The sequence below is a fragment of the Neolewinella persica DSM 23188 genome (assembly GCF_000373105.1).
Classification (GTDB): Bacteria; Bacteroidota; Bacteroidia; order Chitinophagales; family Saprospiraceae; genus Neolewinella; species Neolewinella persica.
Map to the genome: position 1 here is coordinate 1 of NZ_KB890451.1, position 48799 is coordinate 48799.

General features: G+C 51.4%; 25 protein-coding genes and 1 pseudogene. 11 read left to right on the top strand and 15 right to left on the bottom strand.

Annotated elements, in window-relative coordinates:
* Window positions 1-3566, bottom strand: a pseudogene (locus tag B036_RS34685) (hypothetical protein); the annotation flags it as partial.
* Window positions 3567-4100: 534 nt separating this feature from the next.
* On the opposite strand from B036_RS34685, the gene B036_RS0120800 reads away from it, so the two are divergent.
* The 4 genes from B036_RS0120800 (at window position 4101) to B036_RS0120820 (ending at window position 11059) form a co-directional block, all read left to right on the top strand.
* The gene (locus B036_RS0120800; RefSeq protein ID WP_020570669.1) at window positions 4101-5420 is read left to right on the top strand and encodes a hypothetical protein; all 1320 of its coding nucleotides are present in this window, start codon (window positions 4101-4103) and stop codon (window positions 5418-5420) included.
* 253 nt (window positions 5421-5673) lie between these two features.
* On the top strand, window positions 5674-6471 hold the full coding sequence (locus B036_RS0120805; protein ID WP_020570670.1) for a ParA family protein: 798 nt from the start codon (window positions 5674-5676) through the stop codon (window positions 6469-6471).
* Window positions 6472-6483: 12 nt separating this feature from the next.
* A complete protein-coding gene (locus tag B036_RS0120810) occupies window positions 6484-6990 on the top strand; it encodes a hypothetical protein (protein WP_020570671.1) in 507 nt (168 codons plus the stop codon).
* A gap of 460 nt (window positions 6991-7450) precedes the next feature.
* Window positions 7451-11059: a TolB-like translocation protein gene (locus B036_RS0120820; protein ID WP_020570673.1), complete on the top strand. Its 3609-nt coding sequence runs from the start codon at window positions 7451-7453 to the stop codon at window positions 11057-11059.
* A gap of 31 nt (window positions 11060-11090) precedes the next feature.
* Here the strand turns inward: B036_RS0120820 and B036_RS0120825 are convergent, their stop codons facing one another.
* The 3 genes from B036_RS0120825 to B036_RS30360 form a co-directional block, all read right to left on the bottom strand.
* Window positions 11091-12635, bottom strand: a complete 1545-nt coding sequence (locus B036_RS0120825) for a glycosyltransferase family 39 protein (protein WP_020570674.1) — start codon at window positions 12633-12635, stop codon at window positions 11091-11093.
* 83 nt (window positions 12636-12718) lie between these two features.
* Window positions 12719-13144, bottom strand: coding sequence for an HNH endonuclease (locus B036_RS0120830; protein WP_020570675.1), 426 nt, complete (start codon window positions 13142-13144; stop codon window positions 12719-12721).
* Window positions 13141-13386: a hypothetical protein gene (locus tag B036_RS30360; RefSeq protein WP_020570676.1), complete on the bottom strand. Its 246-nt coding sequence runs from the start codon at window positions 13384-13386 to the stop codon at window positions 13141-13143. Before B036_RS30360 ends, B036_RS0120830 begins: the two co-directional genes overlap by 4 nt.
* 551 nt (window positions 13387-13937) lie before the next feature.
* On the opposite strand from B036_RS30360, the gene dnaB reads away from it, so the two are divergent.
* On the top strand, window positions 13938-15479 hold the full coding sequence (dnaB, locus tag B036_RS0120840) for a replicative DNA helicase (RefSeq protein ID WP_020570677.1): 1542 nt from the start codon (window positions 13938-13940) through the stop codon (window positions 15477-15479).
* Between the two features lie 384 nt (window positions 15480-15863).
* Window positions 15864-16937, top strand: a complete 1074-nt coding sequence (recA, locus tag B036_RS0120845; RefSeq protein ID WP_020570678.1) for a recombinase RecA — start codon at window positions 15864-15866, stop codon at window positions 16935-16937.
* Window positions 16938-17127: 190 nt separating this feature from the next.
* Here the strand turns inward: recA and B036_RS0120850 are convergent, their stop codons facing one another.
* From B036_RS0120850 to B036_RS0120860, 3 genes are all read right to left on the bottom strand, one after another.
* Window positions 17128-17748 carry a DUF4230 domain-containing protein gene (locus tag B036_RS0120850; protein ID WP_020570679.1) on the bottom strand — a complete coding sequence of 207 codons (621 nt, stop codon included), beginning with the start codon at window positions 17746-17748 and terminating at the stop codon, window positions 17128-17130.
* Window positions 17749-18123: 375 nt separating this feature from the next.
* A complete protein-coding gene (locus tag B036_RS30365; protein WP_020570680.1) occupies window positions 18124-19077 on the bottom strand; it encodes a DUF3108 domain-containing protein in 954 nt (317 codons plus the stop codon).
* Window positions 19074-20021 (bottom strand): lysylphosphatidylglycerol synthase domain-containing protein, encoded by a 948-nt coding sequence (locus tag B036_RS0120860; RefSeq protein ID WP_020570681.1) that lies wholly within the window; start codon window positions 20019-20021, stop codon window positions 19074-19076. The genes B036_RS30365 and B036_RS0120860 overlap by 4 nt, the downstream gene beginning before the upstream one ends.
* Before the next feature lie 258 nt (window positions 20022-20279).
* On the opposite strand from B036_RS0120860, the gene ruvC reads away from it, so the two are divergent.
* The 4 genes from ruvC (at window position 20280) to B036_RS32430 (ending at window position 23423) form a co-directional block, all read left to right on the top strand.
* Complete coding sequence (gene ruvC / locus B036_RS0120865; RefSeq protein WP_020570682.1) at window positions 20280-20867, top strand: crossover junction endodeoxyribonuclease RuvC; 588 nt, start codon at window positions 20280-20282, stop codon at window positions 20865-20867.
* A gap of 95 nt (window positions 20868-20962) precedes the next feature.
* Complete coding sequence (locus B036_RS0120870) at window positions 20963-21253, top strand: GNAT family N-acetyltransferase (protein ID WP_020570683.1); 291 nt, start codon at window positions 20963-20965, stop codon at window positions 21251-21253.
* A complete protein-coding gene (locus B036_RS0120875; RefSeq protein WP_020570684.1) occupies window positions 21253-22368 on the top strand; it encodes a glycosyltransferase in 1116 nt (371 codons plus the stop codon). Before B036_RS0120870 ends, B036_RS0120875 begins: the two co-directional genes overlap by 1 nt.
* 65 nt (window positions 22369-22433) lie before the next feature.
* Window positions 22434-23423, top strand: a complete 990-nt coding sequence (locus tag B036_RS32430) for an energy transducer TonB (protein WP_157472279.1) — start codon at window positions 22434-22436, stop codon at window positions 23421-23423.
* Window positions 23424-23715: 292 nt separating this feature from the next.
* On the opposite strand, the gene B036_RS0120890 is transcribed toward B036_RS32430, so the two are convergent.
* The 8 genes from B036_RS0120890 to B036_RS33985 all read right to left on the bottom strand — a co-directional run bounded on the left by B036_RS0120890 (window position 23716) and on the right by B036_RS33985 (window position 45772).
* Window positions 23716-24414 (bottom strand): glycosyltransferase, encoded by a 699-nt coding sequence (locus B036_RS0120890; protein WP_020570686.1) that lies wholly within the window; start codon window positions 24412-24414, stop codon window positions 23716-23718.
* 133 nt (window positions 24415-24547) lie between these two features.
* Complete coding sequence (locus B036_RS0120895; RefSeq protein ID WP_026232190.1) at window positions 24548-25759, bottom strand: class I SAM-dependent rRNA methyltransferase; 1212 nt, start codon at window positions 25757-25759, stop codon at window positions 24548-24550.
* 195 nt (window positions 25760-25954) lie between these two features.
* Window positions 25955-28012 (bottom strand): fibronectin type III domain-containing protein, encoded by a 2058-nt coding sequence (locus B036_RS0120900; protein ID WP_026232191.1) that lies wholly within the window; start codon window positions 28010-28012, stop codon window positions 25955-25957.
* A gap of 214 nt (window positions 28013-28226) precedes the next feature.
* Window positions 28227-31568: a hypothetical protein gene (locus B036_RS0120905; RefSeq protein ID WP_020570689.1), complete on the bottom strand. Its 3342-nt coding sequence runs from the start codon at window positions 31566-31568 to the stop codon at window positions 28227-28229.
* Window positions 31569-31816: 248 nt separating this feature from the next.
* Entirely contained in the window at window positions 31817-32734 is a 918-nt protein-coding gene (locus B036_RS0120910; RefSeq protein WP_020570690.1) for a hypothetical protein, read from the bottom strand.
* Window positions 32735-32748: 14 nt separating this feature from the next.
* Window positions 32749-34461, bottom strand: a complete 1713-nt coding sequence (locus tag B036_RS0120915) for a hypothetical protein (protein WP_020570691.1) — start codon at window positions 34459-34461, stop codon at window positions 32749-32751.
* Window positions 34462-34464: 3 nt separating this feature from the next.
* The gene (locus B036_RS0120920) at window positions 34465-43908 is read right to left on the bottom strand and encodes a fibronectin type III domain-containing protein (protein WP_020570692.1); all 9444 of its coding nucleotides are present in this window, start codon (window positions 43906-43908) and stop codon (window positions 34465-34467) included.
* A gap of 142 nt (window positions 43909-44050) precedes the next feature.
* Window positions 44051-45772 (bottom strand): hypothetical protein, encoded by a 1722-nt coding sequence (locus B036_RS33985; protein WP_169435084.1) that lies wholly within the window; start codon window positions 45770-45772, stop codon window positions 44051-44053.
* Window positions 45773-46005: 233 nt separating this feature from the next.
* Between B036_RS33985 and B036_RS30375 the strand changes: the two genes are divergently transcribed.
* On the top strand, window positions 46006-48799 hold a 2794-nt coding region (locus B036_RS30375), incomplete at its 3' end, for a SprB repeat-containing protein (RefSeq protein ID WP_044103386.1).

The following is a 48799-nucleotide window of genomic DNA, read 5'->3' on the forward strand; positions in this document are numbered from 1 at the left end:
GTGTTGTTAGGAATTACGTTCACGTACAGGACGTCTTCGTCGATGTTACGTGGCAGACGCTGGCGGTTGTTTACACCGCTGCCATCACGCGTTACGATGAATGGATCGCCAAGCGTGTTGTACTCACACCAGTTCACTACGTCGTAAGTAATGCGGAGCTTGAAGCACTCATCACCTGCGAGCAGGGTACGGAGCGTATCAACCTTAGTNGTGGTCGTGATCAGATCACAAGCCAGTTCTTCAGCACCTACACCAGCGTACTCNGGNATNTCAGCACAGTCACCAGACTCATCGGTTGGGAAGGTCAGGCGGTAGTCGTGGATACCGATCACGTCGATGCGCTGCGTACAGGCACCAACGTTGGTGAAGCCAGCGTCATCCGTAGAAACGAAGGTACGCGTGAAAGTACCTACACCACAGCTGTTCACNTCACCAGAGATTGTCTGGGTGATGGTTACGTTACAGTTGTCAACACCAGCGGCAGCACCGAAGATGGCGTCCAACTGAGCNTCAGTAGCATCCTGAATATCGGCAGGAAGGNTTGTGTTGTACTCAGTACAAGTGATNGTTGTGCTCGCAGGTGCGATACACGTTGGGCGGAGCTTGTCTTCAACAAGTACATCCAACCAGCAGAAGTTTACGTTACCAAGNGCGTCTTCTACACGGAGACCAACGCGAACCGTTCCAACGTCAGCACAAGTCAGGGTTACCTGAGGGCCGTAGTTGCCGATTGGCAGGTCAGCAGAATTTACGCGAGCGATGCTCAGCGTTACANCAGAACAGTCNTCGTAAGANCCANNGTCAATGTTGGAAGGNGTNAGNACGGCAAAACCGNTGNTTGAACCAGCAGAAGCCAGGCTGATGTTCAGNCCNTCNTCACAGATAGCAACCGGAGGCGTCTGATCCTGAACTACGAAGAAGAAGTCGTCGATGCTGGTGTTACCACACTGGTCAGTAGTGGTGTAGCGCAGCAGGTGACGGCCGGCAGGAATAGCGCTGGACAGTTCAGGTGNGCCACCAGGAACTACAGTGAAAGCACCGATTGGAGCACCGTTNACGTTGCCACCAGGGAAGATTTCAGCAGTAATGGTCACGTTAGTGCCAGAACAGTTGTCTACAGCAGATACGTCGTCAAGACGGAGGTAAGCAGCACAGATGTTGCCAGCGTTGGTTCCGTATACGAGGTCACCNGCTTCGTTACGCTCTACGCTAGGACCAGTGAATACCGGTGCAGTAGTGTCGCCAACTTTCACTACCTGAGTGAAGGTGCGAACGTCGCTTGGGTCACACCAGTCGATGACGGTGTAAGTACGAACGAACTTGTAAGTGAATGGGCAAGTAATGATTGGGTCGCCATCGGAGAAAGTAACACCGATGTTACATACGGCAGCACCAGCACTCAGACGGAAAGTACGGTCACCAACCTGGAGGAATGGGAAATCGTTAACCCGTGGTGCTGGGTAGTTAGCACGTGTTGGGTTAGCAGTACCACACTGCTCGTAGTAAACTACTTCTTCGATGTTATCATCTTCGAGGTCAGCAAGTGTTGGGCGCTCGAAAGTAATCTGGTAAGTAGCAACGGTAGGCGCATTGCCCTCACCGGAAGCGGCTGGACAAACAGCAATTTCAGTGGCCGTGAAGGTGCGCGTCAGTACGATGTCATCACAAGATGGATCTTCACCAAAGGCAACAGCATCGCTTACACAAACTTCAAGGAACTGAGTACAGCCGTCAGTGAAGAGTGGTACGCGTGGCGTAAGGCCACCAGCCAGCAGGCGGGCGCGGAGTGCACTAGACATGCTACCAAACACGGTAGAACCGTCGCTGGAGTTGACACGGTAGCACTTGTCTACACTGGCAGGCAGGGTAGATACGTTGTTCTGGTCATTTTCGAAATCAACGCAAAGCAGCGTAAGGTCACCTGGGTTGAATTCAACCGCCGGAGGCGTCTTATCTTCAGCGTTAACGGTACCCCAACAGTTGGTGAAAGAGAATTCTCCATCTGGAGCGCCACCTTCTACCATGAAGTTGGTGATCTTAAGAATCGTTGCAAGAATTTCTCCGAATGGCTGCAATCCGTCATCTTCGATACGGAACTCCAACGTGTAACCAGCCTCTACATCAAAAGTAGAAGAACCGGTGGTAGGATCAGTAGCATCGAGAACTTCCTGAATCGTATTTCCTTCGAAGTCATAAACAATGATGGCATCGTCAAAGCCATCATCAACACCGTTAAGGTCATAGTCGAAACTTACTTTAGCCATTTCTGTGAACATGTAAGAAACAGAAAGCTCGAAGTCAGTTCCACCGCCAACACCAAATGGGGAGCCGGTAGTAGACATAATCAGTTCAGCTGCGCTGAAAGTTGCAGAAGCAAACTGCTGCTCGTCATCATTCTCATTGCTGACTACAGTCCAGTTAGCACCGTCAAAATCATCAACGAAACCATCAGCACTTGCACCGCCAGTGTTTAAAGAGATCGTGTAGGTGAAGGCACCACAACCGTCAACAATCGGGCCGTTTGATGGATCAGAGTCCATTACTACGATGTCAAAGTTTTCAGGACCGGGGATAACACCGTCACCATCTACATCAAAATCACCAGTAAGTACCATAGATGGGATAACCAGACCTTGACATTCGTCGTTCAGGGTAAGGTTGATTCTACCGATACAAGCAAGGTTAGCGTCCAAAACGTCAGGAATGACGGGAGGCTGGTTCTCCATGTAGGTTGTAGCCAGAACGATGTCACCGTTATTGCCACCAAATCCTGTTACAGCAATGAAGAATTGTTCGCCAGGAGCACCATTCAGAGTGATAGAAGATTGTAGTCCACAATCATCATCGTTACCGTCTACGCAGACAAGTGCGTCACAAGTTCCGTTGAAAACCAGGATTTTCGTGTCAAAATCAGAATCACAAAGACTAAACGTGACATTGCCACCTTCTCCGGCAGCGGTGAAAGTGTACCAAATTGTTCCACCGGATCCTTCAGATGTTCCACAAAAGTCAAGACCGTTAGCTGTAGCACCATCGGTTGAACCTTCGGTAACATCGCCGTCAAAGACTTCAATGGCATCTGCACAAACATCGTTTGCAAGAGGATCCTCCTGAGTTACCGCCAGGGTGTAATCACCAGTATTAGCAAGGAATGCGTGTACCAGGATTTTGTATTCCGTACCAGCAGTTACGGCTTGTGTGGTTTGCGACTGAAGACCACAGAAGTCATCATTGCCACCTACACAGTTTAGTGCAGCACAGTCTCCAGTATAAACACCAATTTTGGTATCGAAGTCTGAGCCACAAAGAGAGAAGGTTGCAATGCCATCAGTAGCAGGAGTGTAGCTGTACCATACACCCGGAGAGGTGTTGCCTGTACCACATAAAATAGCATTGTCGACAGTAGCATTGTCAGTAGAGCCCATTACAGTAGAACCTACAGTGATGACTTCAGCATTTGCACAGTCGTCGTTAGCCTGAGCAAAGAGCCCTACAGTAAATAGCATACCGCAAAGCGTGAGGAATAGAGAACGGGAGTTAACCGTCTTGAGTAAAGATTGGAGCATATTAAATCGTCTTAATGTGTTGAGATTATAGAAGACTCGAATTCGCTTAAAGTGGTCGGAAAAACAGGTCCAAATTGACGTAAGTGTCTATTGGCACTGCGTAATCAAGTACTAAAGTAGAATATCTTGCCGGTTTACAAGGTATATCGCTTAAAAAAAGTCACTTTTTTTCGATTTATTGATCGTTTTGAGGTTTAGAGCTGAACATTCGGGGAAAAAAAACGCTCCTTCTGCGCTTTGCCTGCCTTTTGCTTGCCCGCAGAATAACCCGAGAGAATGCGTTGCGCATTTACGGTCATCAACGCACTGCCGATCAACCATAACTGCACCTGCGTACGCGCCAAAAGAAAGGGGGAAGGAAGAAGGGGAAGGGGGCTACCGCAAGTACCGTTCGCGCCGATACGCTTGCTCACCTTAAAGGGGGGGAAAAGGAAAGGGAGGATGGGGGGGTATGTCGGAATCCTGCCCACCTTCTTTTAAAACAAAAAAGATGTATTTAGTAAAAATAAAATTTCTTCTTATGTTTGCCATTCGATGGCAAAAAAGACCCTGACCGAGCGCTTCATCCAAAACACCGTAGCGGAACGCCTTAATAAGGAGTACTACCGCCGCAAGCCCGCCTACGTCAATACGGAAGTGTATACCCAGCTGAAACGAGCCGACGTCTTCATTGCCTTCATGCGTGCACGCAAGCGACCGTACGTAATTGTGGTAGAGGCTAAAAGCAGAACCACCATTCACCAGCTTAAGCTGAAGGAAGAACCCCAACGGATCCGGTGGGCAGGCCGTGGCGTAGCCATCGCGCTGATCGTGGGCCTTTCTGCCGCCCTTGGCTACCAGTGGTACTTCAATGCAATGAACACCCTGCTGCTGCTGGCGGTCTTTGTGTTGGGCTCCTCGTTGATCTCCTCCATGATTCGGCGTTTAGAGTTGAGTTCGCTGGGATCCATCTCGGCAATAGAACAACTAAGCCGTTACCCGGCCAACGAAAAATGGATTGCTGTAGGGGAGGACACTTTTGTGCGTCCGGAGGAATATGAGGTCCTCAAGCGTCAGTGCCGTAAAAGTGGTCTCGGCCTGCTGGTCGTTACTACAAAAGGAAAAATGCGTCGGATCCTTATCCCGGAGCCGCGTCACGCCTTTAACAACTACCTGAGCGACTATGGTAAACGTAAACCCATCCTGGCACACATTAATAAGCGTCCTGACTACGGGCCTACCCCACCCGAGCGGGCCAAGCAGCGGAGACAAGTCCTGAACGGCGCCGTTCTACTGTCCATCGTTGGTTTACTGGCATTGCTGACCTACGAAGACCGCGTCAGGCCGGTTGTCCCGGATCCTTTTGCTGACAGCTACCCCGTAGACACTCCGATGCTCTCGTCCGATGAACGTGTGCCCGTCAAGGGAGAGGACCTGCTTCAGCGTCAGGGTGCAAACATTTTCCCGAAGGAACAAGCGGCGCCCACATCAGGGGAGGTTGGCAGTGATGATACATCAGAGGGCGGGGTCGCGGGTGCCGGGGAAGTTGAAAGGCAGGGCGCCACCGGGCAGGATTGCTCTGCTCTCGTGATCGACCGCCGCTCGTTCATCGTAGTAGACGCCATCCTTAATCCCGAAAAAGCGAAGGCACGATTGGCGGAACTCTCCGCCGCCGGCATTCCGGGAATGCAGCGCATTGCCACCGACTGCCTCAACAGCTGGCCAGCTCCCGGACGTGAGACCTTATATACAGGTACTGTTTACCCGGATCGCCCGGCGGCGGCTGCCGCCGCCCGCGCCTACAATGAATTACTGAAAGCAAAGGGGATGGACGCGGCTTACGGGAAGGCGGTTAAGGTTCGACCTGGGGGATAGGACCTTGGTCTGTTGGTCAATTGGATTGTTGGGTAATGGTACAATTTACCCAATGCTCAAATGGTTTTAATCCTGGCTGGAGATTATATTGTGGCCTTATGGTATCGCTAAGGGGTAAATGTCTTGTCTGCCGATTTTGCGATTGCCCCCCAAACAGGCTACCGTACCAATGGACCAGCGAACTAATAGACCACTGAACCAGTAGACTAACGAACTAATTTCTACCTTCGCCCAAAATAAGGCCTGAACCTGTATGGCAACCGTAATTAGCTTACTGAATCACAAAGGCGGCGTTGGTAAAACGACGAGCGCAATTAATATTGGCGCCGGACTCGTAGAGCTCGGCAAGCGTGTCTTGCTCATTGATCTCGACCCTCAGGCGAATCTTTCCCTTTCCCTCGGTATTCCGCGTCAGCCGGTGACCATATATGAGAGCATCATGGGAGAGAGCGACCTATCCCCATTCGTTGTTCGGGAGAACTTCCACGTGGTCACCTCCAGCCTGGATCTTTCCAGCGCAGAAATGGAATTGGTCAATGAAGCCGGCCGGGAATTTATTCTGCGCGAGCTTTTTGCCGGCGTTGAGGACGACTACGACTTCATCATCATCGACTGCCCTCCCAGCCTTGGCCTTCTCACGCTCAACGCCCTGACCAGCAGCCAGCAAGTAATCATCCCGCTACAAACCGAGTTCCTGGCATTGCAGGGCCTGGCTAAAATCAAGCAGGTGATTCAAAAGGTGAAGCTTCGCCTCAACAAAGAGTTGCACATCAGCGGCGTACTGGCCACTATGTACGACAGCCGGAAAGTCCTTAACCGGGACGTTGTTGAAACCATCAAGAAATACTTTGGTCCGATTCTGTTAAAAACTTACATCAGGGATACCGTCGCTTTAGCGGAGGCCCCGGCCAGCCGCCAAGACATATTTTCCTACTCTCCTTCCAGCAACGGATCCAAAGATTATATGGCCGTGGCGAAGGAAGTAATTGAGCGTACGGCAAACCCAATCCACCTTCGGGAACGTTCAGATAAGACAACACCGAAAACCTAAACCTGAAAAGCAATGGCAAAGAAGCGCTTTACCGATGATCTTTTTGGGCTGTTCGAAGAGCCCACACCAGTGCCCGCCGCTTCCAGCGCCGAGCCTGAAGCCGGTACGCATGCCAACCAGGAGGAGGAAAGTGTGGAAGTAGACGTCCCGACGCCAAGCCCCAATGCAAAGCGAAAGCTCTCCAGTAAAAAATTCACGGCCAATCTTGACAGTTTTCTGAGCGATAGTTTCGAGCGGGAGAACGTTGCTCCTCCAACTTCCTCTGCACCGGCGTCCTCGCCCAAAAAAGCCCCCCGGCCCCGCCGCCGTAAAACAGGTCTTGACTTACTCATCCGCTCTACTGTAGCCGATGAGGACCGCAATACCACCGACGGAAACACCGCCGAAACCAAGCGCGTAACCCTGATCTTCAAAAAAGATCACCTCTCGGAACTGAAGGACGTGGCCAAGGAGCGCGGATTGTACTTAAAAGATGTGGTGCAGGAAATGGTGGCTAAGTATTTGGAAGAAGAGGGATAGCGCTATTGGTGCTTTGGGGCCTTTGGGATAAGGAACCGAAATATAGCCAACCGAGGAAGCACAAAGCCTGGATAAAGAACTACGAACGCGATTTCGAATGCCTTGCTGAAGAGGTTGGGGATCTCCGTTACGACAGTTTGGCGGAATTTTCTGACCTGCTCGCAGAAGATAAAACGCGGTGCAAATAGTGATCGGGGCCGCAGACATTTATCCGAAGAATTGTACGAAGCAAAAGATAAGCTTTCCCGCGCAGCGGACGCCATAAATCAGGCCTGGAAAATCTGCGAGCCCCGCGTGCTCCCACCGGATGATCCTTCCTCATAGCTCGACCCTTAAATTGTCGCTATGCAAACCAATTAACCCGCGACGAACAAAATTTCGCCCCTAAGCGTGTGCACAACATAACCTTCCTCGCATCTTACCGTTATATTGTCCTGCTTGTTGCTACAAACGATTCGAGATGCGTCTATCCCTTTACCTACTGTGTATCTTTTTTACTGTCGGCCTTTTCGCCCAGACTTCCCAGGTGGAGTTCGGCAAGAACCGGGTCCAATATCATAAGGATTTTGATAGTTGGGAGCAGTACGAGTCAGATAATTTCATCACGTACTGGTACGGAGAAGGCAGAGATCTCGGGCAATCCGTTGTTCAGATGGCGGAGTATGATTTCGGTTATATTCAGAAAATGCTGGAGCACCGGATGAACGAAAAGGTACAGTTGATCGTGTACCGTGACGTGACGGACCTGAAGCAAAGTAACATCGGCAGCGAAGAAGTTTTCACGCTTCCCGGCACGCAGAACCTTGGCCGCAGTGCAAGCTATATTTCAGCGACACAGACCAAATTCCTGGGCAATAAAGCCTTCGTTTACTTCAATGGTGACCATACCGACCTGCGGAGACAGGTCAGGGAGGCGATGGCCAGTGTCTACATTGAGCACATGCTTTACGGTTCCTCCGTTCAGGAGGTTGTACAAAATGCCGTTTTACTTAACCTTCCGGTATGGTTCAAGAGCGGCCTGGTGTCTTATCTTGGTGAAGACTGGAACACAGAAAAAGACGATCAACTACGGTATTTGCTGACCAACGGTGAGTACGAGACCTTCCGCGACCTTGCTGCGGAGTACCCGCAGTTAGCGGGCCATTCTTTCTGGAACTACGTTGCGGAGAGCTTCGGCAAACCGACCGTTTCCAACCTCCTGTACCTGACACGCATCAACCGTTCCGTAGAAAACGGTTTTCTGTACGTACTGGGCAGCAACTACGACAATATCCTTTTCAACTGGGGGGAATACTACCGCAACCGCTATACGGAAGAGCTGGCTGGCCGGGCGCAGCCCGGCGGGACGGAAATCCCCATCAAAAACAAACGTCAGCTTCCGATAACCAACCTTAAGGTCAGCCCCGACGGCACCCGTATTGCCTACGTGCTGAATGAGATCGGCCGCTATAAAGTCTACCTGCAAAATCTGCAAACGGGAGAGCGTGAAGTAGTCTTCAAGGGAGGCCAGCGCAACCTGCTGCAGGCGACAGATTATGATTACCCGTTCCTTGATTTTTCGCCAAGTAATCAGGAACTGGCTATCCTTTACGAATTCCGGGACAAGATCAAACTGATTCGTAGGGACCTGAATACGGGCGAAGACGTCTCCGAGGCATTTGCCGTTACCCTTGACCGGGTGTTTAGCATGGCCTACGCCGACCCCGGCAGGATGATCATCTCCGCCAGTGCTAAAGGACACACTGACCTGTTTTACTACGTTCCGGGACAAAGGCAGCTGCAACGCATTACCAATGATTTTTGGGACGATCTTGATGCGGTCCCGGTAAACATCCGCGGTCGCCAGGGTGTCGTATTCGCCAGTAATCGGACTGGTCTGAAAATCGAGCCCAGCCGACTGGACACCGTACTCCCCATCGGAAATTTCGACCTGTTTTATTACGACCTGGAGAGCAAGTCAGGAGAATTAGTCCGGATTTCCGACACCCCTTTTGGCAACGAAAGCCAACCCGCCCCCATTGACGGCTCACACTTCAGTTTCCTCTCTGACGTTAGCGGCATTGTCAACCGTTATCAGGCGCATCTGGAAGATTACCTGGACCACTACGAAAAAACGATCTACCTGAACGACGGCAGTGAGATTACGCTTCATGCAGACAGCATGTTGACAACGCTGGACACTACGCTGATTGATTCCATCAACGTCTTTCCCATCATCAAAGAACGTGCCGTAGTGGAAGCGGTTACCAACCTGGGGCGGAACATCGACCAGCAGGACGGCAGTGGTAAACGTCCATTCGGCGTAGAGACCTTTGCTTCTGATGATGGTCAAATCATTCGCAGCTTCACCTTTGACACAACACTAAATGTGCGGGTAACCCCCACTAAATTCCGCCAACGCACCTACCTGGCCGCTGGCCAGGCCGTCCCCGTTTTCACTACCACCGGAACGCGGGGAGACGACGGCCTCATCGCTCCGAATAAGGCAAATCCCGATGCACTCAACGCACCGGAGGAAGAAGAGGCCTACATGTTTCAGACTCGTTTTGATGATTTTGTGGATCCACCCGCGCCCGAGCCGATACCGGAGCCGGAGAACATTCTTTTGCGCGACCCCACCACCTCCGAGAACACCGTTGCCCCAGCTGGCGCTGACTCAACGGGGCTCCGCCCCAACCTAACGGTGGTCACTTCTCCCATGAATCCCCGACGGACCCGCCAGGTTAATAACCTGCTGCGGGGCGAACGGCCGATACTTGAGCTGAACAGAACCTATAAGTTTATCCGGGGAAGAATCAAGCCCTCGAGGCTTACCTTCCGGGTCAACTACGTAAAAACGGAAGCAGACAACGACCCGCTGTTTGCCGGACTCAACAATTTCTCTGCGAACCCGGATGGCTATACCCGCCAACCCCTGGGTATCCTTTTCAAGGGGAACATCATCGACCTATTTGAAGACTACACCATCGAAGGTGGCGTTCGCATACCTACCAGTTTCAACGGTACGGAATATTTCGCCACGTTCCAGAACAGAAAGAACAGGCTGGATAAGATCATCTCCGTTTACCGTCGTAACCGGAGACTGGAAGAAGGCTTCTTCGACGTGCTCCGCCCCAACGCTCCCCGACTTGTGGAGGAAAACACCCTGCTGGCGCAATACGGTGTTCGTTATCCACTCGATGTTTTCCGCTCCTTACGGGCTACGGCCACCATTCGTCGGGACCGGGTGCAGACCTTGCCCACCGAATTGGCGGCTTTGCAAAGTCCACCAGACAACCAACAGCGTATTGGTGCCCGCCTGGAGTACGTGTTTGACAACACCCTCAACCTGGCCACCAACCTAAGAATGGGGACCCGCTACAAAGTCTACGCTGATTTTTACAAGAGCTTCAACATCAACCTAAGTGGAGACGGAGGAGAAGAAACCGGATTCGAGCCTGGATTCCTGGGCGTTGCCGGCTTTGACGCAAGGCACTACCAACGCCTCGACAAGCGCAGCATCCTGGCCATTCGGTTGGCGGGCTCTACTAATTTCGGCGGTCAGAAACTCCTCTACTACCTGGGCGGAGCGGATAATAGCCTGCTTAATAATTTCAATAACTCCATCCCTACCCCTCAAACCGGAGACTTTGTCTTTCAGGACCTGGCAAACCCGCTGCGCGGCTTTGACGTCAACATCCGCAACGGAGGAACCTACCTGCTCAGTAACGCAGAGTTAAGGGTTCCCATATTCAACTATATTTTCCGGAACCTTAGCTCGAAGTTATTACGCGACTTCCAGGTCATTTCGTTCTTCGATATTGGCACCGCGTGGTCTGGTTCAGATCCATTTGACGAAGACAACCCGGTAAACATTACCACTTATCCCGATCCTAACCAACCAGGAGACAACGTAACCCCCATCACGGTCCGGGTTCGCCGGTTTCGGGACCCGGTCATTTATGGCTATGGCTTTGGCGCAAGGACGACGGTATTTGGGTACTACATCCGGGCTGATTACGGCTGGGGTGTGGAGACTGGGCTGCGACAACCCGGCAAATTGCATTTATCGTTGGGGTATGACTTTTAATGGTGGGGTATACGAAGTTCGTAATAAACCATTACTGTCCCAGACCTTCCAGCCTTCGCTCCCGCACAATCTCCGTCCATGCCGCCTCAACGTCTCTTTTGGGTGTGTCCCGGTAGTAGATGTAGCTGACCTCACGGGCGTAGGGTGTTGCGGTGCTGTCAATCAGCGTCACGTTTTCAAAATAGTCGGAGTCTCCTTGTGGCCAGTCGTGCACAACGATCTGACGATCAAAAGTAATTTGTTCGGGTACCCAAAGGAGGAAGCTGGCGTCAAAAGACACGGCTTCGGGTAGTTCATATTTCTTCCGATAAAAGTTCAAGGCTCCTGCTTCACCATAGTGACCTCCTTCGATCATGCATTTTCCCTGTTCTTCCGGAGGTAGTTGGTGGTAAAACTCAGCCACCTTAGCCACCATTTCTTCCCAACCATGCATATCTGCATAGTCCTGGCTGAGGTCACGGACGGAGCCATCTTCCCAACGCAGGCCGACATCAAATCCGTAATTATCCCGCATGTGTACTCCATAATCCTGCATAGTTTCTACAGGAAGCACCGGCAAGCCAAAGGGGATCAGGAACAGATTAAGTAGTAAGGGTGGGGCCAACCACCAGCTTTTTGCGTTCAGTTTTTCGGCCCAAAAACATCCCCCGGCAGCAAACAGAACGGCATAAGCACCAAAGGTGTAGTACGCCTTTCCACTTAGCAGTAACAGCAGCACAATCAGCAATAAGTAAGCAAAGCCCAGCGACCGGTAAGGCTTCAGTTTTTTGGAGCGCACCAGAAATATCAGCCCGGGGAACCAGATGATGATGCTTAGTGCGTGAAAGATGAACTGTGGTAATAAGAAATCGGAAACGGACATATTAACGAGCTGGGTTTCCGATAATTCGCGCATATGGGATATGACCGGAAAATCGTAGCTGAACTGCCACCAAAGGTTCGGAAGCCACATCAGCAAGGCGATGGCTGCGGCACGCCAAAAGTATTTACGCTGCAGTAATTTCCTTTCTGGCGTCATCAAGATACCCACCAGCAAGCCGGCCAGGTAGAATGCCACGCTGTATTTAGTCAGCAAGGCCAGCCCCGTGACAGCACCGAGGATATACCAATCTTTTGCCCGCCGGTGGTTAACTACCCGCACCCAGGCCAACCCGATTAGCAGCCAGCAAAACTGGTTGAAGCTTACGGGTTGGAATAAATTGTTAGAGCCCAGATAGACGGGAGAAAGGAGCCAACCGGCCCCCGCCAGAAACTGCGCACGACGGTCACCTCCGAATTCCCTCACTAACTCGAAAACCAGCCAAATACTGAGCAGCCCTACTAGCAGCACCGGTAGTTTCGCTGCCCAGAGTGTACCCCCAAAAATTAGCTGACTGATACTTGCGACCCAACCGATCATCGGCGGCCCTTCCATGTATCCCCACATTGGATGATGTCCTTCGGCGAGGTAGAGAAACTCGTCCCGGTGCAGACCGTATCCGCTGAGAATTGCGGTAAGGTGAAAAAGGACTTTTATGGTCAGTAAGGCCACCAGGCCTTTGACGAAAAGGAGCGGTTTAGCGGCAGTGTGGGTCATATAATGGGTACTGAAGTAGTTAAAGATGCTACCTCTTTTGCTATTACACGATCCGCCGGCCATAATTGTTACTCCATAAGCCCCTATTTTTCTACCTCAATGATCCCCGATTCGATCAATATTCCCCGTGCCTGCACCCGGTTAACGTCATTCAGATTAAGGACCTTTATGGTACCTAGTCCAATTTCCGTACGGGCAACAATAAGGCCCGAGGGACGAACCTGAAAGTGCTGACCCCAGCTGTCTTTACGTGGATTATAGAGCCGGATGAGGGCGTCTTTATACTCGTGCCAGGCGGCAATGCTACTACCCTTGCTCAGGTTACAGAGGCGGCAGGCCAGGGCCAAATTGCCAAAGGTGGTGGAGCCGCCCTGTTTTTCGCTGATGATGTGATCGATGTGATAAGCGGCGAAGGCAACAGCCCGGGGAACACGGCAGTATTCGCAGCAATTGTCGGCTGCTTCGGTGATTTGCCGGCGAAGAATAACGGGGATGTACGTTTTACTCACGCCTTCATCAGGCGGCGGTAAGCGCGGGCTTTAGCCATCCGTACCATGTGTTCAGCAACGCGGTAGTGCTCCAGTTCTATTTTTTCCTCGAAGGTGAGGTGACCGGCTTCATTTTTGGCGGAGAGTTCCTCCAGGCGTTGCTCTTCGGCTTCGCTGGTCTGCAATTCCATGACCATTTCCGGGGATGGAAAGTCCGAAAGAACATCGATGACCCGACTTAAAAGTTGGCTTTGTGCGGCCATGAGGGAAGCGTTGAGTTGTAAATATAACGATTTTTGGGGGGAGAAAAGTTTTCGAGGGGTAGTATTTGGCGGGAACGCAGGTGCTGGAGGAAGGATTTTCAAGGAGCAAAGTGGGCGTATGGCTCCGGCTTATTGGCTTTAATGAATTGGATAGGCCCTAAAGCTAAAGTCGTCAGGCAACCGCCCCAAAATCATAAGGCTGTTTCATTTTTTTAAAATCAACTAAGCCCGGAACAGCCTGAAGGCCGTAAACCCTCACGGCCTGAAGACCGGGCAACCTTTCCTTGCACCTGCGGCCGCGCCCATTTTATAGTGATCAGATTTCAGAGATCAGGATTCAGTAGCAGATTTCAGTATTCAGCGCCCGAAGGATAAAACGTCGCCCCTTGAATACTGAAACCTGAATATCGCCCCCTTCTCCACACCCCCTAACATTCCCACCAACATCAATTAGTCGTTTTCCACCCCCTTTTCCAGCCCTTTATACACATCTCTTGTTGGTAAAAGACCTGACGGGTTCCTGACGGTATTCCGTACATTTGCAATAAGCCATGGCAAAAGATAAAATTCAGAACCGCCGCACAAACGGCACCGACAACGGAACGTGGAGCAACCGCAGCAGACTGCAGGAGGCTAACCTGCCCGAGTACAGTAAACTGCCGCCACAGGCACCTGATCTGGAGGAAGCGGTACTGAGTGCCATTTTGATCGAGAAAGAGGCGATGACCAAAGTGCTCGACATTCTGGAAGCCGACTCTTTTTACAAACCCGCGCACCAGGCCATCTACCGCAGCATGCGCCGGCTGTTCGAACGCAGCCAGCCGATCGACCTGCTGATGGTGATGGAAGACCTCAAGAAAAACGAGGAACTCGAGCTCGTGGGCGGAGCGGCCTATCTTGCCCAACTTACCAGTAAGGTGACCAGTTCGGCCAACATCGAATATCACGCGCGGATCGTGACGGAGAAATTCATCCAGCGTGAATTGATCCGGACCAGTACCGACATCATCAAGAGTGCTTACGAAGACTCGACCGACGTGCTCGACCTGCTCGACAAGGCCGGCAACTACGTCTTCGAAATCACCGAACGCAACATGGGTAAGCAGGTGGCCGATATGGGCACCCTGGCCAACCAGCTCCTCGAACAGCTTACGATGCTGCGCGAAAAGGAGGACGGCCTGACCGGTGTACCGACCGGCTTTACTGAGCTCGACCGGCTTACTTCCGGCCTCCAAGGCTCTGATCTTATTATCATTGCGGCTCGCCCGGCAATGGGTAAGACAAGTTTCGTTCTCTCCCTGGCCCGCAACGCAGCTGTGGAATATGGCCGTGGTGTCGCCTTGTTCAGCCTGGAGATGAGTGCCGCCCAGCTGGCCGGCAGGATATTCAGTCAGGACGCCGAGGTCAATGGCCAGAAAATGCGTAATGGTAAATTTGACGACGACGAATGGGCCCGCCTGGTCGACGCCATGAACCGCATCGGCGAAGCGCCGATTTACATCGATGATACCGCCGGTATCAACGTCTTCGAGTTGCGCGCCAAATGTCGCCGCCTGAAACTGGAAAAAAACATCTCGATGGTCATCATCGATTACCTTCAGTTGATGTCCGGCTCCGGAGAGTCCAATAAAGGCATGAACCGGGAGCAGGAAGTCTCCGGCATTTCACGGGCACTGAAAGGTCTCGCTAAGGAACTGGAAGTACCGGTGATTGCGCTGTCGCAGCTGTCTCGTGCGGTGGAAACCCGGGGGGGGGATAAGCGGCCGCAGTTGAGTGACCTTCGTGAATCTGGGTCCATAGAACAAGACGCCGACATGGTCATGTTCCTCTACCGCCCCGAATACTACGGCATTGAAGAAGACGAGCAGGGCAACTCCCTTAAAGGTACCGCCACCGTCATCATCGGTAAAAACCGCCACGGTGAAGCCAAAGACATTCGCCTGGCTTTCGAGAGTGACTTTGCCAGATTCAGCGATCTCGACGATCCGGACTTTGACCTCCTGCCCGATTCGGCGATCCAGGCCGGGCAGCCTTATGGCTCTACTACTATTCCGTCTAAGATGAATACGGACGAGGAGGATATTCCTTTTTAGTGAGTCTGTGAGTTGGTGAGTCGCCGAATGGCTGCCGCTGCTACCACTTTACTGAGTCTGTGAGTTGGTGAATCGCCGAGTGGCTACCACTCACTTCGCTCCGCTCGTTCGCCTGAGGTGAGCAAGCGAAGCGCCGCGAACAGCACTTGCGGCAGCAACTCAGCGACTCAGTGACTCTCCCACTCACTCTTGGCGTCCAGACAACAAACATTTGTTTTATTTCAAACATTTTTTGTACGCACAAAAGCTACACAAAAGCCTTAATTGGCATAAAGTGAAAATATTTGTGCTTTTTTATGCGCAAAGTGTTGCGTAACATTGTTTGAGTGTTTATATTTGTGTCATCACAAAACAAAACTACTACTTTTTAAACAGCAGCTTATCATGGCAGATATTAATAAAGAAACCGCCGCCAAACTTAAGGCCCTTCAGATGACGATCGATCGTCTTGACAAAGCCTACGGTAAAGGCACCATTATGCGCCTTGGCGAGTCGCAGGCCGCTAATGTTGAGGCCATTCCTACCGGCTCTCTTGGCCTCGATATTGCCGTTGGCATCGGCGGCCTTCCTAAAGGCCGGATCATTGAGATCTACGGCCCTGAATCTTCAGGTAAAACCACCCTGGCCATCCATGCCATTGCTGAGTGCCAGAAGCGTGGCGGTATAGCTGCCATCGTTGATGCAGAACACGCCTTCGACCGTTTCTACGCCGAAGCCCTTGGTGTTGACACCGACAACCTACTCATCAGCCAGCCCGACAATGGAGAGCAGGCGCTTGAAATCGCCGAAAACCTGATCCGCTCCGGCGCAATCGACATTATCGTCGTTGACTCCGTTGCCGCTCTCGTTCCCCGTGCGGAAATAGAAGGTGAAATGGGCGACTCCAAAATGGGTCTCCAGGCCCGCCTCATGAGTCAGGCCATGCGGAAGCTGACCGGCACCATTGGTAAAACCGGATGTTGCTGTGTTTTCATCAACCAGTTGCGCGAAAAGATCGGTGTAATGTTCGGTAATCCCGAAACCACCACCGGTGGTAATGCCCTTAAGTTCTACGCTTCCATGCGTCTCGACATTCGCCGTTCTGGTGCTGCCATCAAGGATAAGGAAGGCAACGTCATCGGCAACCACGTGAAGGTCAAAGTAGCCAAAAACAAGCTGGCCGCACCGTTCCGCGTTGCCGAGTTTGACATCATGTACGGTACCGGTATTTCCAAGACCGGTGAAATCGTTGACATCGGCGTTGACCTGGACATCATCCAGAAGTCCGGCGCCTGGTACGCCTACGGCGACGCCAAGATCGCGCAGGGTCGCGAAGCGGCCAAGATTTTCATGGAGGACAACCCTGAAGTAGCCCTCGAGATCGAAACCAAGATCAAGAATAATCTGATGGGCATCGAAGAAGAACCCGCTGCTGCCAAGAACGGCAAAGGCAAGAAAGCTGATGTTGTGGAGGCATAAGCCACCATGCTTTGGCCGGAAAGAAATATCCTGTCTGAACTTTGATCTACGCCCGCGCTCCTGACCTGGAGTGCGGGCGCTTTTGTTACCCTTACCTTGGTCCAATTGCATTTGCAACTTCCTCAACACAACGATACGTTGAACCTGCCGATCATTCTATTAACCGAACTCCAACTCGTTACTCAAGGGATTAATCTTTGGGCACAGCAGGGCGCTCTCCTTCAATTAACACCTCAAAACCCGCCCCCTCAGCCAGAAAACGAATGGCATCGATCAAAGTATTTCCCTCCAGGCGCGCCTCTTCCATAAGCTTACTCTTCAAAGCTTCAGCCCGCAGGCGATCTTTTGCCTCCTTATTCAACTTACTGTAATCCTCAGCCGTGAAACTGTTGAACCAGCTTTCTTCCAGGTTCCGATAGATCATCTCGTGGTCAATGGCCAAAATTTCTGGCTCAGGCAGGTTACCTAAGGTAATGGTACGGTTAGTTTCATTGACGTCGATGGTCAACTGCTCGAGATCATACCCTACCAAAACTGTTCCTTCGACTTGAACCGTCGCACTTTTCTCAAAAGAGAGATGCGTGGGCAAGGGAATATACAGGGTGACTTGTTTAGTTTTTGTAGAGTTGTACAGCTCGCTCACATCGCCTTCCACCGTCACCAATTTGGTGACTTTCCGGATCTGCTCCAGTAAGACCGTCGCTTCTTCATGACTTGTCTGTCCTCCGGCATTAGAGAATCCCCAGAAAACAGCCAGGCCAAGTAGAAAGGCCAGTACTGCGGTAATGAGGATGGTATAAATGGTGCGCATGCTTTGGTGTTTTGGACGATTGAATCGGTAGTTCGTGAATCATCGAAGTTTATCACCTCTAATGTTCTCTATGTCTAACGGATGGTAGTGCAGAAAATTCACTCCTTCAAATGATTAGTAGACCAATACCACCAGGTACACTACTAAGCGCTCTTAGATAACCTACGCGAATCCAGCGCTAACTAAAATAGCACTGATTAACTTAGTGAAATCCCGGTTTTGCAGGGGCGACCGCGAGGGTCGACCCTACAAACCGGACGATTCGGGCCTTCGAGGCTACACCTCGACGGAATTACAGCATGATTTCTGTGCGGAGGTCCCTTGCGGGCACCAGTGCATCAAAATACGGCTTCTGTTTTTAGCCGTTGATTCGCGTTACTTATCGATGAACGCCGTCATCGGATATTTCAACCCCTCGTAAGTCTTCAGCACGGCCTTTACACTACCTACGCTTACGGGCGACTCGATCAGTACCGGAATTTTATTCTCATCATCGCTGACGTAGATACTCATCTCATCCCCTTCTTTGAAGACATCTCCGGCGATGAGCTGCGGGCTGAATTTCTGCGTATTGAACCTACCCACTCCCCGAATTTTCGTCTCCTTTTCTGGCCCCAGGTACTTCAGCGAAATGGGGTATATTTCCTGATCCATCAGGATTTTTAGCGGAATTTTCTGCCCGGTTTTCATCTGCGCATAATCCAGATTACGTGCGTAGTATACGATGGAGATCAGGTCATGCATACATTCGTCGAGGGTCATTTCCTTTGGGCTCAGGTCATCACGTGTTTTACCCCGCTGACTAACCGCTTTGCCGTCTTTTTGATAAAACGTCGTACGATCATAGCGGGTATAGCCGCCTTCGTTAATGTCTTTAATGTGAATTTTAGGGAGCAACGTTTTCTTATCGAGATAGCTCTCGTAGTTATCCCGAACTTTATAAAACCACTCGTAGCTCTCATAAGTCCGGCCACGCACCATCACGTGGTACTGGTTGGGCAAGTCGTGCACCAAAAAGGTTACCTCGCCCGCTGCCAGCCAAACGAAATTCCAGTTATAGTAGAGTTTATAAACGATCTTCTCCCCGGGCTGGAACACTTTGTTATCCGTATCACAAACATCAGGAATGGCAAAGGGCGGATGAAAAACTTCCGGCACCGGAGGTTCTTTTCCGAAATGTACATCATCAAAGCCTGGCGCGAACGCAGGTGCAAAACGAGTTAATGGCAGGCCCAGCCCCTCTGCCGACCGGTCAGCAGGGGAAACGTTCATCAGTAAACCCAGCGGGAGCGCCAGGAAAAGAGCAATGCGGAGTAGATGAGTTTTCATTGATGTTTACTTTTTCTATAGTTTCGGACGAACAGGAAGTAGCCCGGTAACGCCGGTAACAAAACATTAACGGCAAAAAGGCTCGTAAAAGCAGCTAACACCGCTATGGCTGCTGCCGGTTCCGCGCTTTCGCCCGTATTCCATAACAACACCCCAAGCTCCGTCCGGGTTACCAGATTGAGACCTGGAGGCAACGGAATCCCCGCCTGAACCAGGTAGATTGCCGCAATTCCGGCCAGCCCTCGCCACAGGGGGAGTTCAAGGCCAAAAAACCATAGCAACAGGTAAAGCTGCATACAGTAAACGCTGAAACGTAGGCAAGCGTGCGCTGCGGCCCACAACATTACGGGGATTTTAACTTGTATCAACCCCGTCACTAACGCCTCCTGATCCAGCTTAAAGCGGTTCCCCAGCCATTTGACCCCCCGGAGCAGCAGGGGCATCCCCACCCACCAGCCAGCCAGTAAAATCAGTGGCCCTACTGGCCACAACCACGCAACGGAGAAGGACAGCGCCTCCTGAAGCAATCCGTCTGCTGTCCACATCAACCCCGGCCAGGCTAACAACAGAAAGGCTACCCATTGGCACGCGCTCCCTAACACACTTGAGGTGATTACACCGGGCCATTCCTCCCGTTCCGCAACCAACAGGCGGCCTCCGATTTCTCCAATCCGATTAGGTGTGGCGGCGCTCAGGGAAACGCCGGCTAATGTTGCCCGCCAGGTTCGTCCAAACGACCACGGCAGGAAAACACGCAGCAAACCATGCCATTTCCTGGCTTCTAACCACCAGTTCACCGGCATCAAGGCTATGGCCATTAGCAAAAAACGCCACTGCCCTGGCCGGCGCAACGCCCGGCTGAAAGCGGCCCAATCCAAATCCTTACTCAGCCGATGAAACTGCCAGACAAAGGCTACCAGCACGCCGAGCGTTAGCAGGCGCATGGCCCACTTTCGGATTCTCGGGCTAAAAGGATTATTTTTTGTTCCGGTCAAATTATTTGTTGGCTAAGGTTAAAAACGCCGTACTTTGTGGTAATTATTGGTTAGCTATTACGCCTTCTCCGTTTTTACCCGGCCGCCTGATGTGCACGAAGTACTGCGAAGCACATTCTCTTGGCCTTACGTAGTCGGCAAAGGTTCGTCCGACGGGCTCTGGCCATAATTGTTCAAAGCCGCGCTCCGTCGCTCAAAACTACAACATTGCCCCTCCCGCCAAAGAAGAAAAAGGCAGACGCCGCTCCATACCGTATCCTGGGCATTGATCCCGGAACGGTCGCTCTCGGCTTTGCCGTGGTGGAGATCCACCCTAAATCGCGGCGGATTGTCGAGATTGGCGTCCTTAAACTCGCCAAACTGGCCGACCATGCCGACCGCCTGGCGACCATCCATCGCCGGCTCACCCAGGTGATCGGCACCCATAAGCCAGCCACGATGGCCATCGAAGCCCCCTTTTTTGGTAAAAACCCTCAATCGATGCTGAAGCTGGGCCGGGCGCAGGGTGTTTGTATGGCTGCGGCTATGGGTCAGGACGTGCCGGTTACGGAGTATTCCCCACGTAAGATCAAGCAATCGGTCACCGGGAATGGCAACGCCAGTAAGGAGCAAGTGGCGGCTATGCTGGCCAATGAGTTTGACCTCGACACCTCCCGCTACCTCGAAGATGCTACCGACGCCCTTGGGGTAGCCATGTGCCATTTTTATCAGACCCGCGGCGTACTGGGCGGAGGAAAGAAGTTCTCCGGCTGGGAAGGATTCGTCAAGGCTAATGAGAAACGGGTAAAGAAATAGGCTGCGGGGCCAAAACATCGTATCATTGTCAACAAATTTCCCCCACAACCAATGCGGCGAATTCAACGTTCGCTTTACGTAACCCGCTCCCTAACATGGCCGACAATACCATACACGTAGTAAACAAACCTAAGAAATTTCGCTTCGAGGTCGTAAGCGGTGCGCTCATTTCCAAGTTAGAATATCGGCTTGGCCGATATAAGATAGCCCTGGTACACACCGAAGTTCCCGAAGAATTACAGGGGCAAGGCATCGGCGGGGCCCTTATCCGCACCGCCCTACAGCACGCTCGCGATAATGAGCTGATCGTACTTCCTTATTGTCCCTTCGTCGCTGCCTACTTAGCGCGCCACCCCGAGTGGAATGACATCGTGAGTGAGGTGTAATGTTGATCGCTTTCCTGGCCGCTGCCGGCCTCCAACTGTTTTTTTGGAGCTATTATTTACGAGACGGTCTAAAGAAAGAGTCCGCCTTAGCTCCGGAAAGTCAGCCGCCCGCTCCAGTCAGCGTAATTGTCTGTTTCCGCAATGAAGAAACGACCCTCGAAGCCTGTTTACGCAGCCTTCTAAACCAGGAATTTGCCGGAGTATTTGAAGTTTTAGCTATCGACGATAATTCCACCGACAGCTCAGCCGCAGTAGTAGCAGGTATCGCCGCACAGGATACCCGCGTGCGATTACTAACTCCCGGCCCCACCCGCCCTGGTAAAAAAGACGCCCTTACCTTCGGTATTAAAAACGCAAGATATGAGCACCTGCTATTGACCGATGCGGATTGTACCGCCGCCACTGACAAATGGCTCAACTTGATGACCAAACCACTCCGGCAGGGCGCTGAAGTCGTCCTCGGCATCGGACTGTACACCTCGGATCCACACAACGAATTGTCCGTATGGCAAAGCTTTGAAGCGAAGTACGTACTCCTGAAGTATATGGGCTTTGCACGTAGAGGACTCCCCTACATGGGCGTTGGCCGCAACCTTGCCTACACAAAGACTTTCTTCCACCACGCTGGTGGGCTGGAGGCCCACGCAGACCTGCCCGGAGGAGATGATGACCTGCTAATTGGCGGAGCCGCACTGCCAGAAGCCACTGTACGCGTTACTCACCCCCATAGTATAACCAAGTCTGCCCCCGCAACAACCCGGAGTGAATTCTTGCGCCAGCGTATGCGCCATCAATCGGTAGGTTTTCGCTACCGGCTCGTTCATCAGGTATTACTTGGCCTCCTGGCGCTAAGCCATGGCTTGTTTTTTCTGCTTGGTTTCTTGTTGTTATTTACCCCCTGGTGGTGGCTCGCACTGGGTATTTACGGACTGCGCTACCTTCTGATACGCCCTGTTTTCAGACAAGTTTATCCAGTGGGCGCGCCCGCAGGTGCAGGGAAAGGTTTGGAGGAGCAAGCCCTTCCAGTTGGCCGGCATATGATCTTCGATGCGATGCTTGCTCCTTTTTATTTGTTTCTTGCGGTGGCGGGAGCAATGCCTGCTAAACGGTGGTAAGTATCAGGCTTTACCGGTCACACCATACAGGCTAGTATCCGCATCTGTCCGAAAACCGTCTAACGATGCTTCGCCTCACTAACTACTTACTTAAAGCATGCCTGCTATTAACCATTTTGACAACTGCGTTCTCCTCCGTTCAGGCAAGGCCTTCCCTTACAGTGATTCCGGTGATGACGGACAGTATTCCCAAACCTTTACCCGGAAAACCATTTAAGGATGTTCTTCCACCGCCACCTCCTCTACATAACCATCCCATAGAAAAGGGTTTCATAGGCTCCATCCGCGAAAAAATGCCCCTCTTCCCCGGTTGTGACAACGGATTAGTCTACCCAAAGGACAAGGAATGTGCCGACAGCCTGCTGCTAGAATTCATTTATGGTAACCTGCGCTACCCCTATCTCGCCTGGCGCGACAGTGTGGAAGGCATGGCCGTTATAAGTTTCTATATTGAAAAAGACGGCGCCGTAACGGAAGCGAAAATAGTACGTGACCCAGGCGCAGACACCGGAGCCGAAGCCCTCCGCATCATTAATCTGATGGTGGAGCAAAACCTGCGCTGGACGCCGGGCGAGCAAATGGACAAACCCGTACGGGTACGCTTTAATATGCCGGTGAAATTTAAGCTTACGGAAAAGACGGTGCCGTTTCCACCGCCACCGCCGCCGCCCTCTCATTCCAATGCTGACGAGCCGTTCAAGATTGTAGAGCAAATGCCTCGCTTCCCAGGCTGTGAACACCTCACTGCAGAAGAAAAAAGAAAGGAATGTTCTGACGGAAAACTTCTGGAATACCTACACACCAACCTGAAACTGACGCCACTACAAGTACAATCATGCGTGACCGGTACGGCCGTCATCCAATTTGTAGTCGAAGCGGACGGTTCGGTAACTTACGCTAAGATCGTGCGTGACGTCGGCGCAGGTTACGGCCTGGCCGCTCTCAAAGCAGTGGAGTCTATGAACGAAAATGAGATCCGCTGGATACCCGGTCGGCAAAGAGGGCGGGCTGTGCGGGTAGAGTATAATGTCCCGATGAGATTTTACCTTGAGTGAAGGGTCACGGCTTATGGTCTTTAGTCTGGAACCAATCCACGATACTTTTCTCTGAAGCAGCTCAATAGACTCCGTAGGAGTCAACCCTGAGCAACCCCGGATGTAGGCCGCTACGCGACCGGAATCCGGGGTGTAGAATGGGGGGGCGGCAATTAGGCAGCGCGCAGCGCCGCAACGCGTACCCCCTCCTCATGCCCCGGGTAAAAGCCCGCTTTGCGAGCTTTCACCCGGGGCAAATAAGATTCGACCACTCCGTGGTCACCGTTTTACCAAAAACTCCCGAGTGCATATTTCACCAAGGCTTCAACATTTTCCGATATTGCGCTACCATTGCTTCCTCCGGCGCACCGGCCTTGTACATCCGGAACACTTTGAGGTTAGCCATCTGGACCCGGAACCAACCATTGGCCCGGTACTTCCGGGCAGATACCGTAACGGAACGGGGTATGACGCGGAACGGGAACTCGCGCGCCCACGTCCGCTGAATGATGTCGTAGTCTTCCATGATTTTCATGTCGCGGAAGCCGCCAAGAGAACGAAACGCTTCGGTAGTGAGGTACAGCGATTGATCACCGCCCCGGCAGGCCAGTCCTTTGAAACGAGTAAAGTAGGCGTTGATCATCAGCATCGGATGCCAAGTATCAAATTTGAAGCGATAGCAGCCTACTGGAAATCCGGCACTAACGCTCTGCTTAATATCCAGGTAAAAACCACGGGGTGGTCGGGTATCGGCATGGACGAAATAGACCACATCGAACTCCTCCTGATTTAATGCTGCCGCCTCGTTCATTTGCTGCGCGCGGCCGCAACGTTGGCACCGTATATGTTGAACACCGGAGGCCTGAGCAATGATGGTTTCTGTATCGTCCGTGCTCCCGCCATCCGCCACCGTGATTTGTCCGTTTCCGGACAACTCGGACTGGAGAAAAGGCAGCAACTCTCTTAAGTTTTCCGCCTCATTGATGACGGGAATGATGATGTGTAGGCGCATTAAATAGTTAAATCAGCTGTGTAGGGTTAAGGTACGAAAAGAGTGGAGAGATTGGATTGAGGAAAAACCTTCATTTGTTCCCCGGCACTTGTGCCGACACAACATTCCGGCACAAGTGCCGGGGATCAGATAACTACCCCAACCGATAATAGCCCGACTTCAGGTAAGCCCCTTCTGGAAATCCAATTGGGTGATCAACATCATGGAAAGTCCTTGCTAATAAAGTAAAGGTCCGGCCAGAGGCCCGCAACACTTTTTCGACTTCACCAAAAAAGGTCTCCGCAGGCACCCGTGCCGAACACGAAGCAGCCAGCAGAATGCCACCCGGTGCTACCAGCGGGATGGCCAGGCGGTTGACGCGGCGATAAGCTTCTAGGGCACCCGGCACTTCTTTTTCCCGCTTGGCGAAGCTGGGCGGATCAACGATAACAATTCCGAAAGACTGCCCTTCCGCTCGGAGGCGTTCGAGGGCAACGAAGGCGTCTTCGGCGAGTACTTCGTGGCGGGTATCCTCCTCGCCGAAGTTGAGGGCGACGTTGCGGCGAGCCATGGCCAGTGCTGGCGCGCTGATGTCGAGACTGATGACCCGGGTGGCACCGCCACCCAGTGCATGTACACTGAAGCCACCGGCGTAGCTAAATACGTCGAGCACCTCTTGTCCATCGGACAGCTCCCCCACCCTGCGGCGGTTGTCCCGGTGATCGAGAAAAAAGCCGGTCTTGTGGCCTTTGATTACGTTGGCCACGAATTGCAGGCCGTGTTCCCTGAAGATGACGTCCTCCTTATCTAGGGTTCCGAAAACCACCTGCCCATCGGTATAGCCAACTGCTTGTGCCGGTTTTTCCACATTGCGGGAGAGGCGGAGTACCGCCGTTTGTGCCTCCGCCGCCCCGACGATGACCGGGATCAGCTCCTGAAGGAATGGGAACCAGACAGGAGAGTACACTTTGATGACTGCGACCCCGGCGTACACGTCGGTAACCAGGCCGGGGAAACCGTCGTTCTCCCCGTGGAGGAGGCGGTAGCCGTTGGTATCGGTGGCCAGCAGGGCTCTTCTACCTTTCTTTGCATCCTGCGTCCGCGCCCGAAAAAAGTCCGTATTTATCTGCACCGGACTCCCCTGATGCAAGACCCTGATCCGGATCGGCGAGTCGGGATCGTACAGCCCCACCCCAATGAATTTATTCTTTTTGAAGCTAAAAATAACGGCTAGGTCGCCAGCCTTCCCATCGCCTTTCATCTTGGCAATGGCCCCGTCGAACAACCACGGATGGCCTGATTTGAGTGCCCGTTCGCCGGCGGCGGTGAGGGTAACGGGAAGGCGATTGGTCTTTTGCGGTTTGATGTTGAAGCATTAACAGGCTGACGAAAATTGAAGCAGCGGCCAAGTTAATACTTCTTATTCCTATTCGCCTTGCTTCGTACTTTTTGAAAATGAAGAGCAGTGTGGGTTGCACCAAAGCAGTGATGACTCTTGATCCGGAAACCTCTCATTTGAAATATTAACGATTTCATTCCAAGTATTTGAGGCTAAGGAACGTCAATTCAACGACAGCATCACTTCATTAGTGAAGGGCGACACCTTCCCATCAGGAAACACCGCCCGCATTAGGTACTTATAAGTAGTGCCTTTGCGTATCCCCTGATCGAGGAACATTCGGTCGTTGCCGGGAAGGACTTTGAGCAGGGAGACCGGTTGGTCTTCCGTACCCCGATAAAGGTAGAACTCGCGGGGTTTCTGGTTATAGGTCCAGGATACGGTGATGGTGCGCTCGTCGGCATTGGCGGCGAGGGTGAGATCCTGGATAGCGGGGCGTAGACCAAAATCACGCAAACGGGCGGACACAGGAACGCTAAAGTCGGATACCAGGCCATCATCATCCATGGCCCTGAGTTTATAACTGTAGGCGGAGCCCCCTTCGACCAGGGTATCCCGATAATTACCCGGATAATCAGCTACCCCCCACTCCGCTATCAGAGAATAGTCTCCCGCCGCGTCCATTCGCTGCTTATAAAGTTGGTAAGTGGCTACGTCTTTGGAGGGACTGGTCGTCCAGCTAAGGGTAATTGCTCCACCATTATTATCCACTTCTTTGATCTGCGGGGGCGCTGGAGGATAAACGTCAGGCTTTTTTAGAGCGAGTACAGGCGTAAATTCTGAGCCATTCCCCCTAAAGTCAAGTGCGCGTAACTGGTAATAGACCGTTTCTGCCGGGTCGACCATATCCACCGAGTCGATGTGGGTGGGGCCGGGCAGGTGATCGGGCGTGATCATGGCTAAATCCAAATTCGGATCGTTGCCTTTGAAGAGATAAAAACCAGCAAGATCAGGTTCGTCACTGACCAACCAACTCAGATGTGCCAGACCATTGGTATCGATATAGCCAGTAAAATCAGCTGGCATCACGGGCGGGCTAACATCGTAGGCCATGACCAACGACTCAAACGAGCTGTAAACAGTCCCTTGTTTGGAAACCGCCTGCACCCTAAAGAAATTAGAACGGTACTTCATGGGCAACACTGCTTTCCGGTCGGTCGGGGGTATTCCCTCCATGGCAATTTCGTACTTCCCGTCGGTGGAATCCGTGTGAACGATGCGGAATTCAGTTACGAGGTCAGCCGTCTCCTGGTCGAACTCCCAGTAAATAACGGCGTAGTTACTGTCCGTTTGTTCCGTACGCGTCAGCAGGGGGCTGAAGCGAATGTCTTCGGCTCCTTTGCCCCGGGCTTCGCTGTACCGTACACTGCGCCCCCCAAGGTAGTCCTGGCCCCGTAAACGGAAAACGATAGAGTCTTCGTTACGCTCAAATCGGTTGGTGTGGTACAGCTTTTTCAGCGGTTCAGCAACCGTTGCGGTAGTATCATAATCGTTGATCAGAGGAAGTTCGAATACGTCCCGAAAAGGACCACCCGCATCGGAGCGCTCCAGGTGCCAGGCAAAGAAGATTGGCTTGGCGTCGATGGTTCGCCACTCCAGCTCAGCACGGCGGTCGCGAAACTTTGCGTTAAGCGTGGGGACCGCCGGTTCTTCGAAGTCTTCCAGTGAAAAACTGTAGTATAACGTATCTCCCTGAGGAGTGGGAAAAACCTTAACCAGGTACTTAACGGTCTTTGCATCCCGCGGCCGCGCCCATCCCATTCCAGACCTTTCAATAGCCGTCCAATCGTAGCCCAGTGCATACTCGCTTACCCGCCAGCGGGCTTCAAACTCTTCCTCCGTTGTGTCTTCGTACTCCGGGGACAGGAAAGTCTCTTCCAGCAGTGAAGCGTCCATTTGCTCAATGTGAACGGAAGCCAGTGCGATGGTATCCCACGGTGAGCGGGTGAGCGAAGCCCGCCACGTTGCGTATGCTAACGGCTTCATATTCCGGCTTTCCAACAAAGTCAGTTCGGGCCGGGTATCCGTGCCCGAAACACTAAAAGCCTCCAGGGTCATATTGCCGTCAATCGCATGTTCGAACGTCGCCCACGATTGCGGAGCCCAGCGAACGAAGAGGCTGTCAGCACTGGCTTTCTGGAACGTTTTGTATTCCCCATCTTGCGCAGCAAGCGTAAGCATGCCGCCGCCGACAAATAGTAGAAAAAGTAAAAATCTCATTAGAATAACTTCGTGGCGGGTAGCCGTGTAAAATTTATAGTAGAAATGCGAATCAAGGGCTAAATCAAGCCAGATGCGGAGGCTCGGAGGTCCTCCGTCGCGCAGAAAAGGACTATCGTAACCTCCGAGTGTCCGATCCCTCAGTTTTAGCTCTTGATTCGCGTTAAAAGCAAATCAGTAGCCAATTGTAATCATCGTCAACCACCATCTCCCGCTACAACATGGGGCGTCCACAGCGGTCTCCGATCTCGAGTTCCACCGTAAAGTTGAAGACTACCTTAACCTTCAAGATCATAAAGAGGTAGGTGGGGTTGGGCAGGTCAGCGTCGATCAAGACGCCAAGGCCAAGGTTTTTACCAACCCCCCTGTATTTCACATCCGCGTCGATGAAGGCCCAGATCCGGCCCGTAGCCCGCCACCCTTTGTGGCCATGAGGGGATTGCTGGGTATCGGCGGAACAACGGGTATTTGACTGGTATTTCAGCAGGGACACATCGAAGCCAGCCCCCAACTGCGCGATGACACGGTTGTTTTTGTACTTACCTTTTTCCCGCGTGCGCTTTTCAATCTTCGCAAAGATGTAGGCGCCGAAAGCAAAGCCCGTGCCCTGAGCGGCCTGCTCGGCCAGCGCTCCCCGATTGTGCGCCCGGTCGGTCTGAATACCAAAATAAGCAGCCGCCGCGGGATGGATGGGTGGAGGACCTGGCAGATCGTTTCCGATTAGGAAATAGGCCCCCGCACTTGCGTGCATACCATTGCCCATAATGAAGTTAACGGAGACCGGCGGTAGCGGCAATCCATCGCCGGCTGTAATCGAATTGTCGGTGTAACCACCAACGTAAAGGTGCCATTTTTTACGAGGTGCGCTCACGAGAATATCGATACCGCCCTCCCCGGTTATGGTGCCTTGCGCCGCGCTGATGCGCACCCGGGCCGTTCCCTGAAACTCGAAGCCTCGTTCGAAGTTCATGCGTAAAAACAGGCTCCCGAGAATGGCATCATCCGGAGCGTTCGCCCCGCTGGTCGCCAAAGAATCGGCTTTCATGGTTTCAGCCTTGTCTTTGTCCAGACCCTTCGTGCGATCGGGGGCGGTCTCGGACAGTTTACCGCCAGCTACGTCGGCCCCGGGCGGGGCAGGACTGATGATCTCAATCAGCCCGTAAAACATGATGTCCTGAATGGCCGTCTTGCTAAAGGCGATTTCCAGCGTAGCGACGCCATCAAGTGTCTCCGTGTTCGGAGGTTTCGGGTTGACGAAGGGAACAGAGACCTTTAGGCCAAGCACGATGTTTTCGTTAGGCACGTACTTCAGTCCGCTCGTGGTTACGCCGAGTTGCCCGTTTCCACCATTGAGAAGATCGGCACTCTCCATTTTCATGTGGTAATAGGCACCGCCACCAATGCCGTTGATACCAACCACCTTGGGTATTACCTCCAGGTACCAGTCCGCTGATTCCACGAGAGCATCCACGTACCAGTATTCAAAGTCTTTCTTCCCGAAGATGGCGTTCATCTCAACGGCGAACATGGGCGATTCAGGGTCGGGGCCAATCTTAACGTCGAGCGAGCCCTGAAATCCTTCTCCATAAACCGGATCGTCATCGAAGATGTGAACGATGCCAATCGCCTGGATACTCGGCAATTTGAGACAAACGTAAACGCTGCTTACGTCGAGGCCTGCGTTGACGTAGTGGTCATAAGTCTTCGTGCTGTCCAGCTTGCCCAGCACGCTCACTTGCGTCGTCGCCGCAAATCCATTATCCCCCTGCGCCATTGTGTTGATGCTCAGGTCGCAGGTCAGGCGAGGGCCCTGGCGGGTAAAGAGGATGCGGGGTAAAGGGATGGGAACTTCATAGTTGAACAGGCGTACATCACTAAAACCGATGGAGCCGGAGCCATCATCGATCATACTCATGCGTGGGGCACGGGTAGAGAACTGCAGCCCGTCGAAGGATACTCGTGCGGAGAAGACCGCTTCTTCTTCGGAGGTCGCGCCGCCTTCGTTATTCCCCGCCCGCAGGTAGGCGTCGCCGTAGAGCACGGCGGAAGGGATGAAGCTGGTTGGCGTGGATTCGATTTTCAGGTAGGAGCCCGGCTTGATGGTCACCTCTGCGAACTTAAAGACATTGAACTCGTAAGTTTCGGTGGTGATGACCGTGAAGTTGTACCGCTTTTCCGGGATACAGGCGAAGGCTTCGTACAGGAATGCCTCCCCGTCCTCGGAAACGGGCAGCGCTACACGCCCGTCGAATTCAAAGCTGGTTACGTTGGAGGCGAGCAAATCCACTTTCAGGGTGGATACAGAGAACTGCCAGCGCTCGTTCATCCGTCCTTCATCGAAGGGAATGATGTCGTCGGCGTAGAAATGGCCACTGACGCCATGGCCGTCCATGATCAGGTCATTAACGCCAATTTTGCGGCGGGCTTTCATGATGGTGTCACGCGGAAGGGTATCGAGGGGCGCGGCCGCAGGTGCAGGGTAGGTTAAGGGAGCAGGGCCGGTGGCGAAGGGATCTAGCGGACCACCCATGGGCAATCCGTTCTCGTCCTTCATCCCGTTCTTCAGGCGAAAGTCCGGCAACACCAGCTTTCCACCCGCATACAGGTGATCCCCGTAATCGTCGAGCATCAGCATACCGGTACCGTTTTGGCCGTTGCTTCCGCTGGTGTCGCGCTCCACGGTGGTAAACTGCGGAGGCAGCATCATCTCCAGGTTCTGGATGTAGACGCCACGCCAGAGGTTGGGGTTGCCGGGCGGAAGGTAAGCCTCCCGGTAACCGGGGGGGAACTTTACGTCCGGACTGTTGCGGTAGTCACTGAAGTCGAAGACGGCGTTGGTAAGGTTGAACGCCAGGTCGGGGTACTCCGCAAGGGCAAAGTCCGGCAGGTCAACGGTAGCCAGCATATTGTTCCAGTCCTGAACGACCATGGATATCTTTCCCCATACCTGACCATCTTCGTAGAGCAAGCCGTTTTTATCTACGGGTACGATCCAGTCGCGGCTAAAGATTACCTGCGCTTCTACGCCCATTTCCACGAAGCCGTCGCAGTCGATGGTCACGAAGGTGCCTGACTTTTGGGTGCCGGCCTGGTCTCCGCTCAGTCCGTTGGGCTCTTCCCGCCACCCTTCCAGGATGAAGCCGAATTTGTTGGGGTCCATCGTCCCGATGGGGACGTTGTTGTAGAGCCCCAGCGTTGCCTCCCCCACAATACCGCCGTTGTGGCTGATCTTCAGGTTCGGGGTGCCGAAGATCAGCTCTACATATTCGATGATTTCCCCATCAGCATCCGTCTTTGGCTGGCCCAGCGTGGCGCTGACGGTACGTTGGGGGAGTTTCATGCCTAGGAGTACTTCCACTTCGGCGTACTCGGGGTAGAGCTCCAGTTTGTCAAAGGCGATGGTGGTTATTACCCCGCCGATGGTGTCGGACATCACGATGGGGAACTTCATGAAGGCCAGGCTGTCCAGGCGCTGTAGCAGGCTGCCGATGTTCATGGCGTTTTTTAGCTTTTTTCGGGCGGCGGCCAGGCGGTCGGAGTCTTTTTCCAGGGCCATTAGTTTTTGGCCTAGGGGGGGCTGGGAGACACTTAGACGAGCAAGTCGAAGAAGCTCTCCTCTATAAAAATCTGAACTATTTAATGAATCACCTTTCAATATAGCACCTCCATCTGTGGCTACCTCCACCTTAGTTTTCTTGATAGGATTGCTATTTGGATGTTTTATAAAAGTATCTGAGCAATGTATTAAATTAAAGCTAAATACAATAAAAAAGCATGTTAATAGTACGTAGGGCGTAGGTTTCATTATTTGGTGTTTTCTTTATTAATTTTAAACCACTCTCCGTTCATATTCCTTTGAAAGTTAACCCACTCGGGGTGCAAATCATGAATGTGAGCTAGCAGCCAATCAGCCAAAAATAATGCAAAATTGGTATGCTGAGACATGCCAATTGAATAATTTTTTAAGTCCTCCTTAAGATAGGCTAATGACTTGTTGGCTTCGATTTCAGAGTTTAATATTTTAACTTCTCCAGAAGCTAAAGCATTGATAAGATCAATCTCAAATACACTAGTGTAAATTGTTGTTTTATTGGTTCCATCGAGGTCAATATGCTCAATTGTATCGCAAACGCCACTAAACACCCGGTAAGCTCTTTCAGAAACTACTCGTTCCTGAGAATGATCATCTTTGGAATAAATATTTACGAAATTAAAGTCTTGGTTATCTGATCCATAGAAAAGGTTCCAGCATGGATTTCGTATTTTTTTATCAAAAAACTTCGTTTCCTTAAAATCTTTCTGAATTTTATTTCCTAGGATTATTTTTACGCCAGGAGCGATTGACTTAATATCTAATGCAAGACTGTTATGGCGTTGAGGTTTTTTACTCAAATGTTCACTGCCTTTTTCAACGTCGATCGGTAAGATGGAAGCCTCCACACATTTGAAAATTTCTAACAACTCATTCATTAACTTCGTATATCCACTTTTTAAATCTAAATTTAACAGAAAAGAATAGTGGTCAACTTGTTCAATGACAGTATTAAAGCGACCGTCTATACCGTAAAAAAAATATAAATACGATCTAATAAAATTATTTAGTATATCGTTCTTTTGTCTCAAACATTCACTAGATAACCAAGAAGAAAACTCTTTTGCAGAAAGATTCTCTATCTGGTCCAACGTATTCTTTACCCAAAACAGGTTTGTTTCCTTTTTCATATTTTTTTGATATTCTACCGAAGATGATAATCGCGAAGCGTACCGAAGTAGTCACTTGCCTTATATGTAGTTACAGCCGCTTTCAAATCAGCTAATCTTTGGCCTGAAAGAATTTCTTCACCTAAGCGAAACTCAACTTTTCCTGGAGTATCGAAAAGGCCTGCATCTATCAGGTATCTAAGTTCTGTAATTGTGCCACCACCAAAAAAAGAATTTGTATTGTCATACAATGCGGTAAAATCGTCAATAAGGTCAGTGTGATAAAATATCTTCCCTCCTCTTCCCACAGACTTCTGAATAGATCGTGCTACTAATGGAAGCCATTGGTCTATTTGAGTTAAATTTTCAATATTTTCCGTAGACATAAATCCGTGAGTCCAGAGTTTATTCCAGATAGTAGAACCAAGTTGAGATGCCGCGTTTCCTGCTGGTCCTTGCCTGGACCCTAAAGATACGTTTATCCGAGAGTTTTTTTGATTAATAAAGTATACGTACCTGAAGTCCTTGAAATACTCTTTTCTCAAAGCAGTGTTAGCAAATCCAGGAAATTGATTTAAGTTGTTTGCAAAGAAATTTGTTCGCGCCCAATTCATAACTTCAAACACGATTTTCTCATCTTTCGTTATTAGCGTAGTCTCAGATATAGAGTTAATCCGACTCGCAACTGGACCAGAAATAGATTGAAGGAATAGTTCTTTTCGTGAGGAACTCCAACTAGAAATAATTTGCTTTACTAGATTCTGATCTCTAAGACTTCGAATCGCGGCTGCAACCCTGCAGAGGTTATGGGCCATATACCCTGAATCTCCTACAAAGTAATTATGATCCCGCCAAACCTCCAAATTAATAACAGGCTCTTCACCAGGCCGCTTTTGCTTATGCCGCAGCCTTTCTTTTAGACCGTTACTAAGAATGACGGATTCCCCAATTTCGAATTGACCGATCGGCTTGTAAAAATCATCTCTTGCTGAGAAGAAGGGATGGTTTAGTGTAGCACCAATAACATCACCATTGGTAAAAGTGAAATTCCAAATTTCAGTCGGAGAGCGTTTAAATTTTCCCGTAATGGGTCTTCTTGTATGGCCTGTTTCGTCCCATTCAAAGTCATGAAGCCTGGTATCAATTAGGCTAGGTCGGATATTGTTTACCTTTCCTGTACCCGTAATCATCATTTCCGGCATGGAAATGTAGATTGATTCTCCCTTACTTGTTAGGTTATTCTGTTTTAGCCACCGATTAGGTCGCCGGAGGCTCATTTCTGTTTGGGAGCCATCTTCGTTTTCAATTACGATGTCCACCCATTTCCAGGTAAAAGGTGTTATTTCTTCGTAGTCAAGGGCTGCTCCCGGACTAGCTAATAAGGATTTGTCTGTCTGGTATCCGTCCTCATCTTCTGGGTTAGAATAAGAAAGAATGAATCTCTCGGCGTTAAGAGCATTTAGCTTTCTTTGGTGCTCGATCATAGCCTTTGAATAGCCTGAAAGCGGTGGCGGCTTTTCTGTCCATATGTCGAGTAATCTATTAGGGTCGAGGAAACAGGACTTGACCTCAGTATCCGACAGAGATTTATGGTCGACGATGTGCTGACCAGGTAATTTTTCTGAGAGGATGGAACCTAAAGGGCCAGACTGCCCCACGACAGTTCCGATAGTACACAGCATCAAGAGCAAGACCTTCACTTGCTTAACCATGCTCCAAGATAATCCGTACATTTTCTGGAAATCCATTGCTTAGTCTTTTATTTTTGATGGGGAGAAAGGTGCAGATACATCAATGGGTGAAATGTCTTCAATTCGTATTGTTCTTGACTGGGTCTCCCGAATCAACGTGCCCGCAGGGAAACATGCCCCAAGACGGCAGGCCGCCTTACCCCCTGTCCTGCTTTTAACGAGGCCGTGGTTTCCATCGGGACTAGACCGTGCAACTGTGAAGTCTCCAATTACATCGTCGTGTCGAGCAATATCCACTCCAGCATCACCAATATCAGCCACACCGTCACCATCGAACTTCACGGTCACTGTACCGTTTCTAGCGGCATCCTCGACATCGACCTTGCCACCGATCCACATGTCTTCGAACCAATCGGCCAGTTTTACCTGTTGGGCTCCGTTACTGGCTTGATTAATGCGATTTATTGTTACCCACTGATCTGTTCGTCTACCAGAAGATGCCAGAAAAGTTGGAAGATTCGAATGTTCATCAAGGTCGGCCAACATTTGCTCATTAAGGCGCCGGCTGGTCCTGATTCCGATAGGCTGATTACTCAATAAATCCCACGACTTCACGCCTCTGGAATTAGACTGAATCAGCGCAAGAAGTTCATCTCTGGTAGAAAAATCATTAAGGAACTTTACCGCCTTATCTCTTCCAGCGACATCTGATGAGAACTCTGCTAAAAAGCTCATCACTTCCATTTTTTTTGCATTCTCTAATTGATTTAATTGAATCATTAATCTAGGATTAAGATCCGTATGTCTAATGTTCCATTTTTTCGACTGTACCAAATTGTAAAGATCTATCTGCTCACTCCAAATTCGCGCTGTAGTAAATCCATCATCAACCAAGCTGGTTGCTCTTAGCTTGACTTCTCCTTCAGCAGCATCATAAAAAAGGTCGAAACTCCCCTTACGCTCAACGCCGATTGCATCAACAAAAGCCACATCATCTAACTTCCCGATAGGTGTTGAAAAAGTTGTAGAAGTCCACTGTGAAGGCTGAGTAATAAGTGAAAGGTTTTCTCCGTCTTTAGTGACGTGACCCAGAACGGGGTGAACATTATCAGATACAAAAATATAAGACCTGTAAGTATAAGAAGTAGGAACTACCAAGTCCGGACCACCCAAATTAGTCCTTATATAATCCTTGGGGGTTAAATGGATTTTCAAGGGGGATTCCCCATTAGATGGCTTCAGCCTAATATTAAAGTCCATACCATCGATTTCAGATTTTAGGTGCTCGCGATACTTTCTATATTCGCCTGGGCTTACGTCAGAACTACTTGGAAGATTTGTTGGTAGAGCATCGTATTGAGCTTGAAGTTTACTTTTAAACTGTTGCAATTCGCCCATTGAAATGTCAGGGTTCCTGACCCTGAGTTCGTCTATCGTCCTCAAAGCTCTACTAAATTTGAACTGACCAACAGCCCCCCCAATCCCCTTTACTAACTCTGTCACCGTCGCGGCAGCGAGAAGCATACCACCACCTTCCCATAGCCTATGAGTTTCTCTAGAAAATGTGGTTTCTCCACCCAACTCGAATTGAAATTGATCTTCAGCAAAATAGAGATCGACTACTGCATACAACTCATCTGCACGAGCGACAAAAAGCATAGCGCGGGCTGCTGTTGAACCACCAAATGACATGGGAATTGTAGCTATCGTAATCAGGTCAAATGCCAATCGTGTCTTATAGGCACTCTCGGCGTTTTCGATTTTCTTCATAATAACATAAGCAAAACTAAAAGGCACTACCAAGACGTAATTACTATTCCCCCCAAAAAACTTCTGCCCTGCAACGCCCTCAATTGTAATACTTACTTCATTCGGCAGTGTCAACGCTACGTAATCTCCCGGCTGACCAGTTAAAGCGTAACTATTAGAAATAATATCGCCATATCTCATCACCTCGTATTTTCCAGTGACAGTGATACTACGATCTGAATTTATTTTTGATTTATATGAGGTTCCATCCATGAAATTTTCAAAAGGCATATAAGCCGGAACAGGTTCATGTTCGAAGTTGTAATCCTGCCCTGATATGTTGACAAATTCATGCACGCTACTTAATGAGCCCTGGTTCCATGTCCCTATACTACCCTCAACTTCCCTGGTGTCAACCGTCATGAAGATTTTAGAAACCAGTGTTAGGTATTTTTCGCAATCCTGCGTAAATTCATCACATCGCATTTTTGAAGAAAGTACATGATACAATTCATAGTCCTTCCTTTTCAACTCAGCAAAGACATTAATATATTGTTGCTCTGGCGTACTTACTAAAATAGCATTTAATAAATTTTCTCTGCCAGATGTATTCCCAAGATTTGTAGTAAGGGGATAAGAGGTAGGCATAATAGCTGTAAAAAGCGCACGATATGCTAAATGCATCATGCCTCGTTCATCAAAACTAAGGTTGGACAACAGTTGCAATGAGAGCACCCGTTGTTCCGCTGTGAGGTCAACGAACACACAGGGATAGTCTCGCCATCGGTAGAAAGACTCAAGCAAGCTCTGCGCCTTTGTAGCTACTTCCGGATCGTTTTCACTTGTCTCCAAACCTGCCCAAAAACTTTCGGACCAGTCCACAGTAGTCGACTGGTAATATTCCTTATAAATTGACTTATTAGAAAATTGACTCCAAGCATTGTATTCTGCTTGGATAGCTACATTGCAATCACGTTCTTCAGACTCATAATGTTGAATCAATTCTTCTTTACCATTAAAATCAGGAACTTCCCTTAAGCGATTCGCAGCTGCGGTAGCAATACTCCTTAACATTACCAAATTGGCTACTTCTGAGGCTCTTATTTCTTGCAAAATAGACCCACCGCAAGCCGTAAAAAAGCCTGGGTATTTACTAATTTGGTTTGCATGCACAAATATATAAGGGGACCTTCTCACTTTGTAATCTGCGCCTGAGCATGCAATGTCCAGAAACGTAATAGCCTCTCTGGTATATGGTGGGTAATTATTGAGAGGTAGCTCCCTTTCTTCGGTGAGACCACCTCCATCGATGAAACTGCCTAAAAAATCTAATCCTTTTGCTTGACCAGCTGCAGTATAATTATTAGTAAAAGATGATGGAGAGAAGGGGGCTATCGAATGTTGACCAACAATTGTTTGGGTAAGGTTATTAAGGGTGAATATGGGATGACTCAAGATGACTTTATCGATTCCTCCCGGACTAGCTACTGGCGTATAAATATCAATGTACGCCTCACCCCAAGTATAATCTTCGCCTTCTCCAGGAAATATTTCATGGTATCCTGTAAAATACAACCCATTCTCACAAGATATTTTGGCTCTATATTTTTGCGAAGACCCATCTTCTTTCTTCAGAGTGAATCCCAACAACGACCCAACGGTAAGAAATGCCAAAGTGTTACAAGTGTTAGGCAGGTATTTCTCCTCAATTTCGTCTCCATTACTAAAGTCTGCATAGAGAAGAGAGGGAGGAAGGGTTAATGGAAGACCGGAAGGTGTTATAAAGGTATAGGTGTCATTTTCATTTATCCACGTAGTAAAATCACTAGCTTCAGCGACCACACTCTCCCCATCCTCATCCCCAGGCAACCAAGGAGCCGCCTCCGGATCATGAATCAAATCCCACTGCCACTTCCAAAGCTCAGTCCCCCCGCTCTCGTCCATAAGGTTGCGAGACTCGCCCTGGGCAACGTAGCGGTCATCATTCTCCGTCCAGGGGTGGCGGAGCACATAAGCACCGTGGCCCAACTCGTGAGCAATCGTACGGCCAAAGTCAGCGACGTTGGTGTTCTTATTATCGTTGCGATAGATAAAGGAAAAACGGCGGCCAGGCGGCATAAAGCCAAGGCGATCCGTATCCTCGAAGGAGTCTTCACCGAAGACGAAGAAGATGTACTCATCGTCCTCCGGCGTTTCCCTGTCCAGATAGTTGCGCCTGAAGGCCTTCATCTGCTGGGTGTAGGGCGTCAGCCAGCCGCTGGGAACGGCCTGCAGAGGGGCTTCGTAATCCTCCGGGATGTATTGTCCGGCTTGATCGAAAAGGACGTATTCTACCGTTGGTTTCACGACGGCCTGGGCGTAGATGTCCTGGATGCGTTTCTCCACCGCTCTCTCGTCGAGATTGTTGAGCGCACCTGGAGTCACCTCGATAATGCGAATCGTCGGCGTAAGCTCTTCGTAGGCAATCACGTCAAGTAAGCCTGCGATGAAGGGCGGTACGGTATCGACGGTAGGGTCGATCTGGGTAGCGGCCAGGAAGAAGTGCTCATCCGTCCCCGAAGCATCCGTTATAGTGATGGTGGCCGTGGTGGCGCTAGCATCGGGGTAGCTAAAGTCAGGGATGGTGCCAGTGGGCAGTTCGTAGCCTACGGAGTCTTGGTAGGGATTAGGACTATCGTCGGACCTGGGAATTTCCGCCAGCACCTGATCGGAGCCGCCCGCTTTGATCGACTTGAAGGCGATAGTGTAGGGCTCCTTAGCCAGGGTATCCGTCTCGTACCAATTTGATCGTCGACCACCATCCCCGTCGTTGTAGCCGTCGAAGCCGTAGGTTTGGTACGGGGCGGCGTTAAAGGCTACCTGGAAGGTTCCACCGTAGATGGCGTCGAGGAAGGCCTGAATGTCGGCCATCAGCGCCTCCAGCATATCCGCGCAGAGGGAATAGTTTGGTGTGCCTTGTTCGGCCTGGGCGGCGTAGCAGTTCTGGAGATCGAAGATGCGCTGCCGCAGCTCAGCTGGCAGCGTGGCGGAACAGCAGCTCATCAGACTGTCCATGAGTTCCAGTTGCTCCTCCTCCAGGTAGGCATCCAGCATTTGCAGGGCACCCATCACTTCGGCCAGTAGTTCATCGGCCCAGGGGGGCAGGACTTCAACGCCGGCGCCGATGGCAACGAGTTTGCCGCCTTTCATCTGGTAATCGTCGTTAACGAAGATGCCATCGAAGGAGAAGGTCGCCTTGGCTTTGTTGAAGTAGGGCACCCGGATTTCTCCCTCGCCGCTAAAGGTTCCACCAGATCCGCTCACGGAGGTGATTACTACCGGGAAGTCAAAGGCTGTGATCGTATCTCCTTCCGCGAGGCTACCCAGCGGCACCTCGTTGCTCAGGTCTACGTCGGATTCGACGCCACAGGCGTAGAAACCGTTGATGCGGCTTACGCGCTTCAGCAGGAAGGTGTCCTGCGGAGCCGGCTGGAAAGTTTGTCCGTTCTGACACAACTCAGTCACCTGGTAATCGTACAGCGTTCCGCGCAGGATATTTTCCAGGCGGACGTAAGGTTCGCTCACGTTCAGGTAGGCCCAGTCTGATCCGAGATCGTCGGCCAGTTTGTACTTGAACTGGTAATTATTGATGCCATTACTGGCTGCCCAGGTGATTTCGATTGTCGACTGGTCGAGCGCATTTTCCACGAAGTTGTAGGGAGCAGCACAGTCGTCCGTCCGGAAGGTTTGCCAGTCGGAGAACCCGGTCCACCCTGCTTCTCCAACCACCCTTGCACCTGCGTCCGCGCCCACATCAGCCAGTGTTGTATAACCGGCAGCCGCGGGTGTAAACGTTAAGTCGTTTGCCTTCGTGCGTACCTTAAATCGGTACACCGTGTTGGGCTCCAGATTTGTGAAAGTGTGGTACCAGGGCGTCTGGGTGGAGGCATCGGAGTAGCCCGTTTCCGGATGCTCCACCACAATCTCGTGCGCTGCCGGGCAGCGGGTGTCAGGGTAGAAACGCAGACGCGCCCGGTCTTCCAGAATCTGGTCTGCGTATAGGCTGTCGGACGGTTGGGCCGTACATAAAGTGCGGAAAAGCAGTTTTTCAGAATAGTCCGTCCAGCCATTGGTAGGGCAGTGTGTCCGCACGACGATACGGTAATCCGTATACATCTTCAGCCCTTCCACCAACACCTCCGGCGACTCACTCGTGATGAGTCTCCAATCCGCATAAGGATCGGGAGGCGTTGGATTATTATACACGCCGCCGCCGCCGTAAAGACTGCCGCCGCCTTCTTCATCTAAGCCACCACCAGCATCTTGAATGCCGATTGCCGGAGCCTGGGCCATCTCTTGTTCCCGATCCGCGGCACCTTCCTCCATCAGCCTGATTTCCCAGCGCTCGTTGCTACCGGTAGTGGCCCAACGCAGGCCCGCCGAGACGCTGCTAAGCGAGGTGACGCCCAGTTCATTGGGTACCCTGCAATCAACGGGCGTCTCGAAGCGAACGGGATTGGACCATTCAGAATCTTCACCCGACGTACAGGTAGTTCGCGCCCGTGCTTCGTATTCGGTCAGGTCGTCGAGGCCGGTCAGGTAGGCACTGTCAACGAGTATCCAATCTGCTGCTCCGACCACCCGGTAGGAAAAACCGTTACTGGCGGCGGCAGGTGACAGGCCGAACGCCTGCAGCTGCGCACTGCTCACCGTAATGTCGGTAACCCGTAATTCCGGCGGAGCACAATCGAGGACCAGGCTTTGGGGCGCGGATACGTAACTGTTATTAGCGGCACATTGGCTTACGGCCTCAATTTCGTAGGCTTCACCGGGAGCCAGATCCGTAAGCGTTCCGCTGTTGCCCACAAAAGTGACGGTTTGCCAGGCACCGCCACTGCCTGCTTTCCGATATCGAAACAAGGTAGCTTCAGAGTAGCTTCCCGTCGTCCAACTAATCACTGCGGAGCTTGCCGTAACGTCCGAAAAGCTGATGTTCTCCGGCGAGGCGCAGGGCGTGAGCGTACGGAAGGTAAAGACCTGGCTGAAGTTGGACCATACGCCGCCGCCGCAGCGGTAACGCATTTTTACTTCATATTCGGTGTCTGCGCTCAGCTCCGTGAGGTGAAGGTCAGGCGTAGGCAGGTCCGTGCTCAAAATCCATTCCTGGGTGCCGGTCTGCCGGTAGCTGAAGACATAATTCTGGGCCTGCGGCATCACCTGGCCGGTTACGATCGCGTTACTGTCGGTGATTCCCCAAACGTGTAAACTATCGGTTATCGCAAGGGCGCAGGACCGCGAGAAGAGGATCGGTTCTGACCATTCTGACCATAGGCTGTCAGCACATACAGTACGTACCTGCCCAACGTAAGTCATCGCGTACAGGGGGGCGGTTTGCACCAATTGGTCCTCTGGCCGGTTGTAATTCGCGGCGGTAAAATTTTGGCTGTTTACCGGTTGCGCGTTTTCCCAGCCACCGAGGTTGCGAATGCCGTAGCGCACCTGGGTTTCCAGGTCGCGGTCGTCGCCACTCCAGCTCAGCAGGGCGTGCCTGCCCCGCAGATCCACCAGTTCCGGCAAGTACTCAGCCACGCAGCCTCCGAAGGGCGGCAGGTCGCGACAGCTGGGTTGGCCAATGGAACATTCGGCGCAAACGCGCAGGGTGTAAATCTGGCCGGGGATGCGGTCGGTAATCGTAAAGGATGTTGCTTCGTAGGCGACGGTGGCCATGCGCTCGGGCCCGCCGTCGGCAAGTTGCCAGACGAGGGTAAAGCTGTCGGTCGCCGAAACAGCGTTCGGGTCGTAGCTCCAGGCGAGGTCGAGGGTGGTGTCCGTACTATCGGTGCGGGTGAAGTTCAGGCCGGTCAAACATTCGTAGTCGCCGTTTAAATCCACGGGCCAGTCGGTACATACGGTGGAGTCGCCGGGGCAGGCGTAACAAACGGTGACTACGTAGCTGGACGCCGGGTTCAGGGCGCTAAAAGTAGTGTTGGTGGGATCGGCTGCGGGTGTAGTGAAGGTTGGAGGAGTGTCGGTGGGCGCGGCCGCAGGTGCAGTGAAGGCTGGAGGAGCAATGACCGTTTCCGACGCAGGCTCTTCGCTCCCATCGTTGATATAAGCACTCCAGCCGTTCGGATCAGTTCCCGGAAAAGCACCGGACCAATCCGCCAGGATCCGATCCGGCAAGAGGGCAGAGACGGTCACGCCCGCCAGGATATCGTCCTCCGTTAGGCATTCGTACGCTGGCGTGACGACCTGCTCGCTAAAGCAGGAGCGGGCACCGTCCGGGCATACGACGCAGAGGGTGACGATGTACCCGGTATTCGGTACCAGTCCGGTCATGGGCTGGCTCCTTATCGTTGCGGAAAGGACGGTACTATCGGTAGGAACCCCGCTGTTTTCCGGGCCCGACCAACTCAGTACTAAGGAGCCGGCGAAGTCGTCCGGCAACTCCCAACCAACCGTAGCGGTGGTCGCCGTCAAATCGGTGACCGAAAGCTGTGGCGTGGGATAAAACCCACAAACAAGGGTAGAATCCGTCGGGTCAGGATCATCGTCAGGCTCGGCCTCCTCGGGCGTGCCGAGCACGACTTCCCGGCAAAACCCCTCTCCGGTCAGGGAGCAAACCGTACATAGAGTAACCAGGTAGGCTTGCTGATTCGTAGTGTCCAGGTCGACGGTAATGTCATAGTTGAAGCGTACTTCAGGCCCACCGTCAACAAGCTGCCGGACGGGATAGGTCGGGGTAGTTAACAGCTCACTAAGGAGTACGAATTGCCGTTCGGGAAGGGTCACGATACTTACCGTATGGTTGACCGAATCGAGGGGTAAGCCCGTCCAGTTCAGTTCGTAGTTGCCTGGTCCGCCTTCCAGGGCCAGCCCATCGGGCTCGTAGCAAACCTGGTCGACGAAAGGCTCGGGATAGGTGTAGTCAAAAAACACCGGCCGGGAGTAGCCGTTGTTCCGAAAGCGGACCCGACCCGTCGGGTCGGTTGCCTGGATCTGGTAGAGGTAGCGATGACCGGGAATGAGGTCGGCCTCACGGGCGGTCCACAGCTTGCTCAGCGCATTGAGCTCATTTACCCGGATGGGTTGGCGGACTGGCTCCAGGCTGGTCATGATGATGTCTGGCGTTACCCCGGCCCATTCCCGGGGCACGTCCCAAACGGTCAGGTAATTGATGACCGGGCCGGCGAAGTAATTGGGTGCCCAGATGAAGTTAACCGCATCCTGGAGCCGGTCAATGGCTACTTCTTCGTCGATGGGTGCTATTGGCGTCGGTGGTTCGTGGAGTTCGGCGTAGCCGAACGCGCAGTTGAGGTTTTGGTTACTGATTGGTGGCTCAAAAGGAAAGTCCAGGTCGTAGAACTCGGCACAGAGTTGCAACTCGCCTTCGGCAAAAACCAGGCTTTCTAATCCGTTCATGGCACCTGCGTCCGCGCCCAAAAGACGCACAAAGCGATCCAGGCCCGGCCCGGTAAACGTTACTGTACTGAAGGGCATCAGGTCCACCCGCGTCTCGGCCACCAGTGGCGTCGTCAACTCTTGTCCTGAGCTGTTTGAAAGCGTCAGCCGTAAATATCCCGGCAAGATCGCCCGGTCCATATCCGTCAACGTAACGGACACCGCCGCTGCACCTGGCTGCGATAAATCTTCGGGATAAACGCTGGACTGGAACAAGCGTACGTCGACGCGGACGGGGGTGATCTGTGCCACCAGAGGAGCCACCAGAAGAAGAAGGAAGAAGCAAAGGCCGATATAAAACAGACGTGATTTCATGATGTGGAACCTAAGACTTTGTTATTTGAACTCGGAAACGGCAGGAGCAAAGAGGTGGGACTGTGGCTGTCGTCGTTGTTTCTTCAACGACTTACCTCTGTACCCGCGGCCCCGCCCAAAAATTATGCTGTTCATATCCATTTTACTTGAAGGTGTAACCATAATTGACCGAAAGTTGCAGGTCCGAATATCCCTGCTGCCCCCCACCCGAGGCCACGTTAACCAGGGTTGACGACAGGTTAACGGACTGCTGTTTACTGATGGCGAAACCGCCACCGATCCGAAATTGCAGCACGCCCCCACCCGAGGTAGCAGCATCTGACCAAACCGTGGAGTAGCTCAGTCCCGAAGTGAGGTTGCCCCGCTCGTCGAGTATTTTGCGGGAGTAATTCAGCGACGGACCAAGCGTAGTTAACCCAAATAGTGACGTCACGTTACGGTTAAAGATAAGGCTGCCGCCGAAGGTGCTTTTCCCGCCCTCCGGCTGAAAATTATAACTAACCAGCAACATGCTGAACTGACTCGTGGACGACGTGTCGACTTGATCATTTCGAATGAGGGCGGCGCGCTGCCAACTGCCCGAAACCATCAATATTTTACTGGCTGCTTTGTCGAGCAAGAAGGAAGTACCTGCGCTCACGCTTAACTGTGTTTGAGCCAGAACGATGCTGTCCAATATTTGTGGTTGCCGCGTCAGGGCTTTGTAGCGGCTGGTGCTGTTGAAGTTGCTTAAATTAAGGTTTGTACTAACTCTGTCACTAATGTTCCACGCCGCACTGACCGCCCCAATGAAGCGGCTCAGGTTACTTGCCTTTTGCCCGTCAAGATCATTACGCTGCACGCCCATATTGGTCCGCAGGTTCACTTTTTTATCGAACAACGGCAAACTGATGCTCCCCGTAAAGTTTTCAAAATCGTTCTGAAAAAAGAGGCTGCCGTGGGTTCGGTATTCGGGGTCGACGCGCTCGTAGGCCAGGTTGATTCGGCCGAATTTCGGACTTAGACCGATGTCGAACTTATAAGCACTTGCCGCCGAAGTGGTCAGTTTCGGCGTGAATAAGCCAAACATGCGCAGCCGCCCGGTGGCGTTGGGGAGGAGTGGTGCGGTATCGTCGCGGGAGAGTACCGAGCGGGCGATTTCGGCACTGAAGCTGAGAAAGTTGCTCAGCTTGTGCTTACCGCTCAGGGTTAGCACGAGGTTCCGTTCGGGGCGGACAAGTGAGGTGGTATCGTTCTCTATGTTTCGTTCGTTTTCGGCATCTACAGAAGAGAAAAGAGAAGTGCTGAGTTCTGTACCGCTCTGGCTATCGAAACCGATCTTGATTCCTTTGCCTTGCCGGCGATAAGCCGTTTCCAGGTTTTGGATACTTCCTATGTCGCGGATGCTCGCCCGGCGAAGTTTGCCAGTCATGGCACCCAGATAGAATTTCCCTGGCCGCAGCTCAACGCCCGCTCCCCTAAAATTGACACCGGAAAGGCTGTACGGGCTGAAAGTCATGCTCCGGTCTCCTCCATGCAGGGTGATCCATTTATAGGTGGGGCTCAGCCCATAAAAGGAGTAGCTGGGTAAATTGTAGGTGGTATTTCGATTGGCAAAAGCAGCCATGAAGGGTGCGTTAATGCCTAGCAGGTCCAGGTTTAGTCCGGCGGTAAATCCGTAATTAAAGGGGTTACTGAGCCGGCTTGCGCCACCGGGACTGTTGAAGGTATTGAGCCCAGCTCTGACGCCAAGTCGACCGCTTACCCGGAGGTAATCCCGCTCTGCCAGCCGGTTGGATATACCGGTGAAGAAGCCTTCTACGTCTTGACCGTACACTGCAGAAACGCAGGTCAGCCCCAAAATAAGTAGGAGTGAAAATCGCAAAATGTAAACGGTGTAATAGGGTACGAAAACAGGGTTAAAAAGGTGCACCTGGCGGTGTTAGATGACCAGCGTTGCTGTGGGTAAAGGTAAGTGGCTTTTTGATTATTTGGGTGCTACACAGTAAAAAAAAGTGCAAATGTTTGGTGTAGGGATGTTACTTTTGTGAATATAACACCCACCTAACTACTGTTTTAGCTTTACCTATTACACCACATTTTAACCCTATTGACACCATGTTTAATTCTACTTGGTTGGCGCTGACGCTGGCCTTGATCTGTGTACTCGGATCACTTACGCTTGATGCTCAGAATGATCATGTTCTGGTGCCTTCAGATTGGACTGCTCAGCTTAATCGTATGGTGCTGACGGGGCCGGCAATTGCTGGTATAGGCCCTGAGAAAAACTATCCTAAAACCGTTGATGAAGGTTTTGGTGGTGAGGTTAAAGTCTTTGTTGAGCCTGCTGCTGACCTTGATGATTATTATTCAACTTCACCATTTTCTCTATCCTTAGATTGTCGATTTGGATTATGGTTTAATGGGGTTTTCACCTACAGCTCTCAAGCTTCTGCTTTCTCTTCCGCTTACTTTCGGGCTAATCATCTGAGCGATAATGGTCCGGTAAGTTATGAATGGTCGAATGGGGAAACTGATAACCAATTAGACAATCCTGATTACGGAAGTTATTCTGTTACAGTAACTGATCAGATTGATTTTATATCTTTTGGTGAATTTTTGAACCAACCGGATTTATATGGAGGTGTTTCTTACTATGACGCAAGTTGTACGAACACAAATGACGGCCAAATTGACGTGCGTGTCGCCGTTTCGAACGGTCCTTTTATGATGAGTCTTTACGATGAAAATCAAGGTCTCCCCATTTTGATTGGTCAGTCAGTAGGAGGAATTAACCCCGCGAACCTTCGCCATCAAGCATTTGGCTTTTCTGCCACTGTACCCCCGGGTTTATATAGAGTTGAATATGTTTTAGATTCTGGAGTTGAATATGAATACTACATCACGGTCGGTTCGGGACTTGACTATTATACTCAAATTGAAAGTCTTGCCCCATCAAGTTGTGGACTAGCGAACGGCTCTGCAGAAATTGCTATTTACAAGACGGGGGTGCCGTTAAATAATCCGATACCAGGAACTGAGGTTGACTGGGGCGATGGCAGTGGGAGTAATGCGCTTTCCCGGAATGATTTAGTGCCAGGCAGCTATTCTGTCACCGTAACGGCCTCTCCGTATATTTCTAATAATTGCACCTGTACCTGGGTAGAGGAATTTACTATTGTGGATAATGGAAACTCTTCGGTAGCTATTGATGCGGGCCGTGGGATTTGTCCACAGGGGTCAGTCTGTTTTTACTCACCAAATATATGTAGAAGTGCGAGCGTCACACTGACTAATAACATGACATCAGGAACTTGTTCTGATCCGTCTGACACGCCCACCTATCAGTGGTTTCGGGTTGATGGCTCTGATGATATAAATGATGCATATCCAATCCTTGGTGCTACCGATGAAGATTACTTTGATGGGATGATATCAGCTGGTACTTCCGCTATGATCTTCCGTCGCACCTATTGTCCGTGCGATGACCAGAATGACCCGAATGGTGGTTTAGCTTACACGAATGAGTCCTATCTCCGTGTATCTGGCCTAGATGTATCACTTCTGGCCTCAGAAGAGGAGATATGTGCTGGGGATGAGGTAACGCTCACGGCACTTGATTCAGGTGTTCCCTATTTCTTTCCAGAGGATGGTTCAGGAACAATTTCTTATTCTTGGTCGGTACCGGGAGAATCAGGAGAAATGATCACGGTAAATCCGACGGAGACGACTACTTACCGGGTTACGGTAACGGACGAAATTTGTGCTATTGTTGGTACGGTAACCATTCTGGTGCCGACCGATTTAAGCTTTGACGAGGTAGCTGTTCAAACTTCTTGCCCCGATGTAGCCCCCCAATTCGCATCAGGCTCCATCTCCCTGACGGTCACGGGCGGCACAGTAACAGGCGATTACAGCTACACGTGGAGCGCAAACGCAGGCCCTCAAAGTGGTCCAATGGCCACCGGTCTGCCTGTCGGGACCTACTCAGTTACAGTAACTGATGCAAACAGTTGTCAAATTAATACCTCCGTGGAGGTCCTGGAAGAAGTACTTCCAGCATTAAATATTATTTACGACTTCTCCATAGACTATTGTCTTGGTGATGAAGTACAATATTCTGTTGAGAATCCAGTGGCAGGTGTGGATTACCAATGGGATTTAATTAGCGGTAACCCACCGTTTATTCTTGGTGAATCGATAGATGGGGTACTTGACGGTCCAGGCCCAATAAGGGTTAGGTATACAGGAGATGGTCAGGCTCCGGACTATGGAAACTTTAGTGGTCCGGTTCGTGTAACTGCTACTTATCCAAGTGGTTGTATTGATCGCACCAGGGCAAGCATATTTGTTCATCAATCTCCGGAAATCTATGCAGAAGCGACTCCCGTAACTTGCGGCGAGATCAATGGTGGAATACGCTTTTATTGGCCTTCCCATGGCGGCAGCACACATAATCCAACCTTTGGGTTTGTAGTGATTGATGGGATATACGTTTCTGGAGAGCTTGACATTAATGGTGCAAATGAACTGATCGTAAATAATATCCCCCCCGGAACTTATACGCCGAGGTTCGAGCAACCCACTTTAGGTAGATGCATTTATGATTTTCCGAGTGTGACCGTGGTAGGTTCTCCACCACTTTCGATTATGGCTACTCCTACTCCGGTTAGTTGTCATGGCGATGCCGATGGTGCACTGACCGTAGTGCCCAATGGCGGCACCGTAGCCGGAGATTACAACTACGCCTGGAGTCCGAATGCCGGTATCCAAAGTGGCGCAACGGCCACCGGGCTCGGTCAGGGGACTTATATGGTTACCGTCACCGACGACAACGGTTGTTCCCAGGTTGCTACCGCTGAGATCACTCAACCTGCAGCCATGACCGTCACCATGGATGGCGCAGCCCTCA

Coding starts and splice junctions, on each gene's coding strand:
- B036_RS0120810 (WP_020570671.1), top strand. CDS start 6,484: ATGGCAAAGAAGCGCTTTACCGATGATCTTTTTGGGCTGTTCGAAGAG.
- B036_RS0120850 (WP_020570679.1), bottom strand. CDS start 17,748: ATGCGCACCATTTATACCATCCTCATTACCGCAGTACTGGCCTTTCTA.
- B036_RS0120920 (WP_020570692.1), bottom strand. CDS start 43,908: ATGAAATCACGTCTGTTTTATATCGGCCTTTGCTTCTTCCTTCTTCTT.
- B036_RS0120825 (WP_020570674.1), bottom strand. CDS start 12,635: ATGACCCACACTGCCGCTAAACCGCTCCTTTTCGTCAAAGGCCTGGTG.
- B036_RS30365 (WP_020570680.1), bottom strand. CDS start 19,077: ATGAAAACTCATCTACTCCGCATTGCTCTTTTCCTGGCGCTCCCGCTG.
- B036_RS0120820 (WP_020570673.1), top strand. CDS start 7,451: ATGCGTCTATCCCTTTACCTACTGTGTATCTTTTTTACTGTCGGCCTT.
- B036_RS0120800 (WP_020570669.1), top strand. CDS start 4,101: ATGGCAAAAAAGACCCTGACCGAGCGCTTCATCCAAAACACCGTAGCG.
- B036_RS0120905 (WP_020570689.1), bottom strand. CDS start 31,568: ATGGCCCTGGAAAAAGACTCCGACCGCCTGGCCGCCGCCCGAAAAAAG.
- B036_RS0120900 (WP_026232191.1), bottom strand. CDS start 28,012: ATGAGATTTTTACTTTTTCTACTATTTGTCGGCGGCGGCATGCTTACG.
- dnaB (WP_020570677.1), top strand. CDS start 13,938: ATGGCAAAAGATAAAATTCAGAACCGCCGCACAAACGGCACCGACAAC.
- B036_RS0120805 (WP_020570670.1), top strand. CDS start 5,674: ATGGCAACCGTAATTAGCTTACTGAATCACAAAGGCGGCGTTGGTAAA.
- recA (WP_020570678.1), top strand. CDS start 15,864: ATGGCAGATATTAATAAAGAAACCGCCGCCAAACTTAAGGCCCTTCAG.
- B036_RS0120870 (WP_020570683.1), top strand. CDS start 20,963: ATGGCCGACAATACCATACACGTAGTAAACAAACCTAAGAAATTTCGC.
- B036_RS0120875 (WP_020570684.1), top strand. CDS start 21,253: ATGTTGATCGCTTTCCTGGCCGCTGCCGGCCTCCAACTGTTTTTTTGG.
- B036_RS0120910 (WP_020570690.1), bottom strand. CDS start 32,734: ATGAAAAAGGAAACAAACCTGTTTTGGGTAAAGAATACGTTGGACCAG.
- B036_RS30360 (WP_020570676.1), bottom strand. CDS start 13,386: ATGGCCGCACAAAGCCAACTTTTAAGTCGGGTCATCGATGTTCTTTCG.
- B036_RS0120860 (WP_020570681.1), bottom strand. CDS start 20,021: ATGCGCCTGCTAACGCTCGGCGTGCTGGTAGCCTTTGTCTGGCAGTTT.
- B036_RS0120890 (WP_020570686.1), bottom strand. CDS start 24,414: ATGCGCCTACACATCATCATTCCCGTCATCAATGAGGCGGAAAACTTA.
- B036_RS0120915 (WP_020570691.1), bottom strand. CDS start 34,461: ATGGATTTCCAGAAAATGTACGGATTATCTTGGAGCATGGTTAAGCAA.
- B036_RS32430 (WP_157472279.1), top strand. CDS start 22,434: ATGCTTCGCCTCACTAACTACTTACTTAAAGCATGCCTGCTATTAACC.